Origin of the sequence: Streptomyces sp. NPDC059743, from assembly GCF_042732975.1 — a bacterium.
Classification (GTDB): domain Bacteria; phylum Actinomycetota; class Actinomycetes; order Streptomycetales; family Streptomycetaceae; genus Streptomyces.
Genome location: NZ_JBHWGS010000017.1, coordinates 56981 through 113017, shown reverse-complemented (window position 1 = coordinate 113017; position 56037 = coordinate 56981). Strand labels below are relative to the sequence as shown.

Annotated in this window: 51 protein-coding genes and 3 pseudogenes (2 of these 54 only partly in view); 25 read left to right on the top strand and 29 right to left on the bottom strand. The window is 69.9% G+C overall.

Features of this window, described 5'->3' with window-relative positions:
- A protein-coding gene (locus ACFV6H_RS28325; RefSeq protein ID WP_385547502.1) for an endo alpha-1,4 polygalactosaminidase crosses the window boundary here: on the top strand, window positions 1–44 show its 3' portion. The gene continues 760 nt to the left of window position 1, outside the view; only the last 44 of its 804 coding nucleotides appear in the window; its start codon lies beyond the left edge, outside the window; the stop codon is at window positions 42–44.
- A gap of 61 nt (window positions 45–105) precedes the next feature.
- Here ACFV6H_RS28325 and ACFV6H_RS28320 read toward each other — a convergent pair whose 3' ends face one another.
- The 3 genes from ACFV6H_RS28320 to ACFV6H_RS28310 form a co-directional block, all read right to left on the bottom strand.
- Window positions 106–375 carry a hypothetical protein gene (locus ACFV6H_RS28320; protein WP_384781264.1) on the bottom strand — a complete coding sequence of 90 codons (270 nt, stop codon included), beginning with the start codon at window positions 373–375 and terminating at the stop codon, window positions 106–108.
- A gap of 48 nt (window positions 376–423) precedes the next feature.
- The gene (locus tag ACFV6H_RS28315) at window positions 424–1629 is read right to left on the bottom strand and encodes a cysteine desulfurase-like protein (RefSeq protein WP_385547499.1); all 1206 of its coding nucleotides are present in this window, start codon (window positions 1627–1629) and stop codon (window positions 424–426) included.
- 141 nt (window positions 1630–1770) lie between these two features.
- Complete coding sequence (locus ACFV6H_RS28310) at window positions 1771–2544, bottom strand: MBL fold metallo-hydrolase (protein WP_385547496.1); 774 nt, start codon at window positions 2542–2544, stop codon at window positions 1771–1773.
- Between the two features lie 87 nt (window positions 2545–2631).
- On the opposite strand from ACFV6H_RS28310, the gene ACFV6H_RS28305 reads away from it, so the two are divergent.
- From ACFV6H_RS28305 to crcB (ACFV6H_RS28235), 15 genes are all read left to right on the top strand, one after another.
- Complete coding sequence (locus ACFV6H_RS28305; protein ID WP_385547493.1) at window positions 2632–3270, top strand: TetR/AcrR family transcriptional regulator; 639 nt, start codon at window positions 2632–2634, stop codon at window positions 3268–3270.
- Window positions 3271–3482: 212 nt separating this feature from the next.
- A complete protein-coding gene (locus ACFV6H_RS28300; protein ID WP_385547490.1) occupies window positions 3483–4706 on the top strand; it encodes a thiolase family protein in 1224 nt (407 codons plus the stop codon).
- A gap of 179 nt (window positions 4707–4885) precedes the next feature.
- A complete protein-coding gene (paaA, locus tag ACFV6H_RS28295; RefSeq protein ID WP_385547488.1) occupies window positions 4886–5896 on the top strand; it encodes a 1,2-phenylacetyl-CoA epoxidase subunit PaaA in 1011 nt (336 codons plus the stop codon).
- The gene (paaB, locus tag ACFV6H_RS28290; RefSeq protein ID WP_385547485.1) at window positions 5893–6228 is read left to right on the top strand and encodes a 1,2-phenylacetyl-CoA epoxidase subunit PaaB; all 336 of its coding nucleotides are present in this window, start codon (window positions 5893–5895) and stop codon (window positions 6226–6228) included. The genes paaA and paaB overlap by 4 nt, the downstream gene beginning before the upstream one ends.
- A gap of 32 nt (window positions 6229–6260) precedes the next feature.
- Window positions 6261–7115 (top strand): 1,2-phenylacetyl-CoA epoxidase subunit PaaC, encoded by an 855-nt coding sequence (gene paaC / locus ACFV6H_RS28285; RefSeq protein WP_385547482.1) that lies wholly within the window; start codon window positions 6261–6263, stop codon window positions 7113–7115.
- Window positions 7109–7639 (top strand): 1,2-phenylacetyl-CoA epoxidase subunit PaaD, encoded by a 531-nt coding sequence (paaD, locus tag ACFV6H_RS28280; protein ID WP_384984776.1) that lies wholly within the window; start codon window positions 7109–7111, stop codon window positions 7637–7639. Before paaC ends, paaD begins: the two co-directional genes overlap by 7 nt.
- Window positions 7639–8778: a 1,2-phenylacetyl-CoA epoxidase subunit PaaE gene (gene paaE, locus ACFV6H_RS28275; protein WP_385547479.1), complete on the top strand. Its 1140-nt coding sequence runs from the start codon at window positions 7639–7641 to the stop codon at window positions 8776–8778. Before paaD ends, paaE begins: the two co-directional genes overlap by 1 nt.
- Before the next feature lie 136 nt (window positions 8779–8914).
- On the top strand, window positions 8915–9274 hold the full coding sequence (locus ACFV6H_RS28270; protein WP_385547476.1) for an ArsR/SmtB family transcription factor: 360 nt from the start codon (window positions 8915–8917) through the stop codon (window positions 9272–9274).
- An 8-nt stretch (window positions 9275–9282) separates the two neighbouring features.
- On the top strand, window positions 9283–11094 hold the full coding sequence (locus tag ACFV6H_RS28265) for a SulP family inorganic anion transporter (protein WP_385547735.1): 1812 nt from the start codon (window positions 9283–9285) through the stop codon (window positions 11092–11094).
- Complete coding sequence (locus ACFV6H_RS28260; protein ID WP_385547473.1) at window positions 11091–11504, top strand: pyridoxamine 5'-phosphate oxidase family protein; 414 nt, start codon at window positions 11091–11093, stop codon at window positions 11502–11504. The genes ACFV6H_RS28265 and ACFV6H_RS28260 overlap by 4 nt, the downstream gene beginning before the upstream one ends.
- On the top strand, window positions 11501–11926 hold the full coding sequence (locus tag ACFV6H_RS28255; protein WP_384780936.1) for an ATP-binding protein: 426 nt from the start codon (window positions 11501–11503) through the stop codon (window positions 11924–11926). Before ACFV6H_RS28260 ends, ACFV6H_RS28255 begins: the two co-directional genes overlap by 4 nt.
- A gap of 112 nt (window positions 11927–12038) precedes the next feature.
- The gene (locus ACFV6H_RS28250) at window positions 12039–12401 is read left to right on the top strand and encodes an ArsR/SmtB family transcription factor (RefSeq protein WP_385547732.1); all 363 of its coding nucleotides are present in this window, start codon (window positions 12039–12041) and stop codon (window positions 12399–12401) included.
- A gap of 262 nt (window positions 12402–12663) precedes the next feature.
- Complete coding sequence (crcB, locus tag ACFV6H_RS28245) at window positions 12664–13149, top strand: fluoride efflux transporter CrcB (protein ID WP_385547468.1); 486 nt, start codon at window positions 12664–12666, stop codon at window positions 13147–13149.
- Window positions 13146–13493, top strand: a complete 348-nt coding sequence (locus ACFV6H_RS28240; protein WP_384780942.1) for a DUF190 domain-containing protein — start codon at window positions 13146–13148, stop codon at window positions 13491–13493. The genes crcB (ACFV6H_RS28245) and ACFV6H_RS28240 overlap by 4 nt, the downstream gene beginning before the upstream one ends.
- On the top strand, window positions 13490–13864 hold the full coding sequence (gene crcB, locus ACFV6H_RS28235) for a fluoride efflux transporter CrcB (protein ID WP_385547465.1): 375 nt from the start codon (window positions 13490–13492) through the stop codon (window positions 13862–13864). The genes ACFV6H_RS28240 and crcB (ACFV6H_RS28235) overlap by 4 nt, the downstream gene beginning before the upstream one ends.
- A gap of 108 nt (window positions 13865–13972) precedes the next feature.
- Here the strand turns inward: crcB (ACFV6H_RS28235) and ACFV6H_RS28230 are convergent, their stop codons facing one another.
- From ACFV6H_RS28230 to ACFV6H_RS28215, 4 genes are all read right to left on the bottom strand, one after another.
- Window positions 13973–15142: an alpha/beta hydrolase gene (locus ACFV6H_RS28230; RefSeq protein WP_385547462.1), complete on the bottom strand. Its 1170-nt coding sequence runs from the start codon at window positions 15140–15142 to the stop codon at window positions 13973–13975.
- A 115-nt stretch (window positions 15143–15257) separates the two neighbouring features.
- A complete protein-coding gene (locus ACFV6H_RS28225; protein ID WP_384780949.1) occupies window positions 15258–16550 on the bottom strand; it encodes an SUKH-4 family immunity protein in 1293 nt (430 codons plus the stop codon).
- Window positions 16551–16825: 275 nt separating this feature from the next.
- Window positions 16826–17200 carry an MmcQ/YjbR family DNA-binding protein gene (locus tag ACFV6H_RS28220; RefSeq protein ID WP_256097890.1) on the bottom strand — a complete coding sequence of 125 codons (375 nt, stop codon included), beginning with the start codon at window positions 17198–17200 and terminating at the stop codon, window positions 16826–16828.
- Window positions 17201–17409: 209 nt separating this feature from the next.
- The gene (locus ACFV6H_RS28215) at window positions 17410–17919 is read right to left on the bottom strand and encodes a hypothetical protein (RefSeq protein ID WP_384780954.1); all 510 of its coding nucleotides are present in this window, start codon (window positions 17917–17919) and stop codon (window positions 17410–17412) included.
- A 203-nt stretch (window positions 17920–18122) separates the two neighbouring features.
- On the opposite strand from ACFV6H_RS28215, the gene ACFV6H_RS28210 reads away from it, so the two are divergent.
- A complete protein-coding gene (locus tag ACFV6H_RS28210) occupies window positions 18123–19394 on the top strand; it encodes an alpha-L-fucosidase (RefSeq protein ID WP_385547457.1) in 1272 nt (423 codons plus the stop codon).
- An 81-nt stretch (window positions 19395–19475) separates the two neighbouring features.
- Here ACFV6H_RS28210 and ACFV6H_RS28205 read toward each other — a convergent pair whose 3' ends face one another.
- Window positions 19476–20750: an ATP-binding protein gene (locus tag ACFV6H_RS28205; protein ID WP_093590439.1), complete on the bottom strand. Its 1275-nt coding sequence runs from the start codon at window positions 20748–20750 to the stop codon at window positions 19476–19478.
- 227 nt (window positions 20751–20977) lie between these two features.
- Here ACFV6H_RS28205 and ACFV6H_RS28200 point away from each other — a divergent pair, with 227 nt between their 5' ends.
- Together ACFV6H_RS28200 and ACFV6H_RS28195 are read left to right on the top strand one after the other, a co-directional pair.
- On the top strand, window positions 20978–21574 hold the full coding sequence (locus ACFV6H_RS28200) for a protein phosphatase (protein ID WP_385547453.1): 597 nt from the start codon (window positions 20978–20980) through the stop codon (window positions 21572–21574).
- Between the two features lie 137 nt (window positions 21575–21711).
- On the top strand, window positions 21712–23034 hold the full coding sequence (locus tag ACFV6H_RS28195) for a nucleotidyl transferase AbiEii/AbiGii toxin family protein (protein WP_385547450.1): 1323 nt from the start codon (window positions 21712–21714) through the stop codon (window positions 23032–23034).
- Window positions 23035–23099: 65 nt separating this feature from the next.
- Here ACFV6H_RS28195 and ACFV6H_RS28190 read toward each other — a convergent pair whose 3' ends face one another.
- The 11 genes and pseudogenes from ACFV6H_RS28190 to ACFV6H_RS28140 all read right to left on the bottom strand — a co-directional run bounded on the left by ACFV6H_RS28190 (window position 23100) and on the right by ACFV6H_RS28140 (window position 40830).
- Window positions 23100–26306 (bottom strand): alpha-L-rhamnosidase, encoded by a 3207-nt coding sequence (locus tag ACFV6H_RS28190; RefSeq protein WP_385547447.1) that lies wholly within the window; start codon window positions 26304–26306, stop codon window positions 23100–23102.
- A gap of 145 nt (window positions 26307–26451) precedes the next feature.
- Window positions 26452–28638, bottom strand: coding sequence for a glycoside hydrolase family 3 N-terminal domain-containing protein (locus ACFV6H_RS28185; RefSeq protein WP_385547444.1), 2187 nt, complete (start codon window positions 28636–28638; stop codon window positions 26452–26454).
- Between the two features lie 127 nt (window positions 28639–28765).
- Window positions 28766–29983 (bottom strand): SGNH/GDSL hydrolase family protein, encoded by a 1218-nt coding sequence (locus ACFV6H_RS28180; RefSeq protein ID WP_385547729.1) that lies wholly within the window; start codon window positions 29981–29983, stop codon window positions 28766–28768.
- Window positions 29984–30060: 77 nt separating this feature from the next.
- Window positions 30061–32013 (bottom strand): annotated as a pseudogene (locus ACFV6H_RS28175) (glycoside hydrolase N-terminal domain-containing protein); the annotation flags it as partial.
- Window positions 32014–32015: 2 nt separating this feature from the next.
- A pseudogene (locus ACFV6H_RS28170) lies at window positions 32016–32289 on the bottom strand (transposase); the annotation flags it as partial.
- A gap of 97 nt (window positions 32290–32386) precedes the next feature.
- A pseudogene (locus ACFV6H_RS28165) lies at window positions 32387–33300 on the bottom strand (transposase family protein).
- A gap of 784 nt (window positions 33301–34084) precedes the next feature.
- Complete coding sequence (locus tag ACFV6H_RS28160; protein ID WP_385547441.1) at window positions 34085–35350, bottom strand: MFS transporter; 1266 nt, start codon at window positions 35348–35350, stop codon at window positions 34085–34087.
- Window positions 35350–36249 (bottom strand): alpha/beta hydrolase, encoded by a 900-nt coding sequence (locus tag ACFV6H_RS28155; protein WP_385547726.1) that lies wholly within the window; start codon window positions 36247–36249, stop codon window positions 35350–35352. Before ACFV6H_RS28155 ends, ACFV6H_RS28160 begins: the two co-directional genes overlap by 1 nt.
- Before the next feature lie 6 nt (window positions 36250–36255).
- Window positions 36256–38007, bottom strand: a complete 1752-nt coding sequence (locus ACFV6H_RS28150; RefSeq protein WP_385547723.1) for an acetyl/propionyl/methylcrotonyl-CoA carboxylase subunit alpha — start codon at window positions 38005–38007, stop codon at window positions 36256–36258.
- 58 nt (window positions 38008–38065) lie between these two features.
- Window positions 38066–39100, bottom strand: coding sequence for a methyltransferase (locus tag ACFV6H_RS28145; RefSeq protein ID WP_385547438.1), 1035 nt, complete (start codon window positions 39098–39100; stop codon window positions 38066–38068).
- A 254-nt stretch (window positions 39101–39354) separates the two neighbouring features.
- On the bottom strand, window positions 39355–40830 hold the full coding sequence (locus ACFV6H_RS28140) for a DHA2 family efflux MFS transporter permease subunit (RefSeq protein ID WP_385547435.1): 1476 nt from the start codon (window positions 40828–40830) through the stop codon (window positions 39355–39357).
- Between the two features lie 136 nt (window positions 40831–40966).
- On the opposite strand from ACFV6H_RS28140, the gene ACFV6H_RS28135 reads away from it, so the two are divergent.
- From ACFV6H_RS28135 to ACFV6H_RS28120, 4 genes are all read left to right on the top strand, one after another.
- Entirely contained in the window at window positions 40967–41653 is a 687-nt protein-coding gene (locus ACFV6H_RS28135) for a TetR/AcrR family transcriptional regulator (RefSeq protein WP_385547432.1), read from the top strand.
- 167 nt (window positions 41654–41820) lie between these two features.
- Window positions 41821–43032 carry a cytochrome P450 gene (locus ACFV6H_RS28130; RefSeq protein WP_385547429.1) on the top strand — a complete coding sequence of 404 codons (1212 nt, stop codon included), beginning with the start codon at window positions 41821–41823 and terminating at the stop codon, window positions 43030–43032.
- 4 nt (window positions 43033–43036) lie between these two features.
- Window positions 43037–43243, top strand: coding sequence for a ferredoxin (locus ACFV6H_RS28125; protein WP_385547426.1), 207 nt, complete (start codon window positions 43037–43039; stop codon window positions 43241–43243).
- A 232-nt stretch (window positions 43244–43475) separates the two neighbouring features.
- A complete protein-coding gene (locus ACFV6H_RS28120; protein ID WP_385547423.1) occupies window positions 43476–44765 on the top strand; it encodes an acyltransferase family protein in 1290 nt (429 codons plus the stop codon).
- Between the two features lie 22 nt (window positions 44766–44787).
- On the opposite strand, the gene ACFV6H_RS28115 is transcribed toward ACFV6H_RS28120, so the two are convergent.
- Window positions 44788–46008 (bottom strand): cytochrome P450, encoded by a 1221-nt coding sequence (locus ACFV6H_RS28115; protein WP_385547420.1) that lies wholly within the window; start codon window positions 46006–46008, stop codon window positions 44788–44790.
- A 96-nt stretch (window positions 46009–46104) separates the two neighbouring features.
- Window positions 46105–46932: an SDR family NAD(P)-dependent oxidoreductase gene (locus ACFV6H_RS28110; protein WP_385547417.1), complete on the bottom strand. Its 828-nt coding sequence runs from the start codon at window positions 46930–46932 to the stop codon at window positions 46105–46107.
- Window positions 46933–47044: 112 nt separating this feature from the next.
- Here ACFV6H_RS28110 and ACFV6H_RS28105 point away from each other — a divergent pair, with 112 nt between their 5' ends.
- Together ACFV6H_RS28105 and ACFV6H_RS28100 are read left to right on the top strand one after the other, a co-directional pair.
- Window positions 47045–47662, top strand: coding sequence for a TetR family transcriptional regulator (locus ACFV6H_RS28105; RefSeq protein ID WP_385547414.1), 618 nt, complete (start codon window positions 47045–47047; stop codon window positions 47660–47662).
- Between the two features lie 143 nt (window positions 47663–47805).
- Window positions 47806–48492: a hypothetical protein gene (locus tag ACFV6H_RS28100; RefSeq protein ID WP_385547411.1), complete on the top strand. Its 687-nt coding sequence runs from the start codon at window positions 47806–47808 to the stop codon at window positions 48490–48492.
- Window positions 48493–48569: 77 nt separating this feature from the next.
- On the opposite strand, the gene ACFV6H_RS28095 is transcribed toward ACFV6H_RS28100, so the two are convergent.
- The 8 genes in view from ACFV6H_RS28095 to ACFV6H_RS28060 are tightly spaced (at most 47 nt apart) and all read right to left on the bottom strand, a layout consistent with a single transcriptional unit that may run on beyond the window.
- Window positions 48570–49238 carry an antibiotic biosynthesis monooxygenase family protein gene (locus ACFV6H_RS28095; RefSeq protein WP_385547408.1) on the bottom strand — a complete coding sequence of 223 codons (669 nt, stop codon included), beginning with the start codon at window positions 49236–49238 and terminating at the stop codon, window positions 48570–48572.
- A gap of 12 nt (window positions 49239–49250) precedes the next feature.
- Complete coding sequence (locus ACFV6H_RS28090) at window positions 49251–49844, bottom strand: NADPH-dependent FMN reductase (RefSeq protein ID WP_385547405.1); 594 nt, start codon at window positions 49842–49844, stop codon at window positions 49251–49253.
- Window positions 49841–51076, bottom strand: coding sequence for an MFS transporter (locus tag ACFV6H_RS28085; RefSeq protein ID WP_385547402.1), 1236 nt, complete (start codon window positions 51074–51076; stop codon window positions 49841–49843). The genes ACFV6H_RS28090 and ACFV6H_RS28085 overlap by 4 nt, the downstream gene beginning before the upstream one ends.
- Window positions 51073–52041 carry an LLM class flavin-dependent oxidoreductase gene (locus ACFV6H_RS28080; RefSeq protein WP_385547399.1) on the bottom strand — a complete coding sequence of 323 codons (969 nt, stop codon included), beginning with the start codon at window positions 52039–52041 and terminating at the stop codon, window positions 51073–51075. The genes ACFV6H_RS28085 and ACFV6H_RS28080 overlap by 4 nt, the downstream gene beginning before the upstream one ends.
- Before the next feature lie 45 nt (window positions 52042–52086).
- Window positions 52087–52302 carry an acyl-CoA carboxylase epsilon subunit gene (locus ACFV6H_RS28075; RefSeq protein ID WP_385547396.1) on the bottom strand — a complete coding sequence of 72 codons (216 nt, stop codon included), beginning with the start codon at window positions 52300–52302 and terminating at the stop codon, window positions 52087–52089.
- Window positions 52303–52338: 36 nt separating this feature from the next.
- Entirely contained in the window at window positions 52339–53904 is a 1566-nt protein-coding gene (locus tag ACFV6H_RS28070) for an acyl-CoA carboxylase subunit beta (protein WP_385547393.1), read from the bottom strand.
- A 47-nt stretch (window positions 53905–53951) separates the two neighbouring features.
- On the bottom strand, window positions 53952–54728 hold the full coding sequence (locus ACFV6H_RS28065) for an SDR family oxidoreductase (RefSeq protein WP_385547390.1): 777 nt from the start codon (window positions 54726–54728) through the stop codon (window positions 53952–53954).
- A protein-coding gene (locus ACFV6H_RS28060) for an SDR family oxidoreductase (RefSeq protein WP_385547387.1) crosses the window boundary here: on the bottom strand, window positions 54725–56037 show its 3' portion. Its footprint extends 667 nt past the window's final position; the window shows 1313 of its 1980 coding nt (coding positions 668–1980); the start codon falls outside the window, past its right edge; its stop codon occupies window positions 54725–54727. Before ACFV6H_RS28060 ends, ACFV6H_RS28065 begins: the two co-directional genes overlap by 4 nt.

Here is a 56037-nt window from a genome sequence, read left to right as displayed (position 1 = left end):
TGCGCAAGAACCTCGATCTCGACACCTGGCGCCAGGCCTGCTGAGCCACCCGGCCGGACCGGCCCACCGGCCCCCACCGGCCGCGCCGGAAACGCCGGAGGCCGGTCAGGGCGTGTCGCCCTGCCAGTCCCAGCGCTCCGGATCGGCGGGCCTGGGCCCGTACAGGGCATGGCCGCCAGCGCCGTACGAACCTATCTCGGTGTCCAGCGCGGCACCTTCCGCGAGCCGCCGGTCGGTCCAGCCGGTGACATCCAGCAGCAGACCGTCCAGCGGCCCGGCGACCAGCTCCCGGTAGACATGGCCGGGCCGCGGTCCCGGGTCCGGGTCGTCGTGGTCGGCTCCGTACACCCGGCGCCGCCGTAGCAGTTCGTCCATGGCAAGCAGCATCGCACCCGCCACTGACAATCCTCCTGGCGGTCGCCGTCAGACGGCCAGTTCCGCGACCGCTTCCAGCAGCCGGTCGACATCGGAGCGGTCGTTGTAGTGCACGAGCCCGGCACGGACCGCGCCGCCGGTCTCCCGCAGTCCCAGGGCCTCGGTCAGCTCCCAGGCGTAGCAGTGGCCGTCCCACACATTGACCCGACGGGCCGCGAGATGCTCGGCGACCTCCCTCGGCGTATGTCCGGCCACCCGGAAGTAGGCGGTCGCGGTGCGCCGCGCGGGCTTTCCGTAGAGCGTGACGCGGGGCAGCTCCTCCAGCCCGCGCAGCATCACCCCGAACAGCTCACGCTCGGCCGACTCCACCGCGCCCATCGAGACGAGCAGCCGCTCGCGCCGGCTGCCCGCGCCCGGTCCGGCCAGGGCGGCCAGATGGTCGACGGCGGCGGTGACTCCGGCCAGATCCGCGAAGGGCGGAGTCCCGGTCTCGAAGCGCAGCGGCACGGTGCCGGGCGAGCAGGCCAGCCGGTCCGGGTGCAGTGTGCCGAGCAGCGCCGGGTCCGCGGCGACCGCGCCGATGTGCGGGCCGGACCACTTGTAGGCGCTGGTGGCGTAGAAGTCCGCGCCCAGCGCGCCGGCATCGACCGGGCCGTGCGGAGTGGCGTGCACCCCGTCGACATAGGTCAGGGCGCCGACCGCGTGCGCCTTGGCGGTGATGGCCGCGACATCGGGACGGGTGCCGAGGATATTGCTGGCCGCCGTCACCGCCACCAGCCGGGTGCGTTCGCCGAGCAGCGTGTCGTACTGCTCCACCGGCAGCTCGCCCGTCGCCGGATCGGCCTCGGCCCACCGTACGACCGCGCCCGCGCGGGCCGCGGCCTGTATCCACGGGCGGATGTTCGCGTCGTGGTCGAGCCGCGAGACCACGATCTCGTCACCGGGCCGCCAGGTGGCGGCAAGGGTCTGGGAGAAGCGGTAGACGAGCGAGGTGGTGTTCTGGCCCAGGACGATGCCCTCCGGGACTCCGCCGACCAGATCGGCGACGGCACGGCGGCACTCCGCGACGATCTCTCCCGAGTACCGGCTGGCGGCGAAGGTGCCGCCCGCGTTGCCCATCCCGGTCCGGTACGCGTCCGTGATCGCGTCGATGACCACGGCCGGCACCTGGGTGCCCGCCGCGCCGTCGAGATAGGCCGTTCCGTCGCCGAGCGCGGGATAGGCCGCACGTACCGTTGCCACGTCGAAGGTCATCGCCGGTGACTCCTCTCGCTGGTTCCTCGCGGACTCTCGTGCCGGATCCGGCCGCTCCTCGTCGATCACTGGTGCGACGCTGGAGCATATCTCTGCCCACCGACACCTCCTTCAGGCCTGGTCGGGTACGCAGAAGCGGGCTCAGACCACACCGAACTCGCGGGCCCGTGTGACCGCCTCGGCCAGGCCATGGGCCATCGGCTCACCATGGCCCGGCAGAAGCGTCAGATCGCCGTCGTGCTCGGTGAGTTCGGTCAGCCGGTCGAGCGAGGCGAGCGCGGCGGCGCTGTCATGGGTGAAGGCCCGGCAGATCAGCCGGGGGCCACGGGCACCGGTGAGACCGTCGTGGGTGATGAGCGCGTCGCCCGTGAAGACGGCGCCGTGCCGGGGGAAGAAGTACGCGGTGCTCCCCGGGGTGTGGCCCGGCAGTGGCACCGCTTCCGGCGAACCGGGAACACGGCTCAGTACGAGACGTCTGTCGAAGGTGTCCGGCTCACGCACCGGCTCCGGGCTGAAACCTCCCTGGAGGGCGAGCCGGAGAGGCAGCACCAGGGCCGAGGGACGGCGCAACAGATACGGCACGATGGAGCGCTCCGGCTTGGCGGCGGCTCGTGCCGGACGGTCGGCGGCGAGTGTGGGCGCGTCCGCGCGATGCGTCCACACCGACGCTCCCGCCTCGCGGTGGAGCCTGGCCGCGAGACCGAGGTGATCGATATGGGCATGCGTGAGCAGCACCGCCTTGATGTCGCCGACGGCCGCGCCCAGTCCGGCGAGCGCGTCGGACAGCATCTGCCAGTGCCCGGGCAGTCCGGCGTCCACGAGGACCAGTCCGTCCGGCTCCTCGACCACATAGAAATTGACGACGCTGTCACCGAGGCGATGGACGCCCGGCGGGCACGGTGAGGTCTGCTCCATGGATGCTCCCAGGTGTTTCGACCGGCTGCGGCGGCCGGGCCATTTTCGATAGAATCAACTATACCGAAATCACGGGAGGCAGGGCTCATGACCGGACCGGACCGGCCGCGGCGCGGCTACGACAGCAGCGGGCGGCAGGCGGCGGCGGCACGCAACCGCGCCGCGATCCTCGACGCCTGCCGGGAATCGCTGCTGCGGGACGGTTACCGCGCCACCTCGGTCCAGGCCGTCGCCCGGCGCGCGGGCGTCTCCGTACCGACGGTGTACAAGGTGTTCGGCAGCAAGCAGGAACTGGTGAAGGCCGTCTACGACACCACCCTGGCGCAGGACGACGAACCGGTGCCCATGCACGCACGGCCGGAGCTGCGCGCCGTACTCGCGGAGACCGACCCGGTCGAGAAGCTCGCCGGTTACGCACGGTTCGTGGCGGGCGTCCACGAGCGGCTGGCCGCCCTGACGGCCGTCCTGTCCGCGGCCGATCCGGAGCTGGCCGAGCTGGCCGCCGTCACCGACCGGGAACGACGGACCGGCACCGGAGCGTTCGTCGACCACCTCTCGACGGCCGGGATGCTGCGTCCCGGTCTGGATCCGGTCCGGGCGGCGGACTCCTGCTGGCTGCTGACCTCTCCTCAGGTCCATGAACGCCTGACCCGCGAGCGCGGCTGGACCGCGTCCGAGTACCGGCAGTGGCTCGCCCAGATGCTCACGGCGGCGCTGCTGCCCTGACACGGCGCGGAGCGCACCGCGCACAGCCGGCCTCAGCGACCGGCCTCAAGTGACCTGCGTCACGGTTTCCACCACCTTGTCTACCGACCGAACATTCGGTTAGCGTCGGCCTGGTCAAGAAATCAAGCATCGTCATCGCCTGTCAACCATTCGCCTGTCAACCAGCGGCTCCGGCCATCCGGCCGCCCACCCGACCGCCGAGGAGCGCATCGATGTCCGACGAGGTCTATCTGATCGACGGGGCCCGCACCCCGCAGGGCCGCTACGGCGGCGCCCTGGCCACCGTACGGCCCGACGATCTGGCGGCCCTGGTGGTCGGTGAGGCCGTCCTGCGCTCCGGGATTCCGGGCGAGGCCGTGGACGAGGTGATCCTCGGCGCCGCCAACCAGGCCGGCGAGGACAACCGCGATGTGGCGAGGATGGCCGTCCTGCTGGCCGGGCTGCCGCACACCGTGCCCGGTTACACCGTCAACCGGCTCTGCGCCTCGGGCCTGACCGCCGTTGCCTCCGCCGCGCAGACGATCCGCTCGGGTGAGGCCGAGCTGATCGTCGCGGGTGGTGTCGAGTCGATGACCCGCGCTCCGTGGGTGATGGCGAAGCCCGGCACACCATGGGCCAAGCCGGGCGAGACGCACGACACCTCGCTGGGCTGGCGCTTCACCAATCCGCGCTTCACCGCCGCCGACCGTGCCGTGCCCGCCGGCGCCGGGCCCGACGCGGTGAAGGTGACCTTGTCGATGGGCGAGACCGCGGAGGAGGTGGCGGCCCTGGACGGCATCACACGCGCCGAGTCCGACGCCTTCGCGCTGCGCAGCCACCGGCGGGCCGTCGCCGCCCAGGAGGCGGGCCGCTTCGACCGCGAGATCGTGCCGGTTCCCGTCAAGGGCGGCGAGGTGACCGCCGACGAGGGCCCGCGCCCTGGTACGACACCGGAGAAGCTCGCCGCGCTGCGTACGCTCTTCCGCGAGGACGGCATCGTCACCGCGGGCTCCTCCTCACCGCTCTCCGACGGCGCGGCGGCCCTGGTCGTGGCGAGCGCGGCGGCCGTCGAGCGGTACGGACTCACTCCCCGGGCCCGGATCGTCACCTCCGCGTCGGCGGGCGTCCAGGCCAACCTCATGGGTCTCGGCCCGGTGCCCGCCACGGAGAAGGCCCTCGCCCGCGCCGGCTGGGAGACCGGCGAGCTGGGCGCGGTCGAGCTGAACGAGGCCTTCGCCGCACAGGCTCTCGCCGTCATACGGCGGCTGAAGCTGGACGAGGAGCGGGTCAACACGGACGGCGGCGCCATCGCGCTGGGCCATCCGCTCGGCTGCTCCGGCGCCCGTATCCTGCTCACTCTGCTCGGACGGCTGGAGCGCGAGGACGTCCGCCGGGGCCTGGCCACTCTGTGCGTGGGCGTCGGCCAGGGCGTGGCCATGCTCGTGGAGCGGGTGTGAGCGGCGCTGCCACTCCTGACCGGGCTTACGCCACCCTTGACCGGACTCGTGCCACCCCTGACCGGGCTCGTGCCCATCCTGACGTCCAGGCTTGCGCCCCTCTTGGCGGGGCTTGTGCGTGCGCAGTAGACTCATCTCACTACATACCGAACGAACGGTCGGTTGGGAAGCTGGTATCGATGACCACGACAGACTCCGCCTCGTCCGTCGCCGCCTCGTCCGTCACCACCGTCACCGGTCCGGCCGAGCCGCGCCTCCAGGCGCATTTCGACGCGACCATCGAGCGGGATCAGCGGATCGAACCGCGCGACTGGATGCCCGACGGCTATCGCAAGACGCTGATCAGGCAGATCGCGCAGCACGCGCACTCGGAGATCATCGGCATGCAGCCGGAGGGCGAGTGGATCACCCGGGCTCCGTCGCTGCGCCGTAAGGCCATCCTCTTCGCCAAGGTCCAGGACGAGGCGGGACACGGCCTCTATCTGTACTCCGCGGCCGAGACGCTGGGAGCCGACCGCGCGGATCTGACCGAGCGGCTGATCGAAGGGCGCCAGAAGTACTCCTCGATCTTCAACTACCCGACGCCCAGCTTCGCCGATGTCGGAGTGATCGGCTGGTTCGTGGACGGCGCGGCGATCTGCAACCAGGTTCCGCTGTGCCGCAGTTCGTACGGTCCGTACGCGCGCGCCATGGTGCGGATCTGCAAGGAGGAGTCCTTCCATCAGCGGCAGGGCTATGAGCTGCTGATGACGATGATGCGCGGTACGGACGCCCAGCGCGCGATGGTGCAGGACGCGGTCGACCGCTGGTGGTGGCCGTCGCTGATGATGTTCGGGCCGCCCGACGGCGACTCGCCCAACTCCGCGGCCTCGATGGCCTGGAAGATCAAGCGGCACAGCAATGACGAGCTGCGTCAGCGGTTCGTCGACATGACCGTGCCGCAGGCCGAGAAGCTCGGTGTCACGCTCCCCGACCCGGAGCTGCGCTGGAACGAGGAGCGCGGGCGCCATGACTTCGGCACGCCCGACTGGTCCGAGCTCCAGCGGGTGATCCGCGGCGACGGACCGTGCAACAGCGAACGTGTCGCACGGCGGCGGACAGCACACGAGGAGGGCGCCTGGGTCCGTGCGGCGGCGACCGCCCACGCGGCCAGGCAGGCCGCCCGGAGCGAGGAAGAGGCAGCGGCATGAGCGGCACCGAGGAGAGTACGGCACAGAGCACGAGCGGCACGGCGGAGAGCGCGAGGGAATGGCCGCTGTACGAGGTGTTCGTACGCGGCAAGCGCGGTCTCAACCATGTCCACGTCGGCTCGCTGCACGCCGCCGACGACGCCATGGCGCTCACCCACGCCCGCGATCTGTACACCCGGCGCAACGAGGGCGTCAGCATCTGGGTCGTCCGCTCGCAGCACATCGCGGCCTCCACGCGCGACGAGAAGGATCCCTTCTTCGCGCCGAGCGCGGACAAGGTCTACCGCCATCCCACCTTCTACGACATCCCCGACGATGTCCCCCATATCTAGGAGCCGGGCATGAGCGCATCCAGGAGCCGGACATGAGCGACGATCATGTCTATCTCTCCCTGGCCGAGGGACATGACGACGATGCCCGCTGGGCGTTCGGCACCGGATTCAAGGATCCGTTGCACGGTGTGGACACGACCGTGCCGGACGGTGTCGACGCGCGGGAGCTGACCGTGCAATGTCTCGCCCTCGCCGACGACGCCCTGGTCGGCGCGCAGCGCCTCGCGGAGTGGTGCACGCGCGCGCCGGAGCTGGAGGAGGAGGTGGCCCTGGCCAATATCGGACTCGATCTGCTCGGCCAGGCCCGACTGCTCTACGCACGGGCGGGACAGGTGGACGGCACCGGACGCGACGAGGACGCGTACGCCTACTTCCGGGACGCCGACGACTTCCGCAATGTACGACTCGCCGAACTGCCCAACGGTGACTTCGCCTTCTCGACCGTGCGGCTGCTCGTACTGTCCTGCTGGCGGCTGGCGGTGTTCGGACGGCTGGCGACGGCGGCGAAGGATCCGGTGCTGGCGGCCGTCGCGGCCAAGGGCGTCAACGAGCTCGCCTACCACCGCCAGTTCGCCGCCGACTGGACGCTGCGGCTCGGTGACGGGACAGAGGAGTCGCACCGCCGTATGGTCGCGGCGCTGCGTGAGATCGCGCCGTACCTCGGTGAACTCCTCGACGCCGAACCGGGGTTCGGTATCGACGCGGTGTCCGTACGGGACGAGGCGACGGAAGTGCTCGGCCAGGTCCTCGACGCCGCCGGGCTCACGCTTCCCGACGGCGGCGCCCTGGCCGGCAGCGGCCGGTACGGCGACCACACCGTCCATCTGGCGCCGCTGCTGGCGGAGTTGCAGAGCGTGGCGCGTGCCCATCCGGAGGCGACATGGTGACCGCGCACTCCTCCCTCGCCTCTCTCACGGCGCAGCGGGCGCGTCGGGTCGCCGAGTGCGTCCCGGATCCCGAGCTGCCCATGCTGACGCTCGCCGATCTGGGTGTCCTGCGAAGTGTCGAGGTCACGGCCGACGGCACGGTCGTCGCGAGCCTGACGCCGACCTACTCGGGCTGCCCTGCGATGGCGGAGATGCGCGCCGATGTGGCGTCGCGGCTGCGGGCGGCCGGATTCGCACGGGTGGAGATCAGAACGGAGCTCGATCCGCCGTGGACCACGGAGTGGATCACTCCTGCGGGCCGCCGCAAGCTCGGCGAGCACGGCATCGCGCCGCCCGGTCCGGTGCGCCGACGGCCCGCCGGGCCCGTCCCGCTGGAGCTGTCGGTCACACGGCGGGCGGTGGCCTGCCCGCGCTGCGGTTCGGCCGACACCGAGGAGACATCGCGTTTCGCCTCCACCTCGTGCAAGGCGCTGTGGCGCTGCCGCGCCTGTCTGGAACCGTTCGAGTACGTCAAGGAGATCTGATGGCCCCGACCACCGCCGCGACAGGGACCGGGACCGGCGCGGGAAGCGCGACCGGCGGCGCGACCGCGCGCACGCGTCGCCGGCCGGCCTTCCACCGGCTGCGGGTATCCGCGGTCGAGCGGCTGTGCGAGGACGCCGCGGCGATCGCCTTCGACATCCCGGAGGAGCTGACCGCGGAGTTCGCCCACCGGGCCGGCCAGTGCCTCACCCTGCGCCGGGAGATCGAGGGACGGGACGAGCGCCGCTCGTACTCCATCTGCTCCCCCGAGGGCACACCGCCGCGGATCGGTGTCCGGATGGTTCCCGGCGGGCTCTTCTCCTCCTGGCTGGTGCACGACATCCGTCCCGGGGACACCGTCGAAGTGATGGCGCCCACCGGCTCCTTCACTCCCGACCTCACCACGCCCGGCCACCATGTCCTGGTCGCCGCGGGCTCCGGTATCACCCCGATGCTGTCGATCGCCGAGTCGGTCCTCGCCGCCGACAGCCGCTCGCGCGTCACGCTCTTCTACGGGAACCGGCGTACGGACACGGTGATGTTCGCCGACGAACTGGCGGATCTGAAGGACCTCCATCCCGCCCGGCTCCAGCTCGGACATGTGCTCTCCCGCGAGCCACGCGAGGCCGAACTGCTGTCGGGCCGCCTCGACGCGGAGCGGCTGACCGCGCTCATCGACGGACTGGTGGACGTCCCGGCGACGGACCACTGGTGGCTGTGCGGTCCGCACCTGATGGTCCAGGAGGCCCAGCGGCTCCTCGCGGAGCTGGGCGTACCGTCCGACCGGGTGCACCGGGAGCTGTTCTACGCCGACGACCAGCCCGTACGGTCGGTCCGTCACGAGGACGCGGCGGTGGCCGGTCCCGTCAGCCAGGTCACCATCACCCTCGACGGCCGCACCACCACCTCCGCACTCCCACGCGGCACCGCCCTGCTCGACGCCGCCCAACGCACCCGTCCCGATCTGCCGTTCGCCTGCAAGGGAGGCGTCTGCGGCACCTGCCGCGCCCGTATCACACAGGGCGAGGGCGACATGCGCCGCAACTTCGCGCTGGAGGAGTCCGAAGTGGCCGAGGGATATGTCCTGACCTGCCAGACCTTCGCAGTCTCCGAGACCTTGGCGGTCGACTTCGACAGCTAGCGCACGGTGCGGTGCGGCGTTCGAACTGCTGACTGATGAATTGCAAAATTCTTCAATTCACTACATGCTGTGGTCGTTGTGCCGTAGCGGCCCCGGTGGTCCGGGGTGCGCCAAGGGATGAGGAGAGGCCGCGACCGTGCCGGTTCCGCTGTATCAGGTGAAGGCCGAGTTCTTCCGCATGCTGGGGCATCCGGTCCGGATCCGGGTGCTGGAGCTGTTGCAGGACGGGCCGATGCCCGTACGGGATCTGCTCACGGCGACGGGGATCGAACCGTCGAGTCTCTCCCAGCAGCTCGCGGTGCTGCGCCGCTCCGGCATCGTGACGGCCACCCGCGAGGGCCCGACCGTGGTGTACGAACTGACCGGCGGCGATGTGGCGGAGCTGATGCGGGCCGCCCGGCGGATCCTGACCGAGATGCTCGCCGGGCAGAACGAGCTGCTGGAGGAGTTGCGGGAGCGGGAGGAGCCTCGGGAAGCCGAGGTCTCCGCGCGGTGAGTGTGCGTATGTCACCGGCCCGGCCCTGGCGCCGGGTCCGTTCCCTTCTGCCCGTCCGGGCCGACTTCGCGGCCATGGGCCGTCACCCTCGCCGGGATCTGCTGGCCGGCCTGACCGTCGCCATCGTGGCGCTGCCGCTCGCCCTGGGCTTCGGAGTGTCCTCCGGGCTCGGCGCGGCGGCCGGTCTGGCGACCGCCGTGGTGGCGGGCGCCCTGGCCGCGCTGTTCGGCGGCTCGAACCTCCAGGTCTCCGGGCCGACGGGAGCGATGACGGTCGTACTGGTGCCGATCGTCGCCCAGTACGGCCCGGGCGGTGTGCTGACGGTCGGGCTGATGGCCGGTGTCCTGCTGATCGCGCTCGCCCTGCTGCGCGCCGGACGGTACATGCGCTACGTCCCCGCGCCGGTGGTGGAGGGCTTCACCCTCGGCATCGCCTGTGTGATCGGTCTCCAGCAGATCCCCAGCGCGCTGGGCGTGGCGAAGCCGGAGGGCGACAAGGTCCTGGTGGTGGCCTGGCGGGCGGCCGAGGAATTCGTACGTACCCCGAACTGGACCGCCCTGGCCATCGCCCTCGCCGTGGCGACCGCGATGCTGCTCGGTGCGCGATGGCGGCCCACCGTCCCGTTCTCCGTCGTCGCGGTGATCACCGCGACCGTCGTCGTACAGCTCTGCCACCTCGACACCGCTCCGATCGGCGCCCTGCCGTCCGGGCTGCCCGCACCGTCCCTCGGCTTCCTCGATCTCTCCGCGCTCGGTTCGCTGCTGGCCCCGGCGGTGGCGGTCGCGGCGCTCGCGGCCCTGGAGTCCCTGCTGTCGGCCACGGTCGCGGACGGCATGACGGTCGGTCAGAAACACGATCCGGACAGAGAGCTGTTCGGGCAGGGCCTGGCGAATCTGGCCGCTCCGCTGTTCGGTGGCGTTCCGGCGACGGCCGCGATCGCCCGTACCGCCGTCAATGTCCGTACGGGCGCGTCCTCCCGGCTGGCCGCGCTCACGCATGCCGCCGTCCTCGCCGTGATCGTCTTCGCCGCCGCCCCGCTGGTCGCGAAGATCCCTCTGGCCGCGCTGGCCGGAGTACTGCTGGCGACGGCGATCCGTATGGTCGAGGTCGGCGCGCTCCGGGCGATGGTCCGCGCCACCCGCTCGGACGCGACCGTACTCGTCCTGACCGCGGCGGCCACTCTCGCGCTCGACCTCGTCCTCGCCGTGATCATCGGGCTGGTGGTGGCCGGCGCCCTGGCGCTGCGGGCGGTGGCCCGGCAGGCCCGGATGGATCAGGTGGACTTCCGGCCCGATCTGCCGGGCGAGCACAGCGACGAGGAGCACGCGCTGCTCACCGAGCACATCGTCGCCTACCGGATCGACGGACCGCTGTTCTTCGCGGGCGCCCACCGCTTTCTGCTGGAGCTGAGCGAGGTCGCCGACGTACGGGTGGTCATCCTGCGGATGTCGCGCGTATCGACGGTGGACGCCACCGGCGCGCTGGTCCTCAAGGACGCGGTGGAGAAACTGAACCGGCGCGGCATCGCCGTCATGACCTCGGGTATACGGCCAGGTCAGCGCCGCGCACTCGACTCCGTCGGAGCCCTGGAACTGCTCCGGCGGGAAGGGCGGGAGTACGCCACCACACCCGAGGCCATCGCCGGGGCCCGCGCCCATCTGCGCAGCGCCGGACTGCTGCCTGCCCTCCCGGGCCCGCCCGCCGTCCCGGGACCGGCCGTAATTTCCGGCCCGCCCACCGTCCTGGGCCAGTCCGCCGTTCCCGGCCCGGCCGTGGTTCCCGGCCTGCCCGCTGCCCACGCCGAGGAGGCGTCACGATGACCGTCCCCGTCGCCCGCCGTATGGTCGAGGTCTCCGGCACGGAGGCCCTGTGGCTGCTCGAAGGCGCCGTCCACGGGCGGCTGGTGTATGTCCAGCGGGAGAACGCCGTGGTCCGTCCGGCGGTGCATGTCCTGGAGTACGGCCGGCTGATCGTCCGTACGCCCGCCCAGCCGGTGGCGCTGTCCGGACGGGCCTCGCTGACGTACCACGCGGACGAGATCCGTACAGCGAGCGGCACCGGCTGGACCGTCACCGCCACGGGACCGGCCAAGATCATCACCGACCCGGACGAGGCGGGCCACTACCGTCGCACACTGCCCGGCTGGGCCCACGGCCCGCACGACACGCTCCTGCGCGTCCAGCCGCAGACCGTCACCGGCTTCCGTCTCGTCCACCCGGGGGCCCGGTGATCACACGGCTCGACACCCTGCCCCACCGGCATGTACTGACCTTGCCCGCCATGGGAAAGGCGGTACGGCTGGCACGTGAGACCACCGAGCTGGTGCTGGCCGAATGGGGCATCAGCCACCGGCATCCGAGCGTGGATCCGGCGCTGCTGATCCTGAGCGAGCTGGTCACCAACAGCGTGCGGCACGCCGCCGTCTGCTCCCCGAATGTCACCGTCATCTACGCGGCCGGGCCGGACACGCTCGCGTTCGCCGTCCACGACCGCCATCCCTATCAGCCCGCCCTGTACGCGTCGGTCACCGGAGCCGGGAGCGGCGGGCTGGCCACCGTGGTCGAACTCACGCTCGGCCTCGGCGGGACCGCGGTCGTACGCGGCGACGCGGACGGCCGGGGCAAGAGCATCTGGATCACCCTGCCTCTGTAGGCCCCGTCTTGCTGGTCTTGGCAATTCCGAAGGTCATCAGTTCGGCGCGAAGGCGCGAGGATGGGCCCATGACGATGAGTTCTGGATGCGTGCGACGCCCTGGACGTGCACGATGAGCGCGCCGCTGTACCAGTTGAAGGCGGAGTTCTTCAAGACGCTGGGACACCCTGTCCGCATCCGTGTGCTGGAGCTGCTGAGCGAACGCGAGCACGCGGTCTCCGAGATGCTGCCCGAGGTCGGAGTCGAACCGTCGCATCTGTCGCAGCAACTGGCCGTCCTGCGCCGTGCCAATCTCGTCACCACACGCCGGGAGGGCTCAGCCGTCTACTACGCGCTGGCCAACCCGAATGTCGCGGAGCTGCTCAAGGTGGCGCGGACGATCCTGTCCGGGCTGCTGACGGGCCAGGCCGAGCTGCTGGCCGATCTGCGCGCCGCCGAACCGAACAGCGCGGCCCGGCGACGCGGGATGTCATAGCCCCGGGACGCATAGCCCCCGGGACGTCCCGGATGTCGTAGCCCCAGTACCGCCTGCCCGAGCACGGTTGGCGCGTCGACGGCCCCTGGAGCTAGCCTTGACCACGAGGCGCTCCGAGGAGTGCCGCGCGGCGGTGGGGCCCGCCGTACCCGAACCGCGGTGACAGGCCGCCAACGGTCCCTACTTGCGAAGGAGCGCGCCCGGATCCGGGCGCCGAGCGAGTAGGAGAAGCATGGTGGTGCGAGTTCCCCGGAGCCGTGCGATGGAAGAGCCCGCCGATCGGTCCGGCCGTCCCGATGCCGATCCCGATGTCGATCTTTCCGTCCCCGGGCGGCGTCCGGCGCGCCCGCGGGTGCCCTGGCCGGTGGTGGCTGTCGTGGCGCTCGGCGCGATGTGCGGCGCGGCGGCCCGGTACGGCGCTTCGCTGCTGTGGCCGACGGCCACGGGCGGCTTTCCCTGGACGACGTTCGCCGTCAATGTCAGCGGCTGTGCGCTGATCGGTGTGTTCATGGTGGTGATCACCGAGGTCTGGACGGCGCACCGGCTGATCCGTCCGTTCGTCGGCACCGGTGTACTGGGCGGATTCACCACGTTCTCCACCTATGCGGTGGACATCGAGCGGCTGGTGGATGCCGGCCGGGCCCGTACGGGGATGGCCTATCTGGGACTGACGCTGCTCGCGGCTCTCGCGGCGGTGTGGGCCGCGGTGTGGGTGACACGCCGCGTCGTGGCGTGGAGGCAGGCATGACGAAGCTGGCGGGCACGGCCCTGCGGATGACCATCCTCGTCGGGGAATCGGATCTCTGGCACCACCGGCCTCTCTATACGGAGATCGTGCACCGGGCGCACGCGGCGGGGCTGGCGGGAGCAAGCGTCTTCCGCGGTGTCGAAGGGTACGGCGCGTCGTCGCTGATCCATACGCAGCGGCTGCTGTCGCTGAGCGAGGATCTGCCGATGGCGGTGGTGATCGTGGACGCCGGGGAGAAGATCCGGGCGTTTCTGCCGCAGCTAGACGAACTGGTCGGGGAGGGCTTGGTCGTCCTCGACGGCTGCGAGGTCATCCGGTACACGGAACGCGAGGAGGACCGGTGAACTGGCTTCTGGTCCTGGCCGGGGCGGCGGTCGGCGGACCGTTGCGGTATCTGACGGACCGGGCGGTGCAGGCCCGGCACGACACCGTCTTCCCATGGGGAACGTTCACGGTCAATGTGGTGGGATGTCTGGTCCTCGGGCTGCTGACAGGCGCCGTCGCGGCGGGAGCGGCGTCCTCCTCAGTGCAGTTGCTCATCGGGACAGGGCTCTGCGGGGCACTCACGACATACTCCACATTCAGTTACGAGACGCTGCGGCTGGCCGAGGACGGCGCCAAGTTCTACGCGGCTGCCAATGTCATCGCGAGCGTGATCGCCGGGCTCGGCGCGGCCTTCGTGGGTACCGCCGTCGCCGGGGCGCTGTGGGCGTGAGCCGCCGTACGGGACGGGGGCCCACGACGGGCCACGGGTCCGGCCAAGGGCAGGCTGCCGTGGCCGGCCCGGGGAACGGACCGGCCACGGCTTCGACGGAGCGCCGGCTCACTTCGTACCGGCCCCTGCCTTCTCTTTCCCGTACAGCGCCTCGCGGAGCGTCTTGGCGGTCTCCGCGACGGCCGCCTTGTCGGCGTCGGTGCCCGCCAGGGCGTTGAGCATCATGAAGTCGTGGGTGATGGCCGCGAAGTGACGGTTGGTCACCGGGACTCCCGCGCTGCGCAGCTTGTCCGCGTAGGCGTTGGCACCGTCCAGCAGGACGTCGGAGTCGGTGATCACCAACGCCTTGGGCAGACCGCGGAGTTGCTCGACGGTGGCGAGCAGCGGCGAGGCGAGCGGCTGGTTGCGGACCGCGTGGTCCGGGGCGTACGCGTCCCAGAACCACTCCATCGCCCGGCGGGTGAGCCAGCAGCCGTCCGCGAACCGGTTGTACGACGGCGTGTCGAAGCGGGCGTCGGTGACCGGGTACAGCAGGACCTGCTGACGGAAGCTCGGCCCGCCGCGCTGCTTGGCCATCAGGGTGACGGCGGCGGTCATGTTGCCGCCCACCGAGTCACCGGCGATGGCGAGCCGGGAGGAGTCGACGCCGATCTCGCCGCCGTGTTCGGCGACCCACTTGGCCACGGTGTACGCCTGCTCGATCGGCACGGGGAACTGTGCCTCCGGGGACGGCGTGTAGTTGACGAAGATCACCGAGGCGCGGGCGCCGTTGGCGATCTGGCGTACGAGCCGGTCATGGGTCTGCGCGTCGCCCAGGATCCAGCCACCGCCGTGGAGAAAGACGACGCCGGGCAGCGGGCCCGTGATTCCGGGCGGCCGGACGACGCGGATGGAGACGGGCCCGGTCGGACCACCGGGTACGGTCCGCTCACTGATCTCCGCGGGCAGTTTGTCGACGGGGCCCGACTGGAGTTTGTCGAGCACCTCGCGCGCCGCCGCGTACGACAGGTCGTACAGAGGCGTCCCGTCCTCGGCGGCGAGCTGGTTCAGGAACTCCTGGGTCTGCTTCTCCAGCTTCACCGGCGGATTGCCGCAGGGCGCGTACGGATACTCGGGCGTGGCCTGGGCCACGGCGGGGCCGGGCTGACCGGCGTGGGGAGCCGACGGGAGAGCCGACGGAGCGGCACAGCCGCTGAGAGCGGCTGCCGCCGCGGTGCATGTGGCTACCAGGCCGTACCGGCCCCGGCGCCGCGAACCCTCGGGTATGGATGAAGCCATGGCACTTCCCTTCACGAAGGAGTGGGGCCTCGTCCATCAGCATGCGGTCGGGGAAGTTCGCCGGGCCTGCCGGACTAGCCCGGAAGTGTCAGCCGCCTGAGCCTGCCGCCGCTTTCTAGGAGTAGAGGCCTCCGCCCGCCTCGTCCTGGAAGGCCTCCGGCCAGTAGCGCCAGATGTCGTCCGCACCATCTTCGGCGTTCTCGGTGTTCTCGCCGTCGGGGCGGGCGGTGCGTTCGACGTCGGCGAGTACGGCGGTGGCCGTGGCGGCCAGATTGACGTAGTCGTCGGTGATCCGGTGCTCGCGGTCGAAGGCGATCACGCGGGCGATCAGCCACTGGGTGAACGCGAAGGTGGAGATATCGGAGTTGACGGGAAGGAGTTGGGCCTCCGGAAGGGACCAGCCCCGTACCCGGCCGGTCGCGCCCTCGATGACGAGGTCGATGTCCTCCACGAGACAGCCGATACGGATCAGGCCCCCAGCGCCGGGCGCCGGGTCGCCGTACGTCTCGTCGTCCCGCTTGGCCGCATGGTGCTCGGCCAGTGTCCGCAGCGGGCCGTCGTCCAGGGAGACCCAGACGCACTCGCGGACCAGGCCCGTGTCGCGGAGGAAGGCCCGGGTGGGCTCATGGGTGAGTGCCGAAGGGAGGTCCTCGTCGGCGAAGCGCACCACCGCGTCCGCGCCGTACTCCTTCTCCAGCAGGCCTTCGGGCAGTGCGAGCGTGAGCCCGTCCCGCTCGCCCGGCGGGGCGATCCGGGCCAGTGGGCGCAGCAGAAGGGACAGCCGCCAGAAGGCGGACACCTCGGTGTCCTCGTCCTCCGAGCCGAGCAGCACCGGGTCATGGTCACGCAGCAGGCCGAGCAGTATTTCCGTCGCCTCCGCCACGACCTCCGGACCGTACCGCCCGGCAAGGCTCTCGAAGATCTCGCGGTCGGTGCGCAGCCATTCGAGGGCGAGCGCGAAGAGCGTGAAGGAGTAAAGCCCGGAGGCGAGCAGCCGGCTCTCGTCCGGATCGTGGAGGGCATGGACCCGGCCTGTACGGCCGTCCAGCACGACGTACTCGTCGGGATCGTCCTCGTCCGGAGCGAAGCTGCCGAGGATCACGAACTCGCCTGTGCCGTCGAGGTCTTCGGCTTCGTCGGGGAACAGATCGGACACCTGCCGGGCACCGTCCCCAGGACCCGAGGCGAGGTCCGGGGCGAGGTCCGAGGTCAGCGCGAGGAACCCTGTCCGGCGTATCAGACCGGTGCCGCTCAGAAACTCACGTGTGGGCTCGTGCGTGATCGCCGGATGCAGCCGCTCCGGCGCCACCCGCACCACCTGGTCCGCTCCGAACGCCTCGTCCAGCCGACGCGCCAGCCACCCCGAGTCCGCGTCCGCGCCCGTACCCATGCCGTCTGTCAGATCCATGATCCGCCGCCCCTCCGTCACGTCGGTGATCGTATGACGACGGATTTCCCGGCGTGTCGGCGGATCCTCCCCCCATATGTGGTCTTCACCGGCTACAGTGATCTCAGATCGCGGGTACGAATCCCGCCGTCAGCACCGTCTGACGTTGTTGAGCTGACGCAGTTGAGCTGATGTGGTCGAGCAGTGATACGCCCCCTCCGCGCGAGGGGGCGTTCTTGTTGTGCGCGGCAGATGCGCGTGGCCCTGGTATGCGTGGCGGCCCTGGTACGCGTGGCTCAGCGCGCGCCCGAGTCCGTCTGGGATTCCAGGGCGGGAAACGCCTCCAGCAGACGTGCCGGTGCGGCCTGCTTCCAGGAGTCCACAAGAATGTCGCGCAGCTCGTCCAGATCCTCCAGGGCGCGGAGCCTTACCCGTACCCATGCGGAACTCGCCTCGTGCGCCGGCACCCAGAACTTCTCCGGCTCCGCCGCGATCAGCTCCGTCCGCTCATGCCTGGGGCACCGTACGGCGAAGGACGTCTCGTCGTCGGGGACCGTGATGAACATCTTCCCGGCAACACGGAACGTGGGCATGCTCCACGCTTCCTTCTCCACCGTCTCCGGGAGTGCCAGTGCGATACGGCGGACGTCTTCGGCATCAATCGTGGTCACAGGCACCATGGTAGGACGACGGACTCCCGACGGTGACGCGGACCGGCCCGGTCCGAAGGGCTGGGAAGAAGTGGCCGCCTTCCGACGGACGGCGGCCACCGTTGTCCTCCGGTCAGGGCCGGTCTGCCCGGCCGGAACATCTCGGAAGACGGGAGAGTCAGGAGTTCCGAGAGCCGGCGGTCTGGAGGTCCGGCGAGCCGGAGGAGGAGTCAGACCCTGGCCTTGAAGTAGGTGACGTCCCAGTGGCTGTGCTCGTTCGCATAGACGTTCCCGGCCGGGGACTTGTACATCCTGGCGCCGTCACCGCGCTTCCCGGCATAGGTGAAGGTGCGGGTGATGTAGGAGTCGAGACACCTGGCCACGGCCTTGCCCCGGGACATGTCGACCTTGTAGCCGTTCCGGTGGCTGTAGGTCCCTGGCGCGTGTCCCTTCTCCGTGCCGCCGGTGATGATCACCTTGCAGCGGCTCGCCTGCTTGAAGGCGATCGCACCGGAGACCGTCGCCTTGTTGATGTTCGTGAACGAAGTGCATTTGCGCTGCTCCCAGTTGGTGCATCCCCCGCTGGAGACCGAGGTGATACCCGCCTTTCTGAACTGGGCCGCCGCGTCACTGTGTCTGACCCACTTCGCCGGCGCCGCGTCGGACACCCCCGTCGTGAGCAGCACCGAACCGATCAGCGCGATCGCACCGAGGGCGGACAGAGATCCCGTCTTCTTCAACGCGCACTCTCCTTCTCGTACGGCCGCCGTGCACGGCCCCATATGACCTCGTATGGCCTCGTACAACAAGAACCGCAACGATTGTGACAATGGCTGACGCCTCAGGCATATCCCTCGAAAGAGGGATGAGCGCCCGCCTCTCCGGCACACGCGCCGGACGCGGCCCGGTGCCAACGGCCATACAGGCGGCTTAGCCTGGCCGTATGCCGATGCAGCCCTGGTTCCCCGACGCCAAGTTGGGCATCTTCGTCCACTACGGGATCTACGCCGTCGACGGTGTGCCCGAGTCCTGGTCCTTCTATCTCGGGCAGATACCGCACGAGCGGTACATGAAGCAGTTGGACGGCTTCACGGCCTCGCGCTACGACCCCGGCGCCTGGGCCGATCTCTTCGTCCGCGCGGGCGCCGGATACGCGGTGCTGACCGCCCGGCACCACGACGGTGTGGCCCTCTGGGACACCGCACAGGGCGAGTTGAACGTCGTACGGCACACACCGGCCGGCCGCGATCTCATCGCTCCGTACGCCGACGCGCTGCGCGAACGGGGTCTCAAGGTCGGTCTCTACTATTCGCACTCCGACTGGAACCATCCCGACTACGCGTCCGTCCTGCACCCCGATCCGCGCGAGGAGCAGGTCCGTACGAACCGGTTCAGCGCTCCTCCGGACGGTGTCGAAGACCCGGAGGCCTGGGCGCGGTTCCTCGCCTACCGCGATGCCCAGGTCGGCGAACTCGTCGCGCGCTTCCGTCCGGATCTGCTGTGGTTCGACGGCGAGTGGGAGCGCACCGAGGAGCAGTGGCGGATGCGTGAACTCGCCGAGCGGATCCTCGCGGGCAATCCGGAGACCGTGCTCAACGCCCGGATGCTCAGCCATGGCGACTACGCGACACCCGAGCAGGGCGTACCGCTGGTGGCGCCGGACGGGCCGTGGGAACTGTGTCTGACCGTCAATGACTCCTGGGGCCACCAGCCCCAGGACACCAATCACAAGTCGGTTCGGCAGCTGGTGCGTTACTTCACCGAGACGATCGCCATGGGCGGCAATCTGCTGCTGGACATCGGCCCTCGGGAGGACGGCACGATCCCCGCCGAGCAGGTGGCGCGTCTCGAAGGGCTCGGTGCCTGGATCGGCCGCCATAGCGACGCCGTGCGCGGGACGGTGGCGGGGCTTCCGGCGGGCCACCACTACGGTCCCAGCACGGTGTCGGCCGACCGCCGCACGCTCTATCTCGTCTGCTTCGACGTCCCGCGCGAGAGCGTGGCGGTGCGTGGACTGCGCACTCCGGTGCGCCGGGTGAGCGTGCTCGGTACGGGCGCCGCGCTGCGGCACCGGGTGATCGGCGGTCTGCACGAGGTGCCGGGCGTGCTGTGGATCGACGCGCCGGAGGCCGGAGATGTGGACGAGGAGGCCACCGTGCTCGCCGTCGAGCTGGACGGTGAACTGGAGTTGTACCGGGGCACCGGCCGCGACTGACGAACGATCCGGCGAACGACCGGGGAATCACGGCGGAGGAACTGCCCTGCCCGGCCGACGAGTCGGCTCCCGTGCCGGCTTTCAGACACGGCCGTAGCGGATGGTGTGGTCGGCGAACTCCATGGCCATCTCGTTGGTGACGGTGGGCCGGGTGCGGCGGATGGTGCGGAGATAGTCCTCGGTGGTGGGACAGGCGCGTTCCCCGCTGTCGCTGTCGAGGGTGCGCTCGAAGACGGTCTGGGCGACGGTACGGGCGGCCTGCTTGATGTCGGCGGGAGTGAATCCTTCACTGGCGTCGGCGAGGACCTCGGTGTCGGCGTGGGCTCCCGCCTTGGCGATATAGCTGCTCCAGAGGGCGTTACGGGCCTCGTCATCGGGCGGGCCGACCGGCAGGACGTAGTCGAAGCGGCCGTGCCGCAGAAAGGCGGGATCGAGGGCGGCGACGGTGTTGGTGGCGCAGATCAGCAGCCTGCCGTCGTGATCACGGAACCGGACGATCGACTTGAGGAGTTCGTTGACGACTCCGACGGAGACCGGATCGGCGAGATTGCGGGCGCCCGCGACCTCCTCCACCTCATCGATGAAGACCAGCGCGTGGTCGAGCTGCGCGATCTCGTCGAAGCGGCGGCCGAGTCCGTTCGCCAGCCCGTCCTCCAGCGCGATCCGGGACGGGAAGAGCTCCACGAAAGGCCAGCCGAGCCGGCTGGCCACCGCCATCGCGAAGGTGCTCTTGCCGGTGCCCGGCGGACCGAACAGCACCACGCACCTGGGCGGTTCGACCCCGTGCTGGTCGGCGAGTTCCGGATTGGCCAGCGGCAGCACCAGCCGCCGTTCGATGAGCTGCTTCTCGTCGGCCATTCCGCTGAGCTTCTCCCAGAGCCCGGACGGCGGCACCACCGCGCCGAGCGAGGACAGGACGGCGGAGTCCTGGGCGGTCACGGGCTGCGCCTTCTCGAAGTACGTCAGGCCCTGGCGGGAGCGGAATCCCGCGTTGGAGAGCGCGGTGGCGCCGGTCTCGTCCTCGGGCAGCAGCGCGGCGACGGTCTTGGCGCCCGCGCCCTGGAGACGGTGCTCCAGGGCGTCGAGCAGCGCGGTGCCCAGACCCAGATTCCGCCAGGCCGGATGCAGCCCGATCCGCAGCACCCAGGCCCGGTCGCCGTCGACCCGGCCCACCGCCGCGCCCACGAGATGATCGTCGGCCAGCGCGACCACGCTGGGATGCTGTGCCTGGAGCGCGGCGACGACCTCGGAGAGACGGAAGACGGCGGGCCGGTCGGTGCCGGCACTCTCGCTGTCGAGGCGCACCACTGCCTCCAGATCGTCCGGGGCGAAGTCCCGTACGTGCCACACGGCCATGGTTCAGCCTCTACCCGTCGCCTTCCCGCGCTTCTGGCCTTCCATCATCGGGCCTGCCTCGCCGGACCGCCTGTTCGGACGGGTCGGCGGACTGTGTGCGAGCGCCCGGATCCGCTGTGTCACAACTACTCGAGCGCCACGAGCGCCACGAAGCTGCCGTACGGCCGAGCCACTGGGCCACGGAAACACTCACACCGTGGCGGTGCCACCACGGCTATCGTGGGCGGGTGACCGAGACCTGGAATCCCATCGGCGCCGGTGTGCTGCGGCTTCCCTCGGGACGCCTGGTCAGAGGGCGTGCGCTGCGCCGGCCGCTACCGGCCGGTCCGGTGCCCCACTACGCGGTCCATCTCCTCGGCAAGGAGCCCGCCGAGGTCCCGTGGGAGGCCCGCTGGCTGCGCTGGCCGGACTTCCGGCTGCCGAGCGACGGCCCAGGCCCTGTCCGGTCGGTCTTCGTGGGCCCGGAACGCCCGGCACGGCACCTCGCCGCGTTGTCGGAGTCGCCCGAGTACATCCAGTACACGGGCAATCCTCCGCCTTGCGATGCACCGCACCGGACGCCCCGGGCTGATCCACGAAGATCGACCGGACAGGACCTGGCCACGCGGGACATTCTCCGTGAGGCGCTGGCGCGTGCCGCCGACGAGCGCGTCGAGATCGCCTGCGGTGGCGGCCGTGGACGGACCGGAACGGCACTGGCCTGTCTCGCCGTTCTCGACGGAGTGCCCGCCGACCGGTCGGTGGAGTATGTACGCAGCCACTACCACCGCCGTGCCGTGGAGACTCCGTGGCAGCGGCGGTATGTGCTCCGGTTCGCCGACTGACCGGCGTTCACCAACTGATCGGCAACTGACCTGCGGCAGTGGGCCGGAGCGATATTCTCTGGCCGTCGGTCCAGTGGGCTGACAGTGTGGGTGAGATCCACACACTGCCGCCATGGACCATCCCGGGAGCCCTTACGATGACGTCCTCTCCCGATGAGTCCGCCGCGTCCACCGAATCCGCCGCGTCCGCTCGCTGGGAGCAGCTGTGGCACGGCGCCAAGAGCGTCCCGCACGTCCCGCTCGACGAGACGACACGGCAACGGTCGGACCTGCCACGCACTCTGCTGCCGACACCGGCCGGGATGGACCGGCCCGCCGTGTTCGATCCGGCGCTGAAGCAGTTCGGCAGGGCCTACCAGGCGGGCGAGCCGCGCTTCGAGGACGAGGCGGCAGGCCCGGCCTGGCACCGGACGCGCCGTACCGTGCTGGACATCGTGCTCGCGGCGATCGCCGACGGGCCCTGGGCGGACCATCTCGTACTGCGCGGCAGCGTGTTGATGGCCACCTGGTTCGGCGAGCGGGCGCGTGACCCGGGCGATCTGGACTTTGTGGTCGTGCCGCAGGACTGGGCGATGGACGAGCCACGTACCGCCGGAGTGTTCGACGCCATCGCCCGTGACGCGGCGGCTCTCGCCCGCACGCGCGGCGATACGGTCCTGATCGACGCCGCCGGCATGGTGACGGAGGACATCTGGACCTACGACCGTGTTCCGGGCCGCCGCATGCTGCTGCCCTGGACGGCGCCCGGGATACCGGGAGGCACCGTCCAGCTCGATCTGGTCTTCAACGAGACCCTGCCCGCGCCCGCCGAACCCACCGAGCTGCGCCCGCTCGGCGACGGCCCCGGCTGCCTCCTCCTCGCGGCCTCTCCCGGCCTCTCGCTCGCCTGGAAGCTCCTGTGGCTGGTCAGTGACGCCCATCCGCAGGGCAAGGATCTGTACGACGCGGTCCTGCTGGCCGAACACACCGCGCCGGAGTATGCGTCGGTGCGGGACGCCTTTGTGCTCGGCGGCTACGAAGGGCTGCGGCCTGCGGGCCGCTGGTGGCTCGAACCGCCGCATCTGGACGTCGGCTGGGAGCACTTCGTCGCGGACCATCCATGGGCCGAGCGGACACCTCGCTCCTACACGGAGCGGCTCGGCCGCGCGCTGGAACCGCTCCTCGCGGAGGCCGAACCACCGGGCGAGGACACGTACGCCCGGTGGGCCCGCTGGCTGCGACCGCTGGTGGAGTCCATCCGTACCGCGTCCCCGGACAACCCGGCCGCCGCGCTCACGCGCTTCTCGGCGGGCGGCCTGGACGGTCTGGCCGCGGCCGTCGTCATCATGCGGGAGGTCGCGGGCCCGACGGTCCTCGGGCTGGAGGACGCGCTGGCGGCCGTCCTGGCACACCCGGACGGCTGGGACAACTTCCGGAACGACCCGAATTGGTCGCACTGGGCCCTCGACCGGCTTCGCTGACGGCCGTCGCCGTACCGGCGCCCGGGCCGAGGCGCTCTGCCCCGGCCCGCGCCACCGGCCCGCGCCTACCGGACGGCGAAGTGGTGGGTGCCCGAGCCGGTGGTGAAGACGGCGCAGCCGTCGGCCATCCGCAGGAACCGGGCCTGGCCATGCCGGACTTGTCCGGCCGCAGACGCCGGGATCCACACTTCCGCGGTGGTGTTGGCGGGCAGCGAGACGGTGAGCCGGAAGCCGTCGTCGCCCGCCGTCCACGCCGTGGTGACCGGTCCGTACACCGAGTCGAAGCGGGCCTGACACTCCGTCAGCTCGGCTGTCGGGCGCGGCCGGACGACGATCCCGCGGAAGCCGGGAGCGCCCGGCGCTATGCCCGCGACATTGGCGTACATCCACTCGCCCACCGAGCCGTAGGCGTAGTGGTTGAAGGAGTTCATACCGGCGTCCTGGAAGCCGCCGTCCGGTGTGATGGAGTCCCAGCGCTCCCACATCGTGGTGGCGCCCCGGTCGATCTGGTAGCCCCAGCTCGGGAAGGTCCTCCGGAGCAGCAGCCGGTAGGCGATGTCGGTGTGGCCGGTGGCGGTGAGTACGGGCAGCAGCCGAGGAGTACCGAGGAAGCCTGTCGACAGGTGCCAGTCCTTGGCCCTGATCAGCTCGACCAGACGGTCCGCGGCGGGCCCGCGGTCGCCCTCGGCCAGCAGATCCATCGAGAGGGCCAGGACATACGCGGTCTGGGTGTCGCCCTTCACCCGGCCGCCCGTGGAGACATACGCCGTACGGAAGGCGTCGCGGACCGCGCGGAACAGGGCCCGGTACGGCGCCGGATCCTTGCCGAGTGCTTCGGCGGACCGCGCGACCAGATCGGCGCTGTGCGCGAAGTAGGCGGTGCCGATGACGTCCTTGGGCGTCTCGTCCTGGACGTTGAGCCAGTCGCCGTATCCCTCGGCGGGCCGCAGATGTCCGTTGCTGTGCGCCTGAAGGTAGTCGAGCCACTTCAGCATCGAGGCCCAGGACTGCTCCAGTACGCGCGTGTCGCCGTATGCCTGGTACAGCGCCCAGGGCACGGTGACTCCGGCATCGCCCCATCCGGCCACGCCTTTGCCGAGCGAGCCCAGGAGCGGCGCGACATCGGTGAAGGCACCGTCGGACGCCTGGTCGTCGCGCAGATCCCGGAGCCACTTGGTGAGAAAGCGCGCGGACTCCATGGTGTAGGCGGCGGTGGGCGCGAAGACATTGATGTCGCCGGTCCAGCCGAGGCGCTCGTCGCGCGCGGGCGTGTCGGTGGGTATGGAGACGAAGTTGCCGCGCTGGCCCCAGGTGATATTGCTGTGCAGCTGGTTGAGCATCGGGACATCGGTGGTGAAGTCCATGGTGAACGGCGCCGAGGTGTGGATGACCCGCCCTACCACCGCGTCGAGCGGCGGCCGGCCCGGATAGCCCGTCACCTCGACATAACGGAAGCCGTGGAAGGTGAAGCGCGGTTCGTAGGTCTCCCTGCCACCGCCCTTGAGCGTGTAGGTGTCGGTGGCGCGGGCGGTGCGCAGATTGGCGGTGTAGAGCGTGCCGTCCGGGTTGAGGACCTCGGCGTGGCGCAGCCGTACGGTCGTCCCGGCGGCGCCGGACACGGTCAGGCGGACCGCGCCGACCATGTTCTGGCCGAGGTCGAAGACAAAGACCCCGGGCTTGGGCTCGGTCACCGTACGGGCGGGCAGCTCCCGCTCCACGCGCGAGGGACCGTCGACCTCGGCCACCAGCGCCGCGGTGACACCGTCGACGGTCTCGGCCGGTGCCCACCGCGTGTCGTCGAAGCCCGCGCGGGTCCAGCCGTCGGTCTCCAGCCGGGCGTCGTACTCCTCGCCCGCCATCAGATCGGCCTGGGTGACCGGGCCGGTCGCGGCGCGCCAGTCGGTGCCGGAGAGCACCCGCTCGGTGGAGCCGTCGGCGTAGGTGACCTCCAACTGGGCGAGCAGGGCGGGCCGTTCGCCGTACTGATGCGGCCCGAACCAGGCGATGTTCCCGGCGTACCAGCCGGCCGCGACCGTGGCCCCGAGCGCGTTGGCACCGGGCTTGAGCAGCGCGGTCACGTCGTACGTCTGGTACTGGACCCGCTTGTGGTAGTCGGTCCAGCCGGGCGCGAGCCGGTCCTCGCCGACACGCTCGCCGTTGAGGTGCGCCTCGTAGAGTCCGAGTGCGGTCGAGTACAGCCGCGCCCGTGCGACGGACTTGTTCCTGAGCCGGAACTCGTGGCGCAGTTGGGCGGCCGGGAAGTACGAGGCCTGGACCCGGCCCCAGGGTCCGGAGCCCCAGGCGGCGAGGGCCTGTGCGGCGGACCAGGAGGCGTCGTCGTAACCGGCGGACAGCCAGTCCCCGGAGGGCTCCTGGTCCGTGGTCCGCCAGGCCGTGCCGGTGACGACCGTACGGACACCGTCGGCGGTCGTCAGTTCCAGCGCTCCGAGCAGACCGGCGGGCCCGGCCGAGGCGTTGGTGGCGGAGACGGCTATCACCTGGGCGCCCGGGCGCAGTTGACCGGTCAGATCGGCGACGGCGGGCCGGCGCCAGTTCTCGGCGGGACCGTCCGCGTCGGCGTGTGCGACCCGGGCGCCGTTCACATACGCGGTGTAGCCGTCGTCCGCCGTCATCACGAGGCGCGCCCGGACGAGGCCGGCCGGGACCTCGAAGCGGGCGCGGAACCAGCGGGTGGCGGCCGGAGCGCTGCTCGCCGGATCGCCTTCGGGGAACCAGATCCAGGAGGCGCCGTCCAGCGCGGGCGCGCCGACGAGTGCGGCGGGGCCACTGATCCACTCTGCGGACCAGTCCGAGGCGTCGGTGAGTCCGGTCTCCCACCAGGAGGGCTCGCTCCACCCGGAGGCGCGGCCGTCACCGTCCCAGACGCGTACCGACCAGTGGTAGCGCGTACGGGACTTCAGCGGCGGGCCCGCGTACGGGACGAGGACCGAGTCCCCGGACTCGGTCCTGCCGCTGTCCCAGACATCGGGCCGGGAGAGCCGGCGCGGATCGGTCGCGACCCGGACCTGGTAGGCGCTCTGCGTCTGGCCCGGGCGGTCCGCTACGAGTGGCCAGCTCAGCCTGGGCCGTGAGGTGTCGAGGCCGAGCGGGTTTCTGACGTACTCGACGGTGGGCAGGCCGGGCGCCGGCCTCAGGGCGCGCGGTGCGGCAGGGCTCCCGTCCGCGGCCCTCGCCGCCGTGGCGGTTCCGGTGGCGAGGGCTGTCCCGAGGGCGGTGGCGGTGGTGCTGAGCAGGCGTCTTCTGCTGATCACACTCGGCTCCGATACGACTCGACGTTGAATCGTTTCACTCCTGCGAAACTAGGCCGGAAACTAGAGACCCGAACCCGTCCCGTCAAGAGCTCCGCATCGCATCGGATTGAAACCTTTCACATCAAGTCGCGGTCGGCGCCCGGTTTCAGGTCACGGTCAGCGTCCGCTTCCGGTCGGCACGTGCGCTGTTGCCCGTGTAGATGTCGAAGTCGCCCGGTTCGACCGTGAAATGGGGCTCGCTCGTGGCCGACCAGAATCCGAGGTCCTCGGCGCCGAGCGGGAACCGTACGGTGGTGGACTCGCCCGGAGCGAGAGTGACGCGCCGGAAGCCGCGCAGCCGGCGGACCGGCTGGACCTGAGTGGCCACCAGGTCGTGGACATAGAGCTGGACGACCTCGTCACCGGTGCGGTCACCGGTGTTCCGTACGCTCACCGCCACCTCGACGGTGACGCCCTCGCGCAGCTCCGCGGCCGTGACGCTGTCGGCGCTCAGGCTCGGCTCGCCGACTGTGAAGGTGGTGTAGCTCAGGCCGTGGCCGAAGACGAACTGCGGCCCGTCGTCCAGGTCGAGATACCGGGACACATACTTCTCGTCGGAGTGTGCCGGACGGTAAGGGCGGCCCGTGTTCTCGTGGTTGTAGTAGACCGGGACCTGTCCGACCGTACGCGGGAACGTGACCGGCAGCTTGCCGCCCGGGTTGACCGCGCCGAAGAGCACATCGGCGATGGCGTGGCCGGCCTCGGTGCCCGGGTGCCAAGCCTCCAGGACGGCGGGCGCCGAGTCGAGCCAGTCCGACACCGTCAGCGGACGGCCGTTGACGAGGACGACCACGAAGGGCCGCCCGGCGGCGGCGATCGCGGCGATGAGCTCCCGCTGTGCGCCCGGCAGCGCGAGATCGGCGCGGGTGGCGGCCTCACCGGTGATCTCGGCGGGCTCGCCCACCACCACGATCGTCATATCGGCGGCGCGGGCGAGGGTGACCGCCTCCGGGATTCCGCCGGTGTCCTGGCCCTGGGCCTCGACGCCCGGCGCGTGGCCGACCTCGGCGGCGGGCGCCGCCGCCCTGACGGCGTCGAGAACCGTGACCGCGGGAAAGCCGTCGGCTCCCGGTGCGATCCAGGTGCCCAGCAGATCGGTGGAGGCGGCGAACGGGCCGACGACCGCGAGCGATCCGGTCTCCGCGCTCAGCGGCAGCACATCGCCGTCGTTCTTCAGCAGCACCATGCAACGCGCCGCCGCTTCCCGCGCCGCCGCACGTGCCGGACCGGTCGGCGCGGTGATCACGGCGCTCTCGTCGGTGTACGGCCGGTCGAAGAGCCCGAGACGGAACTTCAGCCGCAGAATCCGGGCCACGGCGTCGTCGAGCCGCTCAAGGCTGATCCGGCCCTCGGCGAGCAACCGCGTTCCATGCTCGGCGAGATGGGTGGAGACCATCTCCATGTCCACACCGGCGTTGAGGGAGAGCCGGCCCGCGTCCGCGCCGTCGGCCGCGAAACCGTGTGCGATCAGCTCATGGACACCGGTCCAGTCGCTGACGACAAATCCGTCGAAGCCCCACTCCTCCTTGAGGATGCCGGTCAGTGTGCGGGGATCGGCGTGCGCCGGGACACCGCTGATGGTGTTGAACGCCGCCATGACGGTGGCCACGCCCGCATCGACGGCGGCCTTGAACGGCGGCAGATAGAGATTGCGCAGCCGTGCCTCGGAGACATCGACCGTGTTGTAGTCACGGCCGCCCTCCGCTCCTCCGTAGGCGACGAAGTGCTTGGCGCAGGCGGCGATCCGGTCCGGCGCGGCGAGATCGTCGCCCTGGTAGGCGCGTACCTTGGCCGCCGCGAGGCGCGCGTTGAGATACGGGTCCTCGCCGCCGCTCTCCGCGATCCGTCCCCAGCGCGGCTCGTGGGTGACATCCATCATCGGCGAGAACGTCCAGTGCAGTCCGTTGGAGCGTGCCTCCGCTGCCGAGACCTCGGCGTCCCGCGCCGGCACCTCGGGATCGAAGCCTGCCGCCTGGGCGAGCGGGATCGGGAAGGTCGTCCAGTAGCCGTGGATGATGTCGAGGCCGAAGAGCAGCGGAATCCCGAGCCGGGACTCCTCGACGGCGATGCGCTGGAGATAGTTGGTGTGCCTGGGGCCCGTGACATTCAGTACGGAACCGAGCAGCCCGGCGCGCGCCGTGGTCTCCACCTCGTGGGTCTGTCCCTCGCCGGGCCCGGTGTCACCGGTCCAGGAGAGCTGCTGGAGCTGGCCGAGCTTCTCCTCGACCGTCATACGGCCGATCAGGTCCGTGATCTCGGATACGTACGGTGCCGTGCCGCTGGCGCCGGTCATGGGAGCGCTCCCTCATGGTGATGTGTGGTGGACATGACCGCTTCCCCCGGGTCCTCGCGGGACCCGGGGGAAGCGGAGCCGGTGGATCATACGGGAGCCGGCGCCGGCGGCAGGAGTGGGCGGCCGGTCAGCGGTCGCAGCTCAAGGTCCTGATGTCGACGGTGTCGGCCATCACCTGCATGCCCTTGTCGTTCGGATGGATATGGTCACCGCCGTCGAAGACCGGCAGCAGCCGCTCCTGGTCGTAGGGACTGCGCAGTGCCTTGTCGAAGTCGGCGACGGCGTCGAGTTCACCGCTGTTCCTGATGAAGTCGTTGACGTCCTGGCGTACGGCCTCGCCCTCGGCGTCGTACTCGTACCAGCCCTTGTACGGCAGCACCGTCGCGCCGACGACACAGATGCCCGCCGTGTGCGCCCGGTCGATGATCTCCCGGTATCCGGCGATCAGATCACCGGCCGTCACTCCGGTGTGGGCCTTGATGTCGTTGATGCCCTCGAAGAGGAACACCGTGCGGATGCCGGGCTGGGAGAGCACATCGCGCTGGAGCCGCCCGAGCGCGCTCTGTCCGGCGCCGTCCGCCAGCACCTTGTTGCCGGAGATCCCTTCGTTGGCGACTCCCTTGATCGCCTTGATCGCCCCGGTCCCGGTCGCGGTGGCGCTCTGGAGCCGGCGCGCGAGATAGTCGGGCCAGCGGCGGTTCGTATCGGTGCTGGACTGCCAGCCGTCGGTGATGGAGTCGCCCAGGGTGACCACGGCTCCGGTGTCCGTGTCGGTCTCTACGCTGACCGCGTCGAGGTAGTACCAGGAGCCGGTCCGGTCGGTCCAGTTGTCGGCGCCCTCCTCGGCGGCATGGTCACCGGCGGTCGCGTACGAGGTCTGCATGGCCATGCCGTGGCCGGTCGAAGGACCACCCGCGCTCCGTACATGGAAGCTGACGGCCAGGTCGCTCCCCGGCGCCAGCCGTCCGGACAGTGGATCGCTGGTCACGGTGGCGCCCGGCGGGACCGTGACGGAGTCCGCGCCGCCGAAGGTGAGCGGGCGGTTGGTGCCGCGTACGACCTGCGCGCCCTCCTGCCGCTTGCCGACATGGACGCTGCCGAAGGTCACCGGCTGGTCGCCGAACGCGTTGGACAGCCGGACCCGGGTGTCCGTGCCGCCGACGCTGGTGCGCACCACCATCCGGTAGCTCCGGTCCCGGGGCGCCTCGCCCTGCCGGTCCGCGCTCGCGCCCCAGGTGACGACCTGATGCCGTGGCGCCTGCGCCTGCGCCTGTGTCTGGGTCTGCGTCTGGGCCGGTGCCTGTGCCTGTGATGTCGGTGCCGTTGGCGCCGCCTCCGCGGTCAGAGGCGTACACAGCAGGGCCAGCAGCGCGGCGACGACTCCCGCCGCGCGCAGGCCGTGAGGAGACCGCTGACGAGGCCTCACCGCCCGAGGTCCCGCAGTGTGACGGAACCGCCCGGCCGGAGGCTGACCTTCCGGCTCTGCCCGCCGTACGCGACCGTGGTGGTACGCCCGCCGACGCTGCGCAGCCGGGCCTCGGTGACCTTTCCGTTCCGCCAGCTCAGATCGACCACGAAGCCGCCCCGTACCCCGACTCCCGTGATACGGCCGTAGTCCGCCCAGGCCGCGGGCAGCGCGGGCAGCAGCTCGACATGACCGGGCCGTGAGTAGACCAGCATCTCGATCATCGCGGCGGCGGTGCCGAAGTTGGACTCGATCTGGAAGATGCCGCGGCCCTTCTCGACCTCGTAGATGTCGAAGAGGTTCGGCGCCGTGCCGTTGGTGCCGTCGACGGAGGGCCTGAGGTTGGTGACGACGAGCTGGTACGCCTTGTCCGCGTCCTTGAGCCGCGCCCAGCACAGGCTGCGCCAGGCGTTGGCCCAGCCGAAGCTGTTCATCCCGCGCGCGGTGAGCAGCGCGGTGGCGCCGTCCACCACGGCCTTGGGCGTGGAGGCGTCGGGGCGGATACGGTCTCCGGGGAAGAGCCCGATGAGCGGCGAGAGATGGCGGTGTGTCGTCTCACCGAGGTTGTCGGGCGACATCCACTCCTGGAGCCAGCCCGTCGTGGGGCTCACCTCGGGGAGGTACAGCCGCTCCTGGAGGACGCCGACGGTCGCGCTGTGCGCGGCGTCCCTGCCGAGGACGGCGGTGGCGGTGCGGAAGTTCCCGAAGAGCGCCCAGACCAGTTCCTGTGCGTAGGTCATGCCCTTGGCGTCCTGCGGGCCGTGCTCGGGCGACCAGTCGTTGTCGTCGATGAGCACCTCGCGGCGCTCGCCGGTGGCCGCGTCGGTGACGGTCGTGGTGATCAGTCGCGCCTCCCAGAACTCCACGGCGCCCTTGAGCAGCGGGTAGATCTTGGCGAGATACGCCGTGTCCTGGGTGAACTCGTAGTGCTCGAAGAGGGAGTTGGCCAGCCAGGCGTTGCCGCCGGGATGCCACCACCAGCCATTGCCGCCATGGATGTTGGTGGAGAAGGAAACGGTCCAGCCGCCGACCTTCCCGGTGGAGTTGCGGAACCGGTTGCGCGGATCGTTGAAGAGGTCGTGGGTGAGCTCGGTCCAGGACGGAAGCTGCGCCAGGCAGTAGTCGGCGAAGGCGTCGAACAGGCCGGACAGGCCCGCCCGGTCGGCCATCCAGTAGTTCATCTGGATATTGATGTCGGTGTGGTAATCGCCCATCCAGTCCGGGTCGTTGCCGTCCAGCCACAGCCCCTGGAGAGCGACCGGCAGACTGTCCCGGGATCCGGCGATCATCAGATAGCGGCCGAACTGGAGGTAGGAGGCTTCGAGTTCGGGATCCGCCTCACCGTCGGTGTGGCGTGCCCTGACACGCTCCCAGGTGTCCAGGCCGCGCTGGAGCGCCGAGGACTCACCGAGTGAGATGTCCATCCGCTCGAACAGCTCGCGGTGGTCGGCGACATGGCTGTGCAGCAGGGCGGTCGCCGAGTTGCGGGCCGCCGCCAGGACCTTGGTCCTGGCCAGCCGCTCGGGATCGAGGTCACGGTTACGGTAGCCGGTGGCCGAGTCGGGAGCGTAGTCGGTGCCGCCGCTGACGACGACCGTGAGCTCCTTGCAGCCCGCGAAGGTGATCCGCGTACCGTCGACCGTCACCTTGCCGGTACTGCTGTACGCCGTCACCGCGGCGCCGTAGCGCAGTCCGCCGTCCGGGAAGGAGCCGTTGAACGAGGCGTACGTGCGCGCACGGTCCGCCGTGGTCCTCTCGTCATGGGTGCCGGACAGGCTCACCGATCCGGTGTACCGCCCGCCGCCCTTCTGCGAGAAGTGCACGACGATGGCGTCATCGGGATGGCTGGCGAAGATCCGGCGCTCGTAGGTCACTCCTGAGCGCGTGTACGAGGAGGAGACCACGCCCTGGCGAGGACAACCCGGTGCAGCCTGGCCCACACCCGGGCCTTGGACCACTGAGCGAAACGCCGGTACACCCGTGGGCCAGGCCGGCCCGAACACCGGCGGCAACTGCCGCCAAGAGCAACCCGACGTCGCCACGAACACGATCGCCGTCAACACTTCACGGTCACCGGCCCGCCGGCGCCCGCCGCCCTGCGGGCGTATGACCTCCGTCGGAGGCACCACCCACCGAAACAGCTCCCACAACTCGTCCGGCACCAACCGCTCAGCAAGGCTCGTCATGCTCAGACCAACGAACGATCAAGCCAAAGGAAACGACGCCTAACGAGTTGGTGCGTGATAGGGGGTGAGGCGTGTTCGGCTTGGTCGTGGCCTGTTGTCAGGTGCTGTTGGTGCGGTCGGATACGAGGTTGGCGATGGCGCGGTAGGTGTCGGGCAGGCGGTCGCGGCGGTGGGTCCAGCGCATCAGTTGCTTCCAGCGTTTGTGATCAGCGAGGGCATGCTCGACGGTGATGCGGTCGGAGGAGTGCCAGTGGCGGTCACGCTCCCACTGTTCGACTCTGCCGGGCAGTGCTCCCGGACGCGGTTTTCTGGGCGGTGTGATCGCTTGCCCGCGGTGGTCGCGGCTCAGGCCCAGGTAGCCGTCGTCCAGGAGTACCTCGACGTCGGGGAAGTGCTGGAAGCACACGGCGATGCCCTCGTTGCGGGCGGCCGTGGCATCGTGCATACGTCCAGGCCGCAGGGCATCGGTCCATAACGTGCGGCCACGCCAGTCGGCGACGACCGTGGCCTTCATCGTGTTCTGCTTCTTCTTCCCCGAGACGAACGCGCGCCGTCCACCACGTCCGGCCGGTGGTCGGCGGACCTGGATCTCGGTGGCGTCCAGCCGCAGCTCGATGCCTTCGGCCTGGCGTAGGCGAACACGTCCGGCAGCGTCCGCAGACGCAGGCCGGGGCGGCCGGGGATCGCGCACCCCCGCTCGGCCAGGAGTGGACGAATCTCCCCGATCCGTCGGGTGATGGTGGAACGGTCGACGCCGAACAGCAGTCCCAGTACCGAGTGCGGCAGGTCATGCCGCAGATGGATCAGCGTGGCCACCAGCCGGTCGACGAACACCAGCTGGTGGCGGGCGCCGGCTCCTGCGGCCCGCTTCCTGGCCCCACCTCGTGCAGCATGACGTCCGCCCTCGCGTCCGGCCTGCCACGGCACTGCCAACTCCTTAACCGGACAGGCAAGATGCTGCCGAGAGACCCCCGTGAACAGCCGATGCGCCAGCACCACCCGATTGACCATGATCGCCACACTCGGATCATGCCACCTGCCCGGCACGACGCCTCACCCGCTATCACGCACCAACTCGTAAGGATCGGCCGGTCTACTCGCGTCGTCACAGCGTCGTTGCTACGTGTACTTGAAAGCGGTGACCCGGAATACAACAGCCCCACCGCCGCACAGCGCCCGGAGCAGGGACTCGATATCCCGCCCGGCGATCAACATGCGAGAGCCACAGGCACTCGTTCCTACCGACCGGCGACAGCAACCCAAGGTCGAGCAGATAAGGGGCGCCGCGAATCCACCCTTTGAATCCGACGGCGGCCCGATACTGCACAGCCAGCCGGCTCCGTCGCCAGAAGAAGCGGCTGGGTCACGCGCCTCAGGCACCGCCCGAACTCTACGAGCAGCTGGGGGTCGCGCGAGGTCTAGCCGAATACGGACAGGGCACCCTGTGACGACATGAGTGAGCCCCGCCGAGCTCTTCGGCGGGGCTCACTCATGTCGTCCGCTCTCACACGGCTCTCACCAACTGGGCCGACTCCCCCGGACTGGGATGCCCTGACCTGGCATTTCGCGCACGTTCTGGATGCCTGGAGCCGCGTTGGACGGTATCTACAACCTGTGCCAGGTGGTGCCGAGCGACGGACCGAGGACCAGGATGGGGGCGTCCTCAGGACCGTCCGTGCGGTACTGGAGAGTCTTGGCAATCATCGTCTCGCTCACGCCCTGCACGGTCTCACATCCCACAGAATCTCACGGAGGGCGGCCGGGGCACCGTGCGGCCCCTCCCCTGCCGTCGCCGTCAGACAGGTTTCGCGTGCGGAGCGGGACGGTCGAGGAGCCACGCGGTGGCGCCGGCGGCCAGCGAGACCAGACCACCCACGTACAGACCGCTGCGGGCGCCCAGGTGCTCGGTCAGCTGCCCGACAAGGATCGCGCCCAACGGGGTGGATCCCTGGAGGATCAGTGTGTAGAGGGCAAGGACCCGCCCGCGATACTGAGGGTCACTGCCCAACTGGATCCGGTGGTTCGCCGCCTGCGCGAAGTAGATCGACGTGAAGCCCGTCATCAGGAGGAGAACGACAACCGCCGGGTACGTGGGGGCCCAGCCGGTCGCGGCCTCCAGCAGCCCGAACGCGAAGGCGGCGCCGCTCACCGTTCTGCCGGACGGACGGCCCCGTCGTGCGGTGGTGGCAAATGCCGCGAGTACCGATCCGGCGGCGAAGGCGGTGGTGAGGAGTCCGAACGAGGTGGCGTCGGCGTCGAAGACGGTCTTCGCGATCAGGGGCAGGGTGAGCTGGAAGTTGAGGCCGAACAACCCGATGACCGCGACCAGCGCCATGGGCAGTGTCAGGTCCGGACGGGCTCGCGTATGGCGAAGCCCGTCGAGGACGCCTCCGCGGTCACCCACCCGGGCGGCGCGTCGCAGTTCGGAGGTTCGCATCATGCGCAGGCCGGCCACCGTGGCCAGGTAGCTGACGGCGTTCAGCGCCATCACCGGCCCGGTACCGATTGTGGCGATGAGCAGGCCCGCGACGGCGGGCCCGGCGACACGGGCGATGTTGAAGTACGCGGCGCTGAAGGCCGAGGCGTTGGGCAGCAACTCGGAGCCCACCATCTCGCTGACGAACGACATGCGGGTCGGCACTTCCACGGCGTTGACGGTGCCGAGACAGAGCGCGAACACGTAGATGTGCCACAGCTCCAGAGCGCCCGCGAGGAGGAGCAGTGACAGCACGAAGGCGTACGCGCCGGAGACCAGGTTGCACACGATCAGCAGCCGTCGCTTGTCATACCGGTCGGCGAGCCGCCCCCCGTAGAGGGTGAGCAGCAGCATCGGCGTGAACTGGGCCGCTGTCACCGTGCCGAGGGCTGTGGCGGAGTCTCCGGTCAGGGAGAGTACGAGCCAGTCCTGGGCCACGATCATCATCCAGGTTCCCGCCACGGACACCACTTGGCCGGCCGCGAAGAGCCGGAAGTTGCGGACGGACAGGGAACGGAAGGCCTCGCCGAGTACACGCCGTACGCGGCCGGGGTCACGGCCCTCCTCGGCGAGCGGGGCGCCCATCAGCGCGCGGGCTGCGGAACGGCGGCTGCCTCACGTGATACGAGGCAGGCCTCCAGGAACGCGAGAGCACGGAGATGGTAGGCGCGGGCCGCCCACCCGAGGCTGATGTTGTGCCCGGCGTCGGGCTGGTGGTCGAGGAGGACGCGGGGCGCCGCGGAGAGGTGTGCGGCGAGGTCCGCGAGGGTCTCTTCGTCGTGCCGCCACCACCCTTCGTATTCGGCGAAGGTCAGCCGTACGGGTATCCGGATGTGCGGCGCGATCACGGAGAAGAGCCGCGGCCACCGGGCCGCCTCCGCCCTCTCCCGAGCGGGTACGAGCCCTACGAGGGAGCCGCTGGTGCGGAAGGTGTCGGGGGGATAGAGCCGCAGCGGGCCCCAGTTCTTCGTCCGGTGCCCCTGCCCGGCCGGGGCGGGCAGCCCGTACGTCTCAGCGGCGTACCGGTGTCCGCAGCCCGAGATGTCCAGCCCGAGCAGGTCCCGCCCCGCCGGGTCGGCGGCGGCGGTGAGAGCCACCTTTCCGCCGTAGGAGTGTGCCAGGAGAAACAGGCCCGCGCCGGTCTCGTACCGGGAGACGAATTCCCGGAGCGCGGTGTGCAGCGAGGTGGCCTGGGCCACCAGCCCCTGCCCTTCGGGGAGTTGGGCGGCGGAGTCGCGGTAACCGGGGCGGTCCAGGGCCAGGACCGTATAGCCCAGGCGTGCTCCCAGTGTCAGTAACGAGAGCTGCGGGTGGGCTTGGCCGTCGAAATAGCCCGCGTTCATGCCGCCGCCGTGCAGGGCGACGACGGCCGCTCGTGCAGGGGTGTGCCCGGGCTCGGCAAGCAGACCGGACAGTGTCACCCCGTCGGCGTTCAAGCTGATTTCGCGTACGCCCGGGGAGAGGGACCGCGCGGGTGTTGTCATCACGGATCAGTCCTTGATCTCGCAGATCAGGGCGCCCGAGGTGACCGAGGAGCCGACCGTGGCGTTGAGGCCCTTGACGGTGCCCGAGCGGTGGGCGTTGAGGGGCTGTTCCATCTTCATGGCTTCCAGGACGACGATCAGCTCGCCTTCCTTGACCTCCTGGCCCTCCTCCACCGCGACCTTGACGATCGTGCCCTGCATCGGGGAGGCGAGGGAGTCGCCGGAGGCGGCCGGTCCTGACTTCTTGGCCACGCGACGCTTGGGGCGGGCACCGGCGGCCAGACCGGTACGGGCCAGGGTCATGCCCAGGCTGACCGGAAGCGAGACCTCCAGGCGCTTGCCGCCCACCTCGACCACGATCGTCTCGCGGCCCGGCTCGTCCTCGTCCGCGTCGGAGGGCACGGCGAACGCCGGGATCGTGTTGACGAACTCCGTCTCGATCCAGCGGGTGTGGATCGTGAACGGGTTGGCGGTGAAGGCCGGGTCCACGACCACGGCGCGGTGGAAGGGGATGGCGGTGGCCATGCCCTGCACGTCGAACTCGGCGAGGGCGCGGGCGGCGCGCTGGAGTGCCTGTTCGCGGGTGGCGCCGGTGATGATGAGTTTGGCGAGCAGGGAGTCCCAGGCGGGGCCGATGACGCTGCCAGACTCGACGCCCGCGTCGAGGCGGACGCCGGGGCCGGTGGGCGGGGCGAAGGTGGTGACGGTGCCGGGGGCGGGCAGGAAGCCCCGGCCGGGGTCCTCGCCGTTGATACGGAACTCGAAGGAGTGACCGCGCACGGCCGGGTCGCCGTATCCCAGTGCCTCGCCGTCGGCGATGCGGAACATCTCGCGGACCAGGTCGATGCCGGTGACCTCCTCGGTGACCGGGTGTTCCACCTGGAGGCGGGTGTTGACCTCCAGGAAGGAGATCGTCCCGTCGGCCCCGACGAGGAACTCGACGGTCCCCGCGCCGACATAGCCGGCCTCCTTGAGGATGGCCTTCGACGCGGCGTACAACTGGGCGTTCTGCGCCTCGCTCAGGAACGGCGCGGGCGCCTCCTCGACGAGCTTCTGGTGGCGGCGCTGGAGCGAGCAGTCACGCGTGGAGACGACGACGACGTTGCCGTGCGTGTCGGCCAGGCACTGGGTCTCCACGTGCCGGGGCTTGTCGAGGTAGCGCTCCACGAAGCACTCGCCCCGTCCGAAGGCGGCGACGGCCTCGCGTACGGCGGAGTCGTACAGCTCCGGGATCTCCTTCAGGGTGCGGGCGACCTTGAGGCCGCGCCCGCCCCCGCCGAACGCCGCCTTGATGGCGATCGGCAGCCCGTTCTTCTCCGCGAACGCCACGACCTCCTCGGAGCCGGAGACCGGATCGGGGGTGCCCGCGACGAGCGGGGCACCCGCGCGCTGCGCGATGTGCCGCGCGGCGACCTTGTCGCCGAGGTCACGGATGGCCTGCGGCGGCGGGCCGATCCACGTCAGCCCGGCGTCGAGGACGGCCTGGGCGAATTCCGCGTTCTCGGAGAGGAATCCGTAGCCGGGGTGGACGGCGTCCGCCCCGGAGTCCTTCGCCGCGCCGAGCACCTTGGCCATGTCCAGATAGCTGGTGGCCGGGGTGTCACCGCCCAGGGCGAACGCCTCGTCGGCCGCGCGGACGTGCGGGGCGTCCCGGTCCGGGTCGGCGTAGACGGCTACGCTCCCGATTCCGGCGTCCCGGCAGGCACGGGCGGCACGGACAGCGATTTCGCCTCGGTTGGCGATGAGCACCTTGCGCACCATGAATGCTTTCCCCTCTCGCTCGCACGTACGGTGCCGTCACGGGAAGCTTGGCGGCTCAGCGGTCCTTGTGGGCGATGATCAGGACGTCGTCCGCGGCGTCGGTGAGCCCCACCGTCTCCGGGCGGAAGCCGGCCTCCTTCAGCCACGCGTGGCAGTCCTGGACGGAGTACTCGTGGCCACCCGCGGACCAGACGAGCATGCTGAGGCTCGCCATCACGGCGAAGAGCGGAGGGGTGTCATCGCTGACCATGGGGTCGTAGACGACGACGGCACCGCCCGGCCGTACGGCCTTGTAGGCGGCGCGCAGCAGCTTGACCCGGTCCTCGGCTCCCCAGTTGTGCAGGATGTGGCCGAATATCAGCACATCGGCCTCGGGCAGCGGGTCGGTGAAGAAGTCGCCTCCGTGGAAGGTGAGCGGTTTCGAGGAGGCGAGTCCCTCCATGTGTGTGGTGAACGCACGCTCGAGCTGCGGCAGGTCGAAAACGCCGGCTTCCAGGTGGGGATGGACCGACACCAGGCGGTGGGCGAGATTGCCACGGGCGCCACCGATGTCCACGAAGGACGAGTAGCGGCTCCAGTCGAGGCTGCCGACCCGGGCCGCGATGGGGGTGTTGAACATGTCCATGCTGTCGAGGAAGGAGTCCGTGGCCGCCGCGTCCGCGTACAGCGAGTGGTACGGATTGCCTTCGGCGGCGGCGGCGTTGGCGGGCCGGCCGGTTCGCAGCGAGGCGCCGAGCCCGGCCCAGGCCGGATTCAGCTCACGGCCGCAGAACTGGAGGTAGCCACCGATGTATTCGGGACGACCGCGTACGAGAAACCGCTCGGCAGTGGGCGAGTTCCGGTACGTGCCCTCGTGCGACTCAATGAGCCCCAGGCCGGCGAGTGCCAGAAAGAAGTCCCCCGCGCCCGGCATGCGGTAGCCCAGGCTTTCGCTCAGCTCGGTCGCGCCGACGGAGGTTCCCGACAGGCGGGTGAAGAGATCGGATTCGGTCGCGGTCAGCAGGATCTTCGTCTGCCAGTAGCCGGACAGAATGCCCATCACCTGTGCCGCGTTGGGCTCTTCGGGTGCCTCGGGGCTCGGAGAGTTCATGCTCGGTTCCTCCCAGGAAGGAAATCGGGGCGCCGCCCTTGCTCATTCATCCTCTGCGGCGTGCGCCACGATTCCAAGAGACGGCGCTCCAGGGTTCTTCGAAGGAATCTCAAATCCCGCACAGAAAAACGGGGCAATGTCAGAGCACTGTAAAACCTGCCCCGGACGTGGAAATACCCCTGCGCCAGGCCCGGGGGAACCTGGCGCAGGGGTGTCGTAGGAGGCGTACTCCGGTCACTCCGACCGGATCGGCCTCAGTGCGAGGCGGTATCGACGGCCTTCTGACCGGAGACGCCCGGCGGTTCGTCCGCCTGGGGGGAAGCACTCGGCGGCGGAACCTCAAGACGTCCCGGCAGGAAGAGCGTGGCAACCAGCAGAACGGCGAGCGTCCCGATGGCGAACCAGTACACGCCGTGGATTCCCTTCATCACGTCGGTGTCGCCGACGGTCTTGAGAATGACCGTGACCAGGGCGATACCGATGGCGGCGCCGAGCTGGTTGAGCATGTAGAGCACGGAGCTGCCCTGGGGCACCTGGTGACCGGGGAGGGTCCGGTACAGCGAACCCATCGTCGGCGCGCCGACGAAGCCGAGCCCCAGCCCCATGATCAGCGCGGCCAGTGAGGTCCATACCTCGTCGGTGGCCGGGGAGACCTGGGTGAGGATCAGCCCGCCGACGGCGGCCACGACCGCACCCCCCTGGGCGAGACCACGGCTGCCCATCTTGTCGCTGAGGTTCCCGGCCAGTGGCATCGCCAGGGCCGCGCCCAGACCCACCGGCGTCACCAGGAGTCCCGCCGCGAGCGTGCCGTGGCCTTGCGCCTGCTGGTAGAAGAGGGGAAGGGCGAAGAGACTCGCGAAGGTGGCGAGGCCGCTGAGCGACATGACGGTGACGCTCGCGGTGAAGCTCGTGTTCTTGAAGAGGCGCAGGTCGATCAGCGGCGGAGTGGGCCGGGTACGGAAGGCGTGCGCACCGTACACGCCGAGCATCACCACACCGAGGATCAGCGGGGTGAGCACCTGCCAGACGGCGAACGCGGTGCGTTCGGCGCTCTGCGTCAGCGCGAGAACGAGTACCGCGAAACCGGGACCGAGCAGAGCGAGACCGATGACGTCGAGCCGGACCTCCGCCTGCCCCGAACCTCGCGGCGAGTCCGGCGGAATGACCTTCAGGGCCAGCAACAGCGCGACAAGGCCGACGGGAAGGCTGAGCAGGAACATCCAGCGCCAGGAGAAGCCTTCGAGGATGGCGCCGCCCGCGACCGGCCCGAGCACCGGTCCGAGCGAGAGGACGACACCCATAAGGCCCATGACCCGGCCGGCGCGGGACGGCCCGGCGGCGCGGGCCAGAAGGACCAGCACCAGAGGGTCGAGGATGCCTGCTCCCAGCCCCTGAACGACCCGGAAGCCGATCAGGCTTTCCACGTTCCAGGCCAGCCCGGAGGTGAGTGAGCCGACCAGGAACAGCACCAGGCCGATGATCCACAGCCGCTTGCTGCCGAACCGGTCCACCGCCCACGAGGTGAACGGGATCATTGCGCAGACGGCCAGGAGGAAGCCTGTGGAGGCCCAGCCGATCGTGCTGATGGATGTGTCGAACTCTTCGCTCAGGGGACTGATCGCGACAGCCACCATGGTGCTGTTGAGGATGCCCAGCATCCCGCCCAGCAGGACCACAGCGATCAGCCGCACCAGCCCAGGATCCAGGCGGTCGGCCCGTACTTGCGTCATCGCTTCTCCGGTTGGTCTCAGCCTTATTGAACCAGCTGGTTCAATCTAGTGGTCCGCGATCGAAGCATGCAACCCGCCGGTTCAACAAGTTGAACCGGCAGTACAGTTATTCGGAACGGCGCGATACGATGGACCTGTGACCGGAGCGAGTACGTCAGAGGCATCGGGGGGCAAGGCGCCCCGGGGGCGCATCGACAAGAGGCAGGCGATCCTGGAAGCCGCGTTCACCGTGTTCGCACGTGAGGGGTACGCGAACGCCTGCGTGAAGCAGATCGCGGCCGAGGCGAACGTCGCCAAGCCCACCGTCTACAACCACCTCAACGACAAGGCGAACCTCTTCCGCCAGGCGATCGAGGTGGTGGCCGAGAAGGCGATGGCGGAGAACCTCGCGGTCATGGAGAGACTCGCCAGCCCGAAGCCCGATCTACGGGCGGCGCTGGAAGACGTGGGCCACCGCTTCCTGCTGTGCTACTCCAGTGACGAGTCCACGGCGCTGCGACGCCTGGCCTACGCCGAGGTCAGTAGGTTTCCCGAGCTGATGGGCGCCGTCCGCGGCGGCGGGACGAACCGGGTCACCGAAGCGCTGGCGGACCGGCTTGCCCGGCTGACCCTCGACGGCCGACTGGGCGCCAACGATCCCGCCCTGGCGGCCGAGCAGTTCATCGCGTTGCTGACCGGTCCCATGGAGACCCGGTCGGGCTTCGGGACCACGAAGGTTCCGGACGACGAACTCCGGTCCCTTGCCCGTGCCGCGGTCCACACCTTCCTCCAGGCGTTCGGCACGGCAGACATCGACATCACCGTGCCCGCGCCCTCCTTCTGATCCGCGGGGCCCGGCTCACTTCCGGGGAATTCGCAGAGAAGCGTCAAAGGTTCGCGAAGTCGACAAGGGTGCGTCAACTTCGTTGGCAGGACGCCGACATCCCCGGATAGCGTCACCAACGGTTCGCAAGCGAAGCCGGAGAGTGCCGCGACTTCAGGAGGTTCCCCATGACTGCCACCCAGCCCGAGATTCCCGCCTTTCCCGTCGCCGCCACCGGGTGTCCGATGGACCCGCCGCCGCTGCTGAGCGAGCTGCGGGAGGAACGGCCCGTATCGCGCGTCGCCCTGTGGGACGGCAGCAGACCATGGCTGGTGACCCGGCACGCCGACGTGCGCAGTGCCCTGCGCGACCCGCGCCTCAGCTCCGATGTCCGGCGGCACGGCTTCCCCTTCCTCTCGGCCGCCCAGAGTGAGGCGATCGGAGAAGGGCTGATCACTTTCATCCGCATGGACCCGCCCGAGCACACCAGGCAACGACGCATGCTCACGGCGGAGTTCATGGTCAAGCGCATGGAGGCCATGCGCCCCGAGATCGACGCCACCGTGGACGCGCTGCTCGACGAGATGACCGGCTCCGGGACATCGGCCGATCTCATGGAAGCCTTCGCGCTGCCGCTGCCCTCCCTCGTCATCTGCCGGATGCTCGGTGTGCCGTACGAGGACCACGGCTACTTTCAGGAGCGCAGCCAGCTCGTCCAGGACACGACGGCTTCCCCCGAGGAGGTGAACACGGCTCTCGGTGAGCTGGCCGCGTACCTCGACCGGCTGGCCACCGAGAAGGCGGCGGACCCCGCCGACGATCTGATCAGCCGCCTCGTGGCCGAGCAGGAGACACCCGGCCATCTCAGCCGGCTGGAAGTGGCCGGAATGGCACTGAACCTTCTCATCGCCGGCCATGAGACCACGGCCAACCAGATCGGCCTCGGGATACTGGCGCTGCGGCGTCAGCCCGACCAATGGGCGAAGCTGGTGGAGCGTCCGGAGCTCGTACCGGCCGCCGTGGAGGAGCTGTTGCGGCACCAGAGCATCGTGCCGACCGGACTCCAGCGGGTGGCACGGGAGGACCTGGAGATCGGCGGGACGCCGATCAAGGCCGGCGAGGGTGTCCTGCTCCAGATCGGTGCCGCCAACCGCGACCCCCGCGCTTTCGAGGAGCCCGACGGTCTCGACATCGAACGCAACAGCCGTCAGCACATGGCCTTCGGTTTCGGTGTCCACCAATGCCTCGGGCAGCCTCTCGCACGGCTGGAGCTACAGTGCGCGCTGGCCGGGATCGTGCGCCGACTGCCCGGTCTGAGGGTGACCAGGTTTTTGGAGGAACTGGACTTCCGCCACGGCGGAAACATCTACGGGCTGTTCACCCTCCCGGTGGAGTGGTAAGGCCATGGGACTGTTCCTCAGCGCGGACACCGGCAGATGCTGCGGCTCCGGACAGTGTGTGTCGGCACTGCCGGAGGTGTTCGACCAGGACGACAGCGACGGCCTGGTCGTCCTTCTCGTCGCGCGGCCACCGGCCGAACTGAGCGCGGCGGTGTACGAGGCGGTCGACTGCTGCCCGGCCGGCGCCCTCTCGGTGCGGGAAGAGAACTGATCACCGGCCGGCTCGTGGCACGGACTCCCGCGCGACGGGCCGGCCACGTCTGCCTCGTGGATGTCAAGCGTGTGTCAATCCACAGAGGCAGGTGAAATCCCGTCATGCCCTCGCACAAGAAACTCCGGCGCTGCTTCCACCGGCCTGCCGAACCGCTCTACGTTTCCAGTGGCGGAAATTCGTTCCCACGGAAAGTAGCGGAATGCCAAGGTCTGAGCTTGGGAGTGTGCCGATGGTAGAGACAACTGAACCGCTGGGTGTGACCGGGCCGAAGAACGCCCGGCTGTCGACGCTGACCGGAATGCGCGGCGTGGCCGCACTGCTCGTCTTCTTCTTTCATATATCGACTTCCGGACTTTTCCACAGCGCGGAGTTGAACAAGGACGTCCAGTTCGTCTTCGGCAAGGCCGGCGGGTTGGGCGTCTCCTTCTTCTTCGTCCTCAGTGGCTTCGTGCTCGCGTGGTCGGCACGCGCGGACGACACCAAGCGCCGCTTCTGGCGCAGGCGGTTCGCGAAGATCCTTCCGAACCACTTCGTCACCTGGGCCCTCGTCATCGCGCTCATGCTGACCACCGGCATGGCGCCGTCGCCCTTCGAGACCGTTCCTCAGCTCGACGACGCCGACAGCTTCCTCCCCAGTGCGGCCAGCTTGCTCCTGATCCACGCCTGGCTGCCGGACCTCACCTACTCCGTGGCCGGCAACCCCGTGAGCTGGACCCTGGCCTGCGAGGTTCTATTTTATCTGAGCTTCCCCTGGCTGATGCGCGCCCTGTCCAGAATCCGTCCGGAGCGCCTGTGGGGCTGGGCGCTCGGCACCGTCGCGGTGATCGTCGCACTGCCTGCCGTCGTGCGGGCCACACTGTCCGGCGGCCCGCCGCTCGCCTGGGACCCGACCGTCTCCGCGTGGCACCACTTCGCGATCTCGTTCTTCCCTCCGGCCCGCGCGCTGGAGTTCGTGCTGGGCATCCTGATGGCACGCATCGTGCTTTCCGGCCGCTGGATCCGGATCGGTGTGCTCCCGGCCTCCCTGCTCCTGCTCGCCGGATACGTCACCGCGCTCTACGTGCCGTTCGAGTACGGGCTCGTCGCCGCCACCGTGCTGCCGCTGGCCCTGCTCATCGCCGCGTCCGCCTCCGGCGATGTGAGGGAGCGCCGGAATGTCTTCGGCGGCAGGATCATGGTCTGGATCGGCGAGGTCTCGTTCGCGTTCTACATGGTGCACATCAGCGTGATCGCGTACGGACACGAACTCATCGGCGGACGGGAACGCACCTGGTCCACGGCCGGTGGCCTCGCCATCATGGTGGCCTTCTGCCTCGTCTCGCTCCTGCTGGCCTGGGCGCTCTACACGACGGTGGAGATGCCCGCCATGCGCAGGTTCGGCAGGGGAGGCGGAGGAGGAGGGTCCGCCAGGCCGCCCGCCACTGGCGGTCGGTCAGATGCCGGGGTCGCCCCGCCTGCGCCCAGGAGCGCGGCCGACGTCTCCCCCGCCTCCGCCTCCTCCCCCGTACCGCCCGGATGACATCTCCCGGCCGCGCGCTCGCCTACCACTTGACCGGGAGCTCCACGAGACTGCGCACGGCCCGGTTCTCCGTCCAGGTCACGGCGTCGGCGGGGACGGCCAGGCGGAGTCCGGGCAGGCGCCGGACCAGCGTGCGGAGCACCACCTGGAGTTCCAGCCTGGCCAGAGGCGCGCCGAGGCAGTGATGCGGGCCGTGTCCGAAGGTCACATGGGGGATGCGTTCCCGGGTGAAATCGAGCTCGTCCGGGCGGTCGAACACACTGTCGTCGCGATTGGCCGAGGCGTTCTGCGCCACGACGGTCTCGCCCGCCCGCACGAGCCCTCCGCCGACGGGAACGTCCTCAAGGGCGACACGGGGGAAACCCAGTCCCCCGACGCTCGCCTCCAGCGGTACGAATCGCAGCAGTTCCTCGACGGCGGCGGGGACGAGAGCCGGGTCCGCGACCAACGCCTCCCACCGCTCGCGCCGGCTCAGCAGGGTGTACACGAAGTTGCCGATCTCTCCGGCGGTCGTCTCCTGCCCGGCGACCATGACATTGACACCGAAGGTGACCAGTTCCTCTTCGCTGAGCTTGTCGCCCTCGTCGCGGGCCACGACCAGTTCGCCCAACAGGTCGTCGGCAGGCTCCGCCCGGCGCAGGGCGATCATCCGGGTCAGGTGAGCGCCGAGAGCGTCGTCGGCCGCCTGGATCGTCTGCGGGTCGGTGGCGGAAAGGGCCACCGACTGCTCGATCCACTGCCGGAACCGGCCCTGGTCGTCGACCGGGACACCGAGGATCTCGCAGATCACCGTGAAGGGCAGTGGCCAGGCCAGTGCGCCAACCAGGTCGGCGGACGAACCGGTCGCGATCATGAGGTCCAGCAGATCGTCCACGACGCGCTGGACCCGCGACTCCAGCTCCTTGATCCGGCGGACCGTGAACCTCCCGTTGACCAGGCGTCGCAGCCGGGAGTGCTCGGGCGGGTCCAGGCTGAGAAGGGAGGCGTTCTGCTGATCGGGGAGCGGGAGACTCCTCGGTATGTCACGACCGGCCGCGGCGGCCCGGCTGAACCGGGGATCGGTCAGGACCGTCTTGACGTCCTCGTGGCGGGTGACGAGCCAGGCGTCACCGCCGTAGGGCATCGTCACCCTGACCAGGGGCTCGTCCCGGCGCAGTTTTTGATACACGACGTCCAGGTCGAGTCCCGCGGCGGCGAAGTCCGCGTGGTGAAACGGGCAGGTACGGGGGAGCCCATCGGCCATGGGGGCACAACTCCTGGCGGTCTCGGGAGTGTCGATCGGTGCACCGGGGGGTGCCGGACCGGCGCCGGAGGACGCCGGTCCGGGTGGGAAACCGGCTCAGCGCGAGAGCAGTTCCTCGGTGACGACGTCCAGGCGTGCCGCGGCGTTCTTGTCGAAGAGCGCCGGGTGGTCGACCCCGATGCGCCGCCCCTCCACATAGGCGCTCAGGGGCTCGGCGGGCGGGGCCTCGATGATCTGGACAATGGGCGCGACGGCCTGCGCCACCGGCTTGCCCATCCGCTTCATGGCCTCGACCTGCGCCTTCGTCGCCGGGTCGTACGCGCCGGCGAAGCTGGTACCGGTGGAGCCCGGGTTGACGAGTACGTACCGCGTACGACCCCCGGCGTGGTTGGCGGCGTAGGAGACACCGAGCAGGTCGTTGGCGGTGCCCGCCTGCATCTGCGCGCCGACGCCGTTGTAGCCCTGGCGGGACTGGAGGTCGTTCCAGCGAATCCCGGGCTTCTGCATACCGGGTCCTGCCACGTTGACGATGACCGGCGACTCGGACTTCTCCAGGATCTCGGTCAGGCCATGGCTGAGCAGGTAGCGGCTCAGGTATTCGAGCGCGAAGGTGTTCTCGTACCCCTCGGCCGTCTCGAACCGGGCCGAGCGGAAGAAGCGGGCGCAGAGGACGAGGACGTCCAGGACGGGGAACAGCTCCGTGATCTCGTCGATGACCCGCTTGTTCTCACTGACCAGACTCAGGTCCGCGGGGATGAAGACGGCCCGGTCTCCGGCGCCGCGTTCCTCGGCCGCCGCCAGGAATGCCTTCCCCTTCTCCGTACTGCGACCGAGCACGACAACCTTGTCACCGCGTTCCAGACCCGCTAAGGCCAGGCCTCCGCCAATCCCGTCGTTACCGCCCGAAACAACAATACTCTTCACTGCGAAATCTCCTTGCAGAGCGGACCGAACGACCAAGTCATCGACCGATGACTTAGTCAAGTTATGTGGATCGCACTACGATGTCAACAAGTGATGACTACAGGGAGCCACCGTGATTCAGCCTCCGAAGCGCAAGCGTGATCGCGCGGCGACCAGCGCCGCACTGCTGGCTGCGGCCCGTGCCCGCTTCGCCCTCGTGGGCTACGACGCGACGAGCGTCCGGGACATCGCCCGGGACGTGGGCGTCGACGCGACGCTGGTCTTCCGGTATTTCGGTTCGAAGGAGCGATTGTTCGAGCAGGCGTCACAACCCACCGAGGAGCAGGCCGGAGACAGCGAAGGCACGCCTTCGGGAGACGTGCCGACCCGCCTGCTGCACATGACCATGAAGCAGGACGCACCCACGGCGGAGGGAAGTCGCCTCACCGCCCTGCTGCTCTCGTCGGGCCGGCCGGAATGCCGCGAACAGCTCACCGAGCGGCTCTACGAGACGTACGTGCGCGACCTCGAAGAGGTCGTCGATCTGCCGGACCGCGAGCTGCGCGCGGAGCTGCTCACCGCACTGCTGCTGGGAATCAACATGGCGCGTTCCGTCGCCCGCACCCCGGCGCTCTCCGAAGCCTGCGTCGACGACATCGCGCCGTACTTCGACCAGATCTCCGCCATACTGCTGGGCACCCCGGCGCCCGGTCGGACGAAGGCGACGTCCGGGGAGCCCACTTCACCATGAGTTGACACGCATGAGGAAGAAGGGGCTCGGCCTTGACACTTATTGTCGATGTCCTGCATTCGCACCCCCTCGGATTCTCCGCCGCACGGCAGAAAATGGGCGTAGGCACTGCCGCGTTCAGCCCCTGTCCTGAGGAGTTGTGGATGTCCAGTACACCCGATGCGCGTCCAGTCATCAGCCGCCCCGACGTCGAAGCCGCGCTCGTGACGACGGTGGACGCGGGCAGCCCGGAGGGCCGGCTCACGGTGGCCGACGAGGTCGTCGCCCACTGGCGATCGGCCCCGTGGCTCGACGGGCTCATAGCACTCCATTGCTTCACCAGCACCCAGAGCAACAACGTGCTGACGTACGAGCAGTGGGCGTCCGAGGAGTCGCTCGGCAAGTCCCTGGCCGACGAGACCGGCATCTCGCGTGCCCGTCCGGGGGCGGACCCGGCCGCCGGGTCCCGGAGCCTGGTCGCCTATCGGCTGCACAAGGTCGTGCGCGGCACCGCCGTCGGCGACCCTCCCCCACCGGCCCGGAGCTTCCCCATCGCCGCGTTCCCGATGGAGAACCGGGAGGCGGCGCGCCAGTGGATCGAGGATCTGCTCAAGTCCGAGGAGACCGTGGCGGGGGCGGACCGCGCCTACCCCGGAGCGATCGCCGCCAATATCCACATCAGTCTCGACGGCACCAGCGTCCTCATCTTCTCCGAGTGGCTCTCCGAGGAGCAGGCGATCACCCATATGCGGGTCCTGACGAGGGCGATGCTCGCCGACGTCGGCAACAGCGAGGAGGATCTCGGCTTCCTCTACCGCCATCACGCCACTCTCGGCGGTACGACCGGCTGACCCGCCACCGGTTCCGGGACGGCTCCGGCGCCCGCGGCGACAACAGCGCGGGCGCCGGAGGGCCTCGGGACGCCGGATCAGACCCCGAGGCTCCGGTGCAGCCGGTACCGCTTGAACCCGACCGGGCGCACGCCGGGGGTGTCGTCGGTGACACGACGGGTCGTCACATGGGTCGCGCCCGCCAGGAAGGCGAGATGGGCCTCTTCGGTTGTCCACTCGGCGTAGTTGAGCACCCGGGTGCCGTCCTCGCTGGCATGGAAGTTGGCGGAGAGAAGACCCGGATGCCGCTCGACCGGCGTCTCCTCCACGGCCTGGGCGATGGATCCGATGATCCGCTCCTGGCACTCGGGACCGTCCACGTCGAACATGGCGACAACGACGCACCCCGGGACACGTGACGTGGTGTCCAGCAGCACACAGCGGCACACCCGGTACTCGACGGCGGCCACGCCGACGCCCGTGAGCGTCTCGAGGTACCGGCGATAGGCGTCCGGACCGTCACACTGTGTGTACGTCAGCACGGTGGTGTCGTCCGTGCTGACGAACGTACTCAGGGAGAGCGCTCCCGGTGGCCGCGGCGAGCGGCTCCACCGGGCGACGACCTCCTGGAGCGCCGCGGTTCCGGCCGCGCCGTCGCGTACGTACCAGTGGCTGACGAAGACCCCCGCGGCGTCCCCGCGGCGCACATCCGGCATGTCCCGCGTGGTGTCCCGGCCGGTCCGGGCACGCTCGGTCGACGGTGTCATCACGTCTCCCCCTCAGCGCTCGTAGGGACGTTCGGCCCGCGCGCCCCGCAGGGTCAGGCCCCACCAGACGAGCCGGTCGAGCAGGACCGTGGCCGCCCACGCGGTCTCCCGCGCGTCGTGAGGGCGGCCGTTCTCGCCGAACCGGTCCCACACGTTGTGAAAGCTGACCGACTCGCGTACGGAGACCGCGTGAAGCTCCGCGAAGACCAGCCGGAGATGCTCGACCGCCCGCAGACCGCCGCCCATGCCGCCGTAGCTGACGAACCCGACCGGCTTCGCGGCCCACTCGTCGAAGAACCAGTCGATGGTGTTCTTCAGCGCGGCGGGGCCGGCGTGGTTGTACTCCGGTGTCACCACGACAAAAGCGTCGGCGCGGGCGAGTTCGGCGCCGACCGCGTCGCGTACCTTCGCAGCCTCGGGCGACGGTTCGAGGCCGGGCTCGGGCATCACCAGCGGCAGCGGGTGGTCGAGTATGTCGAGTACGTGTACGTCCACACCGGCGTGGTTCCCGGCTTCTTCGGCGAACCAGTCCGCCACCGTACGCCCGAAGCGCCCGTCGCGGACACTGGCGACGATGACGAGCAGGGATATGCGGGGCTCGATCATTGAGGGGCCTTTCGTGATGTCGTCGTTCCGGAGCGGCGGAGTGCGGTGAGGGCGACCAGGACGCCGAGGACCGCGGTGGCCAGGACCAGCAGGAGGGCCGGACGGTCACTGTCGGCGCGCGTCACCAGCACGGCGGTGAGCGGAAGCAGGACGACGGCGCCGAGCTGGACGGCGGTCTGGTAGAGCGGTACGGCCATCGGCCGGTCCTCCGGCGCGATGCCGGAGGTCGCCTGCATGTTCAGCGCGGCGAAGGCGAAGACGAAGCCGGCGCCCAGCAGCAGCAGGGCAGGGAGAGTTCCGGTCGTGTACGAGGCGTCCGCGGGCCGCCAGGTGTACAGCACGCAGCCGGCCGCGGGGGTGAGAGCACCGAGCGCGATCAGCCGCGCCGTACCGAACCGTGCGACGAGGCGGCCCGCGAACAGGACGGTCAGCGCCAGGGGCAGGCACGCCGGAAGGAGTGCGAGCGCGGTCTGCCAGGGAGGCCAGCCGAACCGCTGCCGGCAGTCAAAGGTGATCAGCAGCAGCAGGCTGTGGTACGTCCCGTTGAGCGTCGCCGCCCCCAGCGAGGCACGCAGCAGCGGCCGGTCGCGCAGCAGGCCGGCCGCGAAGCGGGGTGGCTCCGCACGCCCCTGGTCGCGCGGGATCAGACGAAGAGCGAACACCAGCAGCGCCACGGCGACCGGCGCGGGAAAGAGAAACGTCCAGTGCCAGCCGGCCTCCAGGAGCGCGCCGGAGAGCAGTAGTCCGAGCGTGAATCCGGCCGCACCGAACATCGAGTACACCGTGACCGCCCGACGCGCCTGCGCCCCTTCGCGGAAGGTGGTGCTGATGATCGCCAGTCCGGTGGGTGCGGTCAGCGCCGCGCAGGCCCCCTTGACGACGCGGGTCGCGATGAGGACGGTCGCATCGTCCGTCAGGCCGCCGGCCACGGAAGCCGCCGCGAAGACCGCCATCGCGACGAGATAGGAACGACGCCGTCCCCAGCGCGCGTTGACCCGGGCACCCAGGACGAGCAGAGCGGCGAAGCCGATCGCGAAACCGCTCAGCAACCACTGGACATGGAGCATCGACAGTCCGAGGTCCGCGCCGATCGTCGGAAGCGCGAGGAGGACCAGGGACACTTCGAGCGCGTCGAGGATCATGTTCCCGGAGAGGACGCACAGGATTCCCCACTGCCGGGCGTCCCACTTCCGAGGCCCCGGGGCGGCGGTGGACGAGGGCGTGGTGGTCATGACCGGAGCAGCGGCGGCAGCTTCTCACTGACCAGTTCGATGTTCCGGGCCACCAGGTCGTCCGGCATGCCGGCGATGCTCGCCCAGAAAATGAGGTGCTTGACCGGAAGCCCCTTCGTCATCTCCTTGATTTCGGTGGCGGCATCCTCGGGGGTGAGTATCCGGAGCGCTCCCCAGGGGGCGTTGGAGGTCCGGTCGCGGAACTCGTCGGGGTGGATGAGCGGCGGCTTCGGCTGGCCGGTGCCCTCCACGGACGCCTGCCGGTACGAGTTCATCTGGTGGGCGAGGTACGGAGCGACCCGTGGCCACGCGGCATCCGGGTCGTCGGCGAGAATGATCGGCAGGAGGTCGGAGACCCGGGCGATGGCCGGGTCGTGACCGCCCTCCACGAGCCCCGCACGGTAGTGCTCGAACTTGTCGTGCGAGATGTGGAGCAGCCCGATGCCGAGCCTCCCGGCGATCCTTGCCCCGCGCGGACCGTAGAAGCCTCCCCAGATCGGCACGGGGTCCTGGAGTGGAGCGGGTGTGATGCCCTTCTCCTCCCACAGCCTCATGACCTCGCGGATGCTCTCCTCGGTCCGGGTGAAGCGCTGCTTGAAGTCGGTGTCGAACAGCGCGTACTCGGGAACGCGGTAGCCCGCGCCGAGTCCGAGTTCGAGCCGGCCGCCGCTGATCAGGTCCACGATCGCCGCTTCCTCGGCCAGTTGCGCCGGCTTGCGCAGTGCGGGCAGCAGGACCGAGGTGCCGATGCGGACCTGGCGGGTGCGCGCCGCCGCGGCGGCGGCGAAGGTCAGTGGCTGCGGCAGGTAACCGTCTTCGAAGAGGTGGTGCTCGGTGAACCAGAGACCGCCGGCGCCGCGCTGGTCGGCCTCTTCACAGAACTCCAGGGTACGGGCGTAGTGATCCGCCCAAGGGCGCTTCCACTCCTCGGGATTGCGCAGATCGAAGAGAAATCCGACGTCCATGACAGGGTCCCCAATCGTCGTACCGCGGTGGGTGGTCACTCGTGCTCAGCGGTTGCCGTTCGGCCAGGCCCCCGGGCTGTCGAAGCCCTGTCCGCGTTCGGGCCTGTACCAGCCGGCGGCCGCCCGCGGGCTCCTCGGCGGCTCGGCGGGGGTGCGGGCCGCCGCGCGGGCGAGCAGGGCCACGGTCAGGGCGGCCAGTTCCTCCCCGGTCGGGCTGCCCCGGTCCACGCGGAACTGGAAGGGCGGTCGCGGATCGCTCATCTGGAACTCCTGTTCGTACGTCGGTCGTGCCGCAGGTCACTGCGGCGGGTTTCCGTGTTTGCGCCGCGGCAGTTCGGCATGCTTGGTGCGCAGCATGGCGAGCGAACGGATCAGCACCGAGCGGGTGTCGCGCGGGTCGATGACGTCGTCGACGAGCCCGCGCTCGGCGGCGTAGTAGGGGTGGACGAGTTCGCTCCGGTACTCGGCGATCTTCCGGGCGCGCATCGTGCCGGGATCATCGGCCCCCGCGATCTCGCGGCGGAAGACCACGTTGGCCGCGCCCTCCGCGCCCATCACCGCTATCTCGTTGCTCGGCCAGGCCAGCGCGATGTCCGCGCCGATGGACCGGGAGTCCATGACGATGTAGGCACCGCCGTACGCCTTGCGCAGGATCAGCGAGATCCGTGGCACGGTCGCGTTGCAGTAGGCGTAGAGCAGCTTGGCGCCGCGCCGGATGATGCCCTCGTGCTCCTGTTCGACGCCGGGCAGGAAGCCGGGCACATCGACGAGGGTGACCAGCGGAATATTGAAGGCGTCACAGAACTGGACGAAGCGGGCGGCCTTTTCGCTCGCTTTGATGTCCAGTACGCCGGCCATGGCCGCGGGCTGGTTGGCGACCACGCCCACCACCTGTCCGTCCAGCCGGGCCAGTGCGCAGACGATGTTGGGGGCCCACGCGGCGTGGATCTCCATGTACTCGCCGTCGTCGACGAGCACCTCCATCACCGCCCGGATGTCGTACCCCTTGTTGTCGTCCGCCGGAACCAGGTCGAGCAGGGCGTCGCCCGCCCGGTCGGCCTGGTCCTCGCTGTGCGCCATCGGGGGGAGTTCCCGGTTGTTGGAGGGCAGCAGGGAGAGCAGGTAGCGCACTTCCGCGAGGCAGGTCTCCTCGTCGTCGTACGCGAAGTGCGCCACACCGGAGACGGCGGCGTGCACATCGGCGCCGCCCAGCCCGTTCTGCGAGACCTGCTCACCTGTCACGGCCTGGACCACGTCCGGCCCGGTGATGAACATCTGGGAGATGTCCCGCACGGCGAAGACAAAATCGGTCAGAGCCGGCGAGTAGGCGGCGCCGCCGGCGCACGGTCCGAGCATCACGCTGATCTGCGGAATGACGCCCGACGCCTGGGTGTTGCGCCGGAAGATGCCGCCGTACCCGGCGAGCGCGGAGACGCCCTCCTGAATCCTCGCCCCCGCTCCGTCGTTGAGCGAGACCAGGGGAGCGCCGGCCGCGAGGGCCAGGTCCATCACTTTGTGGATCTTCTCGGCGTGTGCCTCGCCGAGCGCCCCGCCGAAGATCGTGAAGTCATGGGCGTACACGAAGACGGTACGGCCCTCGACGGTGCCCCAGCCGCTGACCACACCGTCGGTGTGCGGGCGTCTGGCTTCGAGCCCGAAGCCGGTGGCGCGATGACGGCGGAACATCTCGACCTCGGTGAAACTCCCCTTGTCCAGCAGGAGTTCAATGCGTTCGCGGGCGGTCAGCTTGCCTTTCGCGTGTTGTCGCTCGACGGCCGCGGGATCAGCGCCCCGGCGGGTCAGGTCCTTGAGTCCGGCCAGCTCCGTCAGCCGGTCGCCGTCAGTCGCCGGGGGTTGCGCCATGGTCGATTCCTCTCCGATCGTGATGCCAGTGTTCGCCGCCTCCCGCGTCACCAGGAGAGTCGCTGTCCCTCCGGGGTGTCGTCCTCCCCGACGAAGGTCGCGGTCGGCCCGTCCTCGGCCAGGGTCGCCAGCAGCACCGGTATCCGCGCTCCCTGGCGCGGGGTCAGGACCCCCCGGTGACCGTTGATGTCGGTCGCCACGAACCCCGGGGAGACGGCGTTGACCAGGATCTTGGTGTCGCGGAGCTCATTGGCGTAGGTGATGGTCACGGCGTTCAGCGCCGCCTTCGACGTGTTGTAGTCCAGCAGCGCCGGGAAAATCCCTGCCGGGAAGACGCCCGTCGGGTCCTCCTGTGCGGCAGCGTGCGTGAGCGAGCCCAGAACGCTGCTCATGTTCACGATGCGGCCGGCCTGGGACCGCCTCAGGAGGGGCAGCATCGCATTGGTCACGGCGATGACTCCAAAGACGTTCGTCTCGTACGTACGCCGGATCTCGCTGAGCGGGGTGCTGCTCGGCGGCAGTGGCGGCCCGCCGATCCCCGCGTTGTTCACCAGGGCATCGAGGCGCCCTTCCTCCTCCTCGATCCTCTTCGCCGCCTGGATCACCGAGGACTCGTCGGTGACGTCCAGGGACAGAAAGCGGACATCGAGGCCCTCGGAGCGCAGCTCGCTCTCGGCAGCCCTGCCGCGCACCTCGCTGCGGGCGCCAAGGTAGACGCACCCGCCGAGTTCGGCCAGTCGGTGGGCGACGGCCCGGCCGATGCCCTTGTTGGCTCCGGTGACCAGGGCGACGCGCGTGGTGCCGGTGTCGGCCGTCGCGCTCATCCGAGGAGGGTCCCGCCGGTGGCGTCGATGAACGCGCCGGTGATCCAGCGCGCTTCGCCGGTGGCGAGGAAGGTCACCACGTCGGCGACGTCCCCCACCTCGCCGACCCGCTTGAACGCGGACAACTGCGCCATCTGCTCCACCGCCTCCGGGATGTCGAAGACGGCGCTGCCGTTGTTGGTGATCCCGGGTGCGACGGTGTTCACCGTGATCCCGCGCGGCGCGACATGGCGGGCCATGTGGAGGGTGAGCTGCTCGATGGCCCCCTTGGTCATCGAGTAGGCCACCTGCTCCGGATTGGCGAAGCGGGTGAGACCGGAGGAGATGTTGATGACGCGCCCGCCCTCAGGCATCGCCTCGAGGGCTCGGAGCACCGTGAAGTAGGGCGCCTTGGCGTTGACGGCGAAGTACCGGTCGAACTGTTCGGGTGTGACCTCCTCGGGGGCCGTGCCGTTGGTGGTCTCCCCCGCGTTGTTCACCAGGATGTCGAGCCTGACCTCACCGACGCGTTCCTTCAGCCCTTGTTCCAGCCCCAGGAACAGCTCGTGCACATCGCCGGGGACACCCAGCTCGGCACGGATCGAAAAGGCTCGCCCGCCGTCCTTCTCGATCTGTTCGACCGTGTCCTGGGCGGCCTCCTCGTTCCCCGCGTAGTGCACGGCGACCAGGGCGCCCTCACGCGCCATACGCAGCGCGATGCCCCGGCCGATACCCCGGCTGGATCCCGTGATGAGCGCCGTCTTGTCCTTGAGCCTGTCCATCGGTGGACTCCCGTTCCTGGTTGCGGATGGTTCGGTGTTCCTGGTGAGCGGCGGCGCCGGGACCGTACGGGTGTCCAGGCCGCTGATCATGCGGGCGAGGTGGCGGGTCACGACGTCCGTGGCGATCAGTTCGCCGAAGACCGACCGCAGCGCTTCCACGTCCGGCCCCCCGCCGAGCAGCAGGTGCGCCTGGGCCTGGATGTTGTCCAGGGTCCGGGCGCCGACGCGATGGCGCTCCTCGTGGTAGCTGTCCAGCAGGCCGTCCCCGGCCCGCCCGGTGACCCGCGCGGCCAGCTTGGGGCCGAGATCCGCCGCGTCCTGGAGGCCGAGATTCAGTGCTTGCCCGCCGACCGGCATCTGGGCGTGGGCGGCGTCCCCGGCGAGCAGCACCCGGCCGCGCCGGTACTCGGTGACCTGGCGGCGGGTGTTGTCGAAGGTGTTGAGCCAGACAGGGGTGCCCGCGCCGATGTCCTCACCGGTGACCTCGCCCCAGGCCGCCACGACCTCCGCGAACTCCGGTTCGCCGGTGCGGGCCCGGGGGCGCCTGT

What these genes read in the sequence shown, in the direction of transcription:
- ACFV6H_RS28320 (WP_384781264.1), bottom strand. Translation starts at nt 375, where the DNA reads ATGGACGAACTGCTACGGCGGCGCCGGGTGTACGGAGCCGACCACGAC.
- ACFV6H_RS28315 (WP_385547499.1), bottom strand. Translation starts at nt 1,629, where the DNA reads ATGACCTTCGACGTGGCAACGGTACGTGCGGCCTATCCCGCGCTCGGC.
- ACFV6H_RS28310 (WP_385547496.1), bottom strand. Translation starts at nt 2,544, where the DNA reads ATGGAGCAGACCTCACCGTGCCCGCCGGGCGTCCATCGCCTCGGTGAC.
- ACFV6H_RS28305 (WP_385547493.1), top strand. Translation starts at nt 2,632, where the DNA reads ATGACCGGACCGGACCGGCCGCGGCGCGGCTACGACAGCAGCGGGCGG.
- ACFV6H_RS28300 (WP_385547490.1), top strand. Translation starts at nt 3,483, where the DNA reads ATGTCCGACGAGGTCTATCTGATCGACGGGGCCCGCACCCCGCAGGGC.
- paaA (WP_385547488.1), top strand. Translation starts at nt 4,886, where the DNA reads ATGACCACGACAGACTCCGCCTCGTCCGTCGCCGCCTCGTCCGTCACC.
- paaB (WP_385547485.1), top strand. Translation starts at nt 5,893, where the DNA reads ATGAGCGGCACCGAGGAGAGTACGGCACAGAGCACGAGCGGCACGGCG.
- paaC (WP_385547482.1), top strand. Translation starts at nt 6,261, where the DNA reads ATGAGCGACGATCATGTCTATCTCTCCCTGGCCGAGGGACATGACGAC.
- paaD (WP_384984776.1), top strand. Translation starts at nt 7,109, where the DNA reads ATGGTGACCGCGCACTCCTCCCTCGCCTCTCTCACGGCGCAGCGGGCG.
- paaE (WP_385547479.1), top strand. Translation starts at nt 7,639, where the DNA reads ATGGCCCCGACCACCGCCGCGACAGGGACCGGGACCGGCGCGGGAAGC.
- ACFV6H_RS28265 (WP_385547735.1), top strand. Translation starts at nt 9,283, where the DNA reads ATGTCACCGGCCCGGCCCTGGCGCCGGGTCCGTTCCCTTCTGCCCGTC.
- ACFV6H_RS28260 (WP_385547473.1), top strand. Translation starts at nt 11,091, where the DNA reads ATGACCGTCCCCGTCGCCCGCCGTATGGTCGAGGTCTCCGGCACGGAG.
- ACFV6H_RS28250 (WP_385547732.1), top strand. Translation starts at nt 12,039, where the DNA reads ATGAGCGCGCCGCTGTACCAGTTGAAGGCGGAGTTCTTCAAGACGCTG.
- crcB (WP_385547468.1), top strand. Translation starts at nt 12,664, where the DNA reads ATGGAAGAGCCCGCCGATCGGTCCGGCCGTCCCGATGCCGATCCCGAT.
- ACFV6H_RS28240 (WP_384780942.1), top strand. Translation starts at nt 13,146, where the DNA reads ATGACGAAGCTGGCGGGCACGGCCCTGCGGATGACCATCCTCGTCGGG.
- ACFV6H_RS28230 (WP_385547462.1), bottom strand. Translation starts at nt 15,142, where the DNA reads ATGGCTTCATCCATACCCGAGGGTTCGCGGCGCCGGGGCCGGTACGGC.
- ACFV6H_RS28225 (WP_384780949.1), bottom strand. Translation starts at nt 16,550, where the DNA reads ATGGATCTGACAGACGGCATGGGTACGGGCGCGGACGCGGACTCGGGG.
- ACFV6H_RS28210 (WP_385547457.1), top strand. Translation starts at nt 18,123, where the DNA reads ATGCCGATGCAGCCCTGGTTCCCCGACGCCAAGTTGGGCATCTTCGTC.
- ACFV6H_RS28205 (WP_093590439.1), bottom strand. Translation starts at nt 20,750, where the DNA reads ATGGCCGTGTGGCACGTACGGGACTTCGCCCCGGACGATCTGGAGGCA.
- ACFV6H_RS28195 (WP_385547450.1), top strand. Translation starts at nt 21,712, where the DNA reads ATGACGTCCTCTCCCGATGAGTCCGCCGCGTCCACCGAATCCGCCGCG.
- ACFV6H_RS28185 (WP_385547444.1), bottom strand. Translation starts at nt 28,638, where the DNA reads ATGACCGGCGCCAGCGGCACGGCACCGTACGTATCCGAGATCACGGAC.
- ACFV6H_RS28160 (WP_385547441.1), bottom strand. Translation starts at nt 35,350, where the DNA reads ATGGGCGCCCCGCTCGCCGAGGAGGGCCGTGACCCCGGCCGCGTACGG.
- ACFV6H_RS28155 (WP_385547726.1), bottom strand. Translation starts at nt 36,249, where the DNA reads ATGACAACACCCGCGCGGTCCCTCTCCCCGGGCGTACGCGAAATCAGC.
- ACFV6H_RS28145 (WP_385547438.1), bottom strand. Translation starts at nt 39,100, where the DNA reads ATGAACTCTCCGAGCCCCGAGGCACCCGAAGAGCCCAACGCGGCACAG.
- ACFV6H_RS28140 (WP_385547435.1), bottom strand. Translation starts at nt 40,830, where the DNA reads ATGACGCAAGTACGGGCCGACCGCCTGGATCCTGGGCTGGTGCGGCTG.
- ACFV6H_RS28130 (WP_385547429.1), top strand. Translation starts at nt 41,821, where the DNA reads ATGACTGCCACCCAGCCCGAGATTCCCGCCTTTCCCGTCGCCGCCACC.
- ACFV6H_RS28125 (WP_385547426.1), top strand. Translation starts at nt 43,037, where the DNA reads ATGGGACTGTTCCTCAGCGCGGACACCGGCAGATGCTGCGGCTCCGGA.
- ACFV6H_RS28120 (WP_385547423.1), top strand. Translation starts at nt 43,476, where the DNA reads ATGGTAGAGACAACTGAACCGCTGGGTGTGACCGGGCCGAAGAACGCC.
- ACFV6H_RS28115 (WP_385547420.1), bottom strand. Translation starts at nt 46,008, where the DNA reads ATGGCCGATGGGCTCCCCCGTACCTGCCCGTTTCACCACGCGGACTTC.
- ACFV6H_RS28100 (WP_385547411.1), top strand. Translation starts at nt 47,806, where the DNA reads ATGTCCAGTACACCCGATGCGCGTCCAGTCATCAGCCGCCCCGACGTC.
- ACFV6H_RS28095 (WP_385547408.1), bottom strand. Translation starts at nt 49,238, where the DNA reads ATGACACCGTCGACCGAGCGTGCCCGGACCGGCCGGGACACCACGCGG.
- ACFV6H_RS28090 (WP_385547405.1), bottom strand. Translation starts at nt 49,844, where the DNA reads ATGATCGAGCCCCGCATATCCCTGCTCGTCATCGTCGCCAGTGTCCGC.
- ACFV6H_RS28085 (WP_385547402.1), bottom strand. Translation starts at nt 51,076, where the DNA reads ATGACCACCACGCCCTCGTCCACCGCCGCCCCGGGGCCTCGGAAGTGG.
- ACFV6H_RS28080 (WP_385547399.1), bottom strand. Translation starts at nt 52,041, where the DNA reads ATGGACGTCGGATTTCTCTTCGATCTGCGCAATCCCGAGGAGTGGAAG.
- ACFV6H_RS28075 (WP_385547396.1), bottom strand. Translation starts at nt 52,302, where the DNA reads ATGAGCGATCCGCGACCGCCCTTCCAGTTCCGCGTGGACCGGGGCAGC.
- ACFV6H_RS28070 (WP_385547393.1), bottom strand. Translation starts at nt 53,904, where the DNA reads ATGGCGCAACCCCCGGCGACTGACGGCGACCGGCTGACGGAGCTGGCC.
- ACFV6H_RS28065 (WP_385547390.1), bottom strand. Translation starts at nt 54,728, where the DNA reads ATGAGCGCGACGGCCGACACCGGCACCACGCGCGTCGCCCTGGTCACC.